We start from the raw sequence: 57,228 nt of genomic DNA on the forward strand, positions 1-57,228 counted from the left end.
GACGCGACGAGCATCGTCGCCGGCGGGTACCTGGCCGGCGGCGAACTCGCCCGGCTCGGCGTGCTCGGGCCGACCCGGATGGACTACGGCACGAACATGGCCGCCGTGCGCGCCGTCGCACGGTACCTGTCCAAACTCCTGGGTGAACATTGACCAGGTGCCCACGCGCCTGAGCGAGCCGGTCCCGACGGGGCGACCCGCGCCTCCAGGCCCACCGACGACCACCAGAACCGCGGCGACCGCCGCACCCGACCGACCGAACCGAACCGACTGAGGGATACGTGGCAGACCACTACGACGTCCTCGGCGTCCAGAAGGACGCCTCCGATGCCGACATCAAGAAGGCGTACCGCCGTCTGGCGCGCGAACTGCACCCGGACGTGAACCCGAGCCCCGACGCGGCCGAGCGCTTCAAGGACGTGACGCACGCGTACGACGTGCTGAGCGATCCCGAGCAGCGCCGCCGGTACGACGCCGGGCCCCAGGCCGACAGCCCCTTCGGTGGCGGAGCCGGCGGGTTCAGCGACATCTTCGACGCGTTCTTCGGTGGCGGTGGCGCCGGCGGTCGTGGCAACGGCCCGCGCAGCCGTGCCGAGCGCGGACAGGACGCCCTGCTCCGCATCGACGTCGACCTCGACGAGGTCGTCTTCGGTACCCACAAGGACGTCGAGGTCGACACCGCGGTGCTGTGCGAGACGTGCGGCGGTTCCTGCTGCGCGCCGGGCACGAGCGCGCAGACGTGCGACATCTGCGGCGGCACCGGCCACATCCAGCGCCAGGTCCGCTCGCTCCTCGGCAACGTCGTGACGAGCGCGCCCTGCGGCACCTGCCGCGGGTACGGCACCGTCATCCCGAACCCGTGCCCGACGTGCCAGGGCCAGGGACGCGTCCGCGCCCGCCGCACGGTGCCGGTCGACGTCCCCGCCGGGGTCGACTCCGGGCTCCGCCTGCAGATGCCCGGCCAGGGCGAGGTCGGTCCGGCCGGCGGCCCCTCCGGTGACCTCTACCTCGAGATCCGGGTGCGCCACCACGACGTGTTCAGCCGCGACGGGGACGACCTGCTCGCCACGCTCGAGGTCGCGATGACCGACGCCGTGCTCGGGACGACCGCGACGATCGACGGGCTCGACGGCCCGGTCGAGCTCGAGGTCCGGCCGGGTGTGCAGAGCGCCGACGTCCTCGTGATCAAGGACCGCGGCATCACGAAGCTCCGGGGCAACGGTCGCGGCGACCTCCGTGTCGGTGTGCAGGTCGTGACGCCGACGAAGCTCTCGCACAAGGAACGGCAGCTCGTCGAGCAGCTCGCGAAGTCGCACAAGGCCGCGAAGCCGCAGCTCGCCCGCTTCCAGCAGGGCATGTTCGGCAAGCTCCGCGACCGGTTCTTCAACTTCTGATGGCGTCGCTCTACCTCGTCGGGTCGCTCGACGGCGTCACGGTCGGCGACACCGTCCCGCTCGACGGGGCGGAGGGACGCCACGCCGTCACGGTCGCCCGGGTCCGGGTGGGGGAGACGCTGCGCCTGTCCGACGGTCGTGGCACCGTCGTGACCGGGGCTGTGACCGCGCTCGGGCGGGACACGCTCTCGTTGGCGGTGTCCACGGTCGCCGTCGACGACGCACCCACACCGACGCTCACGCTCGTGCAGGCGCTCGCGAAGGGCGGCCGCGACGAGATGGCGGTGCAGGCGGCGACCGAGATCGGTGTCGACCGGATCGTGCCGTGGTCGGCGGCCCGCAGCGTCTCCCGCTGGGACGGCGCGAAGGTCGAGAAGGGCCGCGCCCGTTGGACGGCGATCGCGCACGAGGCGTCGAAGCAGGCGATCCGTTCCCGGGTGCCCGTCGTCGACGCGCCGGTGACGACCGGGCAGCTCGCGGCTCCGGCTCCCGGTGCGGCCGAGAGTGCTCGCGCCGTCCTCGTGCTGGACCCGGTCGGCGACGTCCGGCTCTCCGAGTGGGAACCGCCGAGCGACGTCGCCGAGATCGTGCTCGTCGTCGGACCCGAGGGCGGCATCGACGGTTCCGAGTTCGACCGGCTGGTGGCCGCCGGGGCCGTCCGGGTCCGCCTCGGCGACACGGTGCTCCGGACGTCCACCGCCGGCCCGGCCGCGCTCGCGGTTCTCCAGACGCTGCTCGGTCGCTGGTAGCGCCCGGATCGGGAAGGCGTGGCGTCGGTACCGCGTTCTACGATGGAGCCATGAGCACCAGCACGCCCAGCATCTTCTCCCGGATCATCGCGCGCGAGATCCCGGCGACCGTCGTCGCCGAGGACGACCGCGTGATCGCCATCGAGGACATCGCGCCGAAGGCACCCGTCCACGTGCTCGTCATCCCCAAGACCGAGCAGTACCGGAACGTCACCGAGCTCGCAGCCGGTGACCCGGACCTCCTCGCCCACCTGGTCGCCACCGCGCAGCGCATCGCCGACGAGCGCGCCGGCGGCCAGTACCGACTCGTCTTCAACACCGGCGAAGCCGCCGGTCAGACCGTGTTCCACGTGCACGCGCACGTACTCGCAGGTGAACTGCAGGAAGGCACCCTTGCCGGCTAACGAACCAGCACCCACCCCGGCCGACCCGACGGACGTGTCGGCCTCGATCCAGGTCGACGGCATCGCCATGGTGCAGCTGCTCGGCCCCCAGGACCGACTGCTCAAGACCGTCGAACGCCAGTACCCGGGCGTCCGCGTGCTCGTGCGTGGCAACGAGGTCACGCTGACCGGGCCCGAACGCGACGTCGCGCGCGCGCACGCCCTGGTCGACGAGCTCGTCGGCATGGTGAAGCGCGGGCAGGACATCGGGCCGTCCGACATCCCCGTCTCCGCGAAGCTCCTGGACGAGGACCGCAAGCCGTCCGACACCTTCGGCACGCCGATCGTGTCGAGCCGCGGCAAGTCCGTGCGGCCGAAGACCGACGGGCAGCGGGCCTACGTCGACGCCATCGACGAGCACACGATCACGTTCGGCATCGGCCCCGCCGGTACCGGCAAGACGTACCTGGCGATGGCGAAGGCCGTCCAGGCGCTGCAGCGGCGCGAGGTCACCCGGATCATCCTGACGCGCCCCGCGGTCGAGGCCGGCGAGCGGCTCGGCTTCCTGCCGGGCACCCTCACCGACAAGATCGACCCGTACCTGCGTCCGCTCTACGACGCGCTCAACGAGATGATGGACCCCGAGCTGGTGCCGAAGCTCCTGGCCGCCGGCACGGTCGAGGTTGCCCCGCTGGCGTACATGCGCGGACGCACGCTGAACGACTCGTTCGTGGTCCTCGACGAGGCGCAGAACACGACGCCCGAGCAGATGAAGATGTTCCTGACGCGGCTCGGGTTCGGCTCGAAGATGGTCGTCACGGGTGACATCACCCAGGTCGACCTGCCGGGCAACCTGTCCGGGCTCCGGCTCGTCACGCGCATCCTCGGCGAGGTCGACGACATCCACTTCGCCCGCCTCGGCAGCGAGGACGTCGTCCGCCACACGCTCGTCGGACGGATCGTGGACGCCTACACCGTCTACGACGAGGAACGCCTCGCCGAGCAGTCCGGGTACCGCCCGGGCGGCCGGGGCAGCGCCGCCACGCCGAACCCCGCCGGTGCGAACCGCGCCGAGCGACGGGGGCGTCCGCCGCAGGACCGCCAGCGCTCCCCGTACCCCCAGAACGACTCCCGAGGAGGGAACCGGTGAGCATCGAGCTCAACAACGAGTCCGGCGTCGAGGTCGACGAGGCAGCCATCCAGCGCCTCGCCGCCTTCGCGCTCGACGCGCTCCACGTCCACGCCGATGCGGAGCTCGCGATCGTGCTCGTCGACGAGGGCGCGATGGAGCAGCTGCACGTCCGGTGGATGGACGAACCCGGGCCGACCGACGTCCTGAGCTTCCCGATGGACGAACTCCGTCCGGGCACCGAGGACGACCCGACGCCCGCCGGGCTGCTCGGCGACATCGTGCTCTGCCCGCAGGTTGCCGAGGAACAGGCGAAGACCGCCGGGCACTCGAGCACCGACGAGATGCTCCTGCTGACCTGCCACGGCATCCTGCACCTGCTCGGGTTCGACCACGCCGAGCCGGACGAGAAGGCGGAGATGTTCGGGCTGCAGGGCGAGATCCTCACGGCCTTCGCCGCCCAGCGCCGCGGGCGGTGAGCTGATGCTGCTCGTCGTCGGCCTGCTGGCGGTGGCGTTCGTGCTGGTCGTCGTCGGTGGCCTGCTCGCCGCGTCCGACGCTGCGCTCTCCGTCCTTTCCCGCGCCGACCTCGACGAGATCGCGCGGGAGAGCAAGCACCGCCGCGCCATCGAGGCGGTCGGCGACGACGTCGGGGCACACGTCAACGCGCTCAACTTCTTCCGGGTGCTCGCCGAGACCGCCGCCGCCGTGCTCGTCACGATCGCGCTCGTGATGGTCTTCGACACGTGGTGGGTCGCGCTCATCGTGGCCGCCGCGATCATGACCGCGGTGTCGTTCGTCCTCGTCGGGTCCAGCCCGCGCAGCGTCGGTCGCGCGCACGCCGAACGGCTCATCGCGACCACGGGCGGGCTCGTCCGGGCCGTGCGCATCGTGCTCGGTCCGCTCGCCGGCCTGCTCGTGGCGATCGGCGACCGCGTCACGCCCGGGCGCGGGGGCAGCGCGTCGACGGTGTCGAGCGAGGAGCAGCTGCTGTCGCTCGTCGACGAGGCCACCGAGAGCAACGTCCTCGAGCAGGACGACCGCGAGCTCATCCACTCGGTCTTCGAGTTCAGCGACACCCTCGTGCGCGAGGTGATGGTGCCGCGCACCGACATGCTCACCGTCGACGGGTCGGACACCCTCGCGAGCGGCATGGAGCAGTTCCTCGCCGCGGGCGTCTCCCGCATGCCCGTCACCGGCAAGGGCAGCGACGACGTGCTCGGGGTCCTCTACCTGCGCGACGTGGCCCGGGCCCTGTACGAGCGCCCGGGGTCCGGTACCAAGCGGGTCACGACGCTCCTCCGCCCGGCGGAGTTCGTGCCGGAGTCGAAGGCCGCCGACGACACCCTGCGCCACATGCAGGTCGCGAAGAACCACCTCGTGCTCGTCGTCGACGAGTACGGCGGCGTCGCCGGGCTCGTCACGATGGAAGACCTCATCGAGGAGCTCGTCGGCGACATCTCGGACGAGTACGACCGCGCCGTGGTCGACCGGGTCGAGGTCGAGCCGGGCGTCTGGCGGATCTCCGCCCGACTGCCCATCGACGACCTCGGCGACCTGTTCGGCATCGAGCTCGAGGACGACGACGTCGACACCGCCGGCGGGCTGCTCACCAAGGAGCTCGGCCACCTGGCGATCAGCGGCGACAGCGTCACCGTGTCCGGCGTCGTGCTCACGGCCGACCGGGTCGAGGGCAAGCGCCGCCACCTCATCACCGTGCTCGCCGAGCGCACGCCCGGACTCGCGGACGTCGAGGACGCCTTCGACGACGCAGCATCCACCACGACGGGAACCACGCACGCATGACCGACACCACGCCAGCCACCGCCGGACCGACCGAGCCGTACCGCGCCGGGTTCGTCTCGTTCGTGGGGCGCCCGAACGTCGGGAAGTCCACGCTGACGAACGCGCTCGTCGGCCAGAAGGTCGCGATCACCTCGTCGAAGCCGCAGACCACCCGCCGCGCCATCCGCGGGATCGTGCACCGACCGAACGGCCAGGTCATCATCGTCGACACCCCCGGCGTGCACCGACCGCGCACCCTGCTCGGCGAGCGGCTGAACGACCTCGTGCAGTCCACCCTCGGGGACGTCGACGTCATCGGGCTCTGCGTCCCGGCGAACGAGCCGATCGGCCCCGGCGACCGGTTCATCAACGACACGCTGGACCAGTACCCGCGTGCGAAGAAGGTCGCCATCGTCACGAAGATCGACCGGGCCGCCAAGGACAAGGTCGGGGAGCAACTGCTCGCGGTGTCGAAGCTGCGCGAGTGGGACGCCATCGTGCCGACCTCGGGCACGAGGGGACTGCAGCTCGAGGACCTGCTCGGCGTGATCACGTCGCTGCTGCCCGAGTCGCCCCAGCTCTACGACGACGCCGCGGTGACCGAGGAGACCGACGAGGAGCGGATCGGCGAACTCATCCGCGAAGCCGCGCTCGAGGGCGTGCGCGACGAACTGCCGCACTCGCTCGCCGTCGTGATCGAGGACGTCGTCGAGCCCGACGAGGACGACGAACCGGACGGCCCGCTGCGCATCTTCGCGAACCTCTTCGTCGAGCGGGACAGTCAGAAGGCGATCGTCATCGGCCGCAAGGGGGAGCGTCTCAAGGACGTCGGGTCGCGGGCCCGCACCGAGATCGAGGCGCTGCTCGGCGGCCGCCACGTGTACCTCAACATCCGGGTGAAGGTCGCGAAGGAGTGGCAGCGCGACCCGAAGCAGCTCGGGCGACTCGGCTTCTGACCCGATCGTCTGCTGACGTCAACCTGGAGGCGGACGCGCACCGCGCCTCCTGGACGTACCGTGGTGTGGTGTTCCGTCCCATGCTGCGCGCGCAGGTGATCACCGACGTCGTGATCGCGGTCCTGCTCGGCGCGCTCGTGCTCGTCGTGACCGCGCGGGGACTGGACTCGCCGTTCGCGCTCTTGACGGTCCTCGGCATGACGGCCGCGCTGGCGCTCCGGCGCCTGTCGCCGGGGCTCGCGCTCGGTGTGGCGTGGGTGTTCGCCGTCCTCGAGATGGTCACCCTGCAGATGCCCGACCTGTCGAACGCGTTCATCGCCGGGGTGGTGTACTCGACGAGCCGCTACGGCAGCCGGCGCGTCCGGCTGGCGGGCCTGGTGTCGTCGATCGTCGGCCCGGTGACGGCGGCCGTCTACCTCGGTCTCGACGACTACCGGCAGCGGCAGGGCATCGTGACGGCGACGACGCCCGAGCAGGAGTCGCTCAAGGTCGCGATCGCGTACTTCGCGATCGTGCTGCTGCTGCTCCTCCTGCCGTGGCTCGCCGGTCTCGTGCTCCGCACCCGGCGGTCGGCGAGCATGAGCCGAGAGGCCCAGCTCCTCGCCGAGCGCGACGCCGCACGGGCCGATCGTGCCGTCGCCGTGGAGCAGGAACGCGTCCGGATCGCCCGGGACATGCACGACATCGTCGCGCACTCGCTGGCGGTCGTGATCGCCCAGGCGGACGGTGCCCGGTACGCGTTGAAGGCGGATCCCGCCATCGCCGACGAAGCGCTCGGGACGATCTCGAGCACCGCCCGCCGTGCCCTCGGCGACGTGCGCGAACTGCTCGGTGCGCTGCGGCACGAGCAGGGCACCGCACCGACCCCGGAGATCGACGACATCGACCGGCTGATCGGCGAGATGCGTGGCGTCGGCCTCGACGTGCGGGTCGAGCGCGAGGGCGATTCGTCGGGCCTGCCGACCACGACACAGCTCGCCGTCTACCGGATCGTCCAGGAGAGCCTGACGAACGCGTGGAAGCACGGCGAGCCGAACACCCCGGTGCGCGCGAGCCTCACGTACCGGCCGGACACCGTCGAGATCACAGTCGTCAACCGGCGCGCCGATGACGGCACGCGCGGGCCCGGCACCGGACACGGGCTGGTCGGCATGCGCGAACGTGCCACCATGACCGGGGGGACGATGACCGCGGGACCGCGGGGCGACGACTTCGCGGTCGCGGTCCGGATGCCGTCCGTCCCCGCGAGCGGCCAGATGCCGCGCGGGCTCGTCCCGACCACACCCTCGACCCTCCAGGAGCGCACCGGCCGATGAACGACACCCCGATCCGCATCGCGCTCGTCGACGACCAGGCCCTGTTCCGCACCGGCATCCGGATGCTCATCGACTCGCAGGCCGACCTGCAGTTCGTCGGCGAGGCCGGCGACGGTGCCGAGGGCGTGGAGCTCGTGCGGCGCGGGCGTCCCGACGTCGTACTCATGGACGTCCGCATGCCGGTGATGGACGGCATCACCGCCACCGCCCGCATCGTCGAGGACAGCGGGACCGACGGCGCGAAGGTGCTCGTGCTCACCACGTTCGACTTCGACGAGGCAGCGGCGAAGGCGATCCGAGCCGGCGCGAGCGGGTTCGTGCTGAAGGACGCCGACCCGGAGTTCCTGCTCGCGGCGATCCGCACGGTGCACGCCGGGACCGCGGTGTTCGCGGCGTCGGCGACCCGTGAGCTCCTCCGCCGTTACGAGGACACGAGCGAGCAGGCGGCCTCGGTGCCGGCCGCGTTCGCGGACCTGACGCCGCGCGAACGGGAGATCTTCGACCTGGCGGCGCGGGGCTTCAGCAACAGCGAGATCGCGCAGCACGAGTACGTGAGCGAGGCGACGGTGAAGACGCACATCTCGCGCGTCCTCACGAAGCTCGAGCTGCGGGACCGGGTGCGGCTCGTGGTGTTCGCGCACGAGCACGGTTTGGTCGCGAAGGCCGACTGACGGCGGCTGCGCGCTGCGCGCTGACGGTCCGTCATCCGCCAGGATGACTTCTCCCCAGGCAGTGGAGCCGAGCGGACGATCCACAGGAGCCGCTGGGCCGACGCGGGGCGTGCCTCCTGGCCGTCATCGTGGAGTCATGACCACGAGCAGCAGACCGATCATCCGTCTCGACCGCGTTTCGAAGTTCTACGGCGATGCTGTACGGCGGGTGACGGCGTTGGACGATGTGAGTGTCGACATCGGTGCGGGGGAGTTCACGGCGGTGATGGGGCCGTCGGGTTCGGGGAAGTCGACGTTGATGCACGTCGCGGCGGGGCTCGACCAGGTGTCGTCGGGTCGGATCTGGATCGACGGGGTGGACGTCACGGGGTTGGGTGACAGGGAGTTGACGGAGTTGCGGCGTCGTCGGTTGGGGTTCGTGTTCCAGTCGTTCAACCTGGTGCCGACGTTGGACGTGGGGGAGAACATCCGGTTGCCGTTCCTGTTGGGCGGGCACAAGGTGACTCGTGAGGAGTCGGCGTGGATCGATCGTCTCGTCGAGATGCTGGGGTTGGGGGATCGGTTGTCGCATCGTCCGCACCAGTTGTCGGGTGGGCAGCAGCAGCGGGTGGCGATCGCGCGGGCGTTGGCGTCGCGGCCGGCGGTGGTGGTCGCGGACGAGCCGACGGGGGCGTTGGATTCGCGGACGGGTCGTGATGTGTTGCAGATCTTGCGGGGTGCGGTGTCAGAGTGGGGGCAGAGCGTGGTGATGGTGACGCATGATCCGGTGGCTGCGGCGAATGCTGATCGGATCCTGTTCCTGGCGGATGGTCGTGTGGTGGGGGATCGTCCGGCGATGGATGCCGCGGCGATCTCGACCACGATGCTCGGGATGGAGACCGCAGCGTGAACGGCGTCCGCGCGTTCGCCCCGACCGTCCTCGTCGCGGCGCTCGGCACCACCTTCGGGTCGGCACTGGTCATCGCGCCGGGGATCGTCACCGAGGCCCTGGCGGCCTCCGGTCTCTCCGAGCTCGGCCCGGTGAAGGCGATCCTCTCGGTCGTCGGGTGGCTCTTCCTCGGCATCGCCCTCTACGTCGGTGCGATCGTCACGGCGAACACCTGCGCCACGCTCATCGCCGGGCAGACCCGCATCATCGCGCTGCAGCGGCTCGTCGGGGCGACCGGCGCCTCGTTGCGTGCACGGATCAACCGGACCGGCCTCGTCGTCGGGGTACTCGGCGGTCTGATCGGGGCGGTCGTCGGCACGGGGCTCAGTGCGCTCTTCGTCGTCGTGCTGCGGGGCAACGGGTTCCTGCCGGACACCGCGTACACGATCGTGCCGTGGGAGCTCGTGCTCCCGGTCGTGGCGGTTGTCCTCGCGACCTGGGGTGCGTTCGCGGCCGGTTCGCGGCGGGTGCTCACCGTGACCCCGCTCGAGGCGCTCTCGTCGAGCGTCGAACCGAGTCACGACGACGTCCGCTCCGGGACCGCTCGGAAGGTCTGGGCGATCGTGCTCATGGCTGCGGGTGGCCTGCTCCTGCTCGTCGGGCTGCTCGCGAGCGGGCTCTCGCCCATCGCGGTCCTGCCGGCAGCGCTCGGGGGCTTCGTCTCCTTCGCCGGGGTGGCCGTCGGTGCGACGATCGTGATGCCGCCCGTCCTGCAGCTCATCGGACGCATCGGGGCCCGTGACCCCGTCGTCCTGCTCGCCGGCCGCAACGCCATGCGCGCGCCCGGCCGGTCCGCACGGGCGACCATCGGGCTCGTCATCGGCGTCACCCTGCTCGTCACCTTCGCCGTGGCGCTCGGGATCATGCAGCACGTGCTCGGTGCCCAGCTGCAGGCCATGGACCAGGGGCAGATGACGAAGGAGATGCTCGAGGGGCAGCGTGACTTCTTCGTCCAGCTGAACGCCGTCGTGAGCGTCATCGTCGGGTTCTCCGCCGTGATCGCCGCGGTGGGGGTCGTGAACGCGCTCGCCCTCGGGGTGCTGCAGCGCCGCCGGGAGCTCGGGCTGCTGCGGGTGCTCGGGCTGACCGGGGCGCAGGTCCGACGGATGATCGTCACCGAGGCCGTCCAGATGGTCGTCGCAGCCGTCGTCACCGGGCTCGTGCTCGGAACCTTCTACGGGTGGGTCGGTGGGCAGACGCTGCTCGGTTCGCTCGGCTTCGCGACGACGCCGGTGCTGCCGCCGTTGACGGTGGGGATCGTGGTCGTAGGAGCGTTGGTCCTCGCGGTGGTCGCGACGATCGCGCCGGTGCGGCGTGCGATGCGGGTGCCGCCGACGGAGGCGCTGGCGGTCGATTGACGCGCCGCACGCGGTCGTTCGGGTCGCTCGGATCGCACGTTCGGTCGCTCGGGCCGGCCGAGGTCGCCGAGGTCGCCGAGGTCGCCGAGGTCGCACGATCGGTCGCTCGGGCCGGCCGAGGTCGCACGAAGTGTCGCTCGCGGCGCCAGCGGGCGACGGTTCGTGCGACCTCGACGCGCCGGCCACGGCATGTCGTGCGACCTCGGCGCCCCCGCTGCGGGACGCGGGTCGTGCGACCGCGGCGCCCCGCGACCTCGGCGCCCCGCGGCGGCTCGGTCTGTCACACGGACCGCCGCCGGTGCTACCGTTGACGCGATGTACTCGGCGCTCCTCCTCCTTCGCTGCCGCGACGAGGCCTGACACAACGGCCCACCTCGTCGCGGAGTCCGTCGTGGCCTGACCCACACCTGACGACGAAAGCGACGAAACGATGCAGAACACCCAGCGCCCCTCCGGGATGCCGATCCACAAGTACGTCCCGTTCCACGACCAGATCCGTGTCGACCTCCCGGACCGCACCTGGCCGACGAAGCGCATCGACGAGGCACCGCGGTGGTGCGCGGTCGACCTGCGCGACGGCAACCAGGCCCTGATCGACCCGATGGACTCCGAGCGCAAGCGCGCCATGTTCGACCTGCTCGTCCGGATGGGCTACAAGGAGATCGAGGTCGGGTTCCCGAGCGCCTCGCAGACCGACTTCGACTTCGTCCGCTCGCTCATCGACGAGGGCGCGATCCCCGACGACGTCACGATCCAGGTGCTGACCCAGGCACGCGAGCACCTCATCAACCGCACGTACGAGGCGATCGACGGCGCGAAGCAGGCCATCGTGCACCTGTACAACTCGACGTCGATCGTCCAGCGCGAGGTCGTGTTCCGCACCGACGTGCAGGGCGTCGTCGACATCGCGGTGTCCGGTGCGAAGCTGTGCCGTGCGGCCGAGGCGAACCTGCAGCACGACACGAAGGTGTTCTACGAGTACTCGCCCGAGTCGTACACGGGCACCGAGCTCGAGGTCGCGGTCCAGATCTGCAACGCCGTGCTCGAGGTCTTCGAGCCGACGCCCGACCGCAAGGTGATCATCAACCTGCCGGCGACCGTCGAGATGGCGACGCCGAACGTCTACGCCGACTCGATCGAGTGGATGTCGCGCAACCTCGCCCACCGCGACGACGTCATCCTCTCCCTGCACCCCCACAACGACCGCGGCACCGCCGTCGCGGCCGCGGAGCTCGGGTACATGGCCGGCGCCGACCGCATCGAGGGCTGCCTGTTCGGCAACGGTGAGCGCACCGGCAACGTCGACCTGGTCGCACTCGGCATGAACCTGTTCACGCAGGGGATCGACCCCGAGATCGACTTCTCGGACATCGACCAGATCAAGCGCACGGTCGAGTACTGCAACCAGCTGCCGGTGCCGGAGCGCCAGCCGTGGGCGGGCGACCTCGTCTACACGGCGTTCAGCGGCTCGCACCAGGACGCCATCAACAAGGGCTTCGAGGCCATGAAGGCCAAGGCCGCGGCCGCCGGCAAGGACATCGACGAGATCGCGTGGGCGGTGCCGTACCTGCCCGTCGACCCGAAGGACATCGGCCGCTCCTACGAGGCCGTGATCCGCGTCAACTCCCAGTCCGGCAAGGGCGGCGTCGCCTACCTGCTCAAGACGGACCACTCGATCGACCTGCCCCGCAAGCTGCAGATCGAGTTCTCCGGCGTCGTGCAGCAGCGCACCGATGCCGAGGGCGGCGAGTTCTCGTCCGAGCGCATCTGGGACCTCTTCCGCGACGAGTACCTGCCCGCGGCCGACGAGTCCGACAAGTGGGGCCGCTACGAGATCACGAAGACGGCGACGTCGAGCGACTTCGACGGCACGACGAAGCTCTCGGTCGCCCTGCGCGTCGACGACGGCTCGATCGCGTCCGACGCCGTCGGGACGGGCCCGATCGACGCGTTCCTCACGGTCATGCGGGAGCAGGGCGTCGACGTGACGCTCTACGACTACTCGGAGCACACGATGAGCGCCTCGGGTGACGCGCAAGCCGCGTCCTACGTCGAGCTCGACGTCGACGGCGTCCGGCTGTGGGGCGTCGGGATCGACGCCGACATCGCCACCGCGTCGCTCAAGGCGATCGTCTCGGCGGTCAACCGCGCGGTGCGCGCGGGGGCTGCGTCCGGCGCGTCGGAGCTGGTCTCGGCGTAACGCGTTCCGTCCAGGAGGCGCGGTGCGGGTCCGACCCGCACCGCGCCTCCTGTGCGTGGGCGCGCTGGTGCGTGCGTGCGTGTGCGCCGCGAGCGGGAGGTTTCTGTCCCGCTCGTCGGTGGCGAGCGGCGCCTTCCGCCCGCTCGGCGGACGTGAGCGACGTGTCGCGCCCGCTCGACGCCCGCCCGATCGCGCGCCGCGAGCGGCGCGGCGCGGAGCGTCGGTGGCGCGGGGGATACTGGACCAATGCCGCTGTACCGGGACGAGTGCGTCGTGTTGCGCACCCACAAGCTCGGTGAAGCCGACCGCATCGTCACGATGCTGAGCCGGCAGCACGGCAAGATCCGGGCGGTGGCGAAGGGCGTCCGGCGGACCGCGTCGAAGTTCGGGTCCCGGCTCGAGCCGTTCATGGTCGTCGACGCCCAGTTCTACGAGGGCCGCTCGCTCGACATCGTCACGCAGGCCGAGTCGCTCGGTTCGTACGGCGCGCAGATCGTCGCCGACTACGGGGCCTACACCGCCGCCAGCGCGATGGTCGAGACCGCCGACCGCCTGAGCGAGGCGGACGCCGGACTGCAGCAGTACCTGCTCCTCGTCGGGGCGCTCCGGTCGCTGGCGCGCGGCGAGCACGTGACGAGTGCGACGCTCGACTCGTACCTGTTGCGCGCGATGAGCATCGCAGGGTGGGCGCCGTCGTTCCGCGACTGCGCGGTCACCGGCGAGCCCGGGCCGCACTCGGCGTTCGTCGTGCAGCTCGGCGGCGTGGTGGCGGACCACGCGGCGCCTCCGGGGACACCGCGGCTCGACCCGGACACCCTGCAGCTCCTGGGCTCCCTGCTCGCCGGCGACTGGAGCACGGTGGACGCGTCGGACGAGCGCACGCGCTCCCGGGCGTCCGGCGTGGTGGCGGCGTACGCCCAGTGGCACCTGGAACGATCGCTCCGGTCGCTGCCGCACGTCGACCGCACCGAGCACCCGTCCCCGGTCCATCCGACACCGGGTGGTGTGCCCGCCGCGGTCGCCGCGACCCCGGCACCCACGCTGCCGGAGCCGCCGGTCCCGTCCGGCAACGCGACCGACCACGCGACCGACCACGCGCCCGGCAACACGCCCGGCAACGCGCCCGGCAACACGCCCGGCAACGCGACCGGCAACGTGCCGGGCAACGCGCCCGACCAGCCGTCCGACCACGGAGGAACCCCTGCATGAGCCCTCGCCGGTACGCCGAGTCCGAGCCGCTGAAGCCCGTCGACTGGACGGGTGAGCACCCTCCGGCGATCCCGCTGCAGTTCGTCCCCGAGCACGTCGCGATCGTGATGGACGGCAACGGCCGATGGGCGAACCAGCGCGGCCTCACCCGGGTCGAGGGGCACCGCGCGGGCGAGGCATCGCTCCTCGACGTGGTCGCCGGCGCCGTGCAGATCGGCGTCAAGCACGTCTCGGCGTACGCGTTCTCGACCGAGAACTGGAAGCGCTCACCCGACGAGGTCCGCTTCCTGATGGGCTTCAACCGCGAGGTCCTGCACCGCCGCCGCGACCAACTGAACGCGTGGGGCGTCCGGATCCGGTGGGCGGGACGTCGGCCGCGGCTCTGGCGCAGCGTGATCGACGAGCTGCAGACCGCCGAGCGCATGACCGCCGACAACGACGTCTGCACGCTGACGATGTGCGTCAACTACGGCGGTCGGAACGAGATCGTCGACGCGGTCCGGGGCATGGCCGAGGACGTCGCCGCCGGGCGCCTCAAGCCGAGCCAGGTCACCGAGAAGGCCCTCGCGAAGCGGCTGTACGTGCCGGAGCTGCCGGACGTCGACCTCTTCCTGCGGAGCTCGGGGGAGCAGCGGACGTCCAACTTCATGCTGTGGCAGTCGGCGTACGCCGAGATGGTGTTCCTCGACCGGCTGTGGCCGGACTTCCGTCGCACCGACCTGTGGGGAGCGATCGAGCAGTACGCGCGCCGCGATCGACGGTTCGGCGGGGCGGTGGACGCACCGACGGCCTGACAGGAGGCGCGGGTCGGCGCCGACCCGTGCCTCCCGTCCGACGGTCCCCGGCTCAGCCGAGCAGGTGCGCCGCGCCGCGGACCGCGTCGAGCGCGGCGCGGACGCTCGGCACCCGGTCCGCGCCCCGTGCCACCACCACTTCGACGCGCCGCGCGAGCTCGTCGCTCGCCGGCGTGACCGAGACGCCGGGCGGCACCACGGTGGTCGTGAGCGCGAGGCGGGGGAGCAGGGCCACACCGAGGCCCGCCGCGACCAACCCGACGACCGCCGCGGCGTTGTCCGTCTCGAGGACGATGTCCGGGGTGAAGCCGGAGGCGGCGCACGACGCGAGCAGGTGCCCTCGGCACCGCGGGCACCCGCCGATCCAGCGCGCCTCGCGGAAGGCGGCGAGGTCCGCGACCGCGGCGGTACCGCGCGCGGACCCGCTCAGCGCCGGGGCAGGCGTCACGAGGACGAGCGGGTCGCGACCGAGCACCCGGGTCGTGAGCGTCGGGTCGGCGCCGACGTCGTCGCCCTGCAACGCGTGCGAGAACGTCAGCGCCACGTCGACCTCGCCGCGGCGGAGGAGCTCGACGGCCTCCGGCGGTTCGGCCTCGATGTACGAGGTCACCACGCCCGGGCTCGTGGCCGACATCGCGGCGAGCACCGGCGGCACGAGGGTCGACGACGCGCTCGGGAACCCGGCGATCCGCACCCGTCCGCGGGCGAGGCCGCCGACGGCGTCGAGGTCCTCCTGCGCTGCCGCGAGGGCTGCCTGCACCGCGAGGGCGTGGTCGGCGAGGACCCGTCCCGACTCGGTGAGCGTGACGCCGCGCGCTCCGCGGAGCACGAGCTCGTGGCCGGTGCGGCGTTCGGCGCGGGCGAGCAGCTGGCTCACCGCGGGCTGGCTGTACCCGAGGGCGGCGGCCGCGCGGCTGATCGAGCCGGCGTCACGGACGGCGCGCAGCACACGGAGGAGTTGGGGATCGAGGTCGTCCACAACGTCATGTTATGGGGGATCGAAGAAGCCTGCCCTGGTGTGATGGGCGGTCCCGCGCCACCGTGGAGGCATGGACTCCTTCGTCGATGGCTCCGGTTACCTGGCGGCCTGCACCGCCGGACTCCCCACGCGCGGCACGCTCGCCGCCATGCGCGCCGACCTCGACGAGTGGGAGCACGCCGCGTCCACGCCGGTCGCGTACGGTGCGCTCGTCGAGGAGGGCCGCTCGCTCTTCGCGCGCATCGTCGGCGTGGATCGGGCCCGGGTCGCCACCGGGTCGCAGACCTCCGCCATGGTCGCGGTCGTCGCCGCTGCGCTGCCGGACGGCGCCGAGGTCGTCGTCCCCGACGGCGACTTCAGTTCGCTCGTGTTCCCGTTCCTCGCCCAGGCGCACCGCGGGATCCGGGTCCGGAGCGTCCCGCTCGCCTCCCTCGCCGACGCGGTGCGGCCCGGGACGTCGCTCGTCGCCTGGTCCGCGGTGCAGTCGTCGAGCGGCGTCGTCACCGGTCCGGGGCCGGTCCTCGAAGCGGCTCGTACCGTCGGCGCGCTCACGCTGTGCGACCTCACGCAGGCCGCCGGCGTGCTCCCGGCGGACGCTGCCCCGTTCGACGTGACCGTCACGCACGCGTACAAGTGGCTGTGCGCGCCGCGCGGGGTCGCCTTCTCGACGTTCTCGGACGCCGCGCTCGAACGGCTCCGCCCCGTGCAGGCCGGGTGGTACGCGGGCGCCGACTTGTGGGCGTCCTGCTACGGCCCCGCGATGCGGCTCGCCGACGACGCGCGTCGGTTCGACGTCTCGCCGGCGTGGCAGGCGTGGCCGGGCGCGGTGGCTGCGCTCCGGCACGTCGCCGCGCTCGATGCGACGTCGTCCTGGAGGCACGCCACGCGTCTCACGGACCGGCTCGCCGACACGCTCGGGTCACCTCGGAGCGGGCAGGCGATCACGACGTTCGCGGACGCCGACGGCGCGGCCCTCCGGGCCCTCGCGGCAGCCGGGATCACCGCGAGCGGGCGGGCCGGTCGGCTCCGGCTGGCGTTCCACCTCTGGAACGACGAGGACGACGTGACGCGCGTGGCGGACGCGCTGGGCGCCGTGGACGGCTTCAGACCGGAGGGGTGAGGCGCGTTCTCCACAGGGACCGCGCCTCCCGTCCGCCGAGGCCCGTGGGGCCGGTACGCTTGCCCGGTACGTTTCCGAACCGGGCACCCAGCTCGGCGACCTCTGGAGCATCCCGTGGCACAGTCCTCCCGTCTCGACAGCGTCATCGCCCTGGCCAAGGGCCGTGGCTTCGTCTTCCAGTCGGGGGAGATCTACGGCGGATCGCGCTCCGCGTGGGACTACGGGCCCCTCGGCGTCGAGCTGAAGGAGAACATCAAGCGGCAGTGGTGGCAGCGGTTCGTCCGCGGCCGCGGTGACATGGTCGGCCTCGACTCGGCCGTGATCCTGCCGCGCAAGGTGTGGGAAGCGTCCGGGCACGTCGCGACGTTCACCGACCCGCTCGTCGAGTGCCTGCACTGCCACCACCGGTTCCGCGAAGACCACCTCATCGAGGCGTTCGTGGCGAAGAAGGACCGGCAGCCCGAGGGTGGCATGGCCGAGATCGCGTGCCCGAACTGCGGCACCCGCGGCCAGTGGACCGAGCCGCGCGAGTTCTCCGGCATGCTCAAGACCTACCTCGGCCCGGTCGAGTCGGAAGAGGGCCTGAACTTCCTCCGCCCCGAGACCGCGCAGGGCATCTTCGTGGACTTCGCGCAGGTCGTGACGACCAGCCGCATGAAGCCCCCGTTCGGCATCGGCCAGGTCGGCAAGGCCTTCCGCAACGAGATCACGCCCGGCAACTTCATCTTCCGGACGCGTGAGTTCGAGCAGATGGAGATCGAGTACTTCGTGCCGCCGGCCTCCGCGCAGGAGCACTACGAGCAGTGGATCGCCGACTCGGTCGCGTTCTTCACCGACCTCGGCATCGACCCGGAGAACCTGCGGCGCTTCGACGTCCCGGACGGGGAACGCGCGCACTACTCCGACGCCACCGCCGACATCGAGTACCGCTTCGGGTTCGCGGGCACCGAGTGGGGCGAGCTCATGGGCGTCGCGAACCGCACGGACTTCGACCTCAACAACCACATCGAGTCCTCCGGCAAGGACCTCCGGTACTTCGACCAGGCCGCGAACGAGAAGTACGTGCCGTACGTCATCGAGCCGTCGTTCGGTCTCACCCGCGCGCTCATGGCGTTCCTGCTCGACGCCTACCACGAGGACGAGGCGCCGAACGCGAAGGGCGGCGTCGACAAGCGCACGGTCCTGCGGCTCGACCCGCGGCTCGCTCCGGTCAAGGCCGCCGTCCTGCCGCTGTCCCGCAACGAGCAGCTGTCGCCGGTGGCGCGTGGCCTCGCGGACGACCTGCGCAGGTACTGGAACGTGGACTTCGACGACGCGGGGGCGATCGGGCGTCGCTACCGTCGCCACGACGAGATCGGCACGCCGTTCTGCATCACGGTGGACTTCGACACGCTCGAGGACAAGGCCGTGACGGTGCGCGAGCGCGACACGATGTCGCAGGAGCGGGTGGCGCTCGACCAGCTGCAGGGGTACCTCGCGGCGCGGTTGCTCGGCGCGTAGGCGCGGTGCGGCCGCGTCGGCGCCGCTTCGCGCGTCGGCGCGGCCGTTCGCACAACCAAAGGCACCCCGAACCACGCTGATGCGCGGCGCGGGGTGCTTTTGGTTGTGCGCCGCGCCCGCCGCGCCCGGCAGCGCGGGAATGCGGCTGCGGCGGCCCCGGTTGCGACCAGCATGAACGACTCTGTGAAGGTCGATGTCTGGTCGGACATCGCCTGCCCCTGGTGCTACATCGGCAAGCGGAAGTTCGAGGCCGGCGTCGCCGCCTTCGCCTCGACCCCGAACGGCGCCCCGGTCGAGGTCGAGTACCACTCCTTCGAGCTCAGCCCCGACACCCCCGTGGACTTCGAGGGCACCGAGGCCGAGTTCCTCTCCGGCCACAAGGGCATGCCCGTCGAGCAGGCGCAGCAGATGCTCGACCAGGTCTCCGGCATCGCCGCGAGCGTGGGCCTCGACTACGACTTCGAGTCGATGCACCACACCAACACGGTGAAGGCGCACCAGGTCATCCACCTGGCGAAGGAACAGGGCAAGCAGCTCGAGATGGTTGAGCGCCTCTTCGCCGCCTACTTCGAGCGCGGTGAGCACGTCGGGCAGGACGAGTCGCTGGCGTCCCTCGCGGCCGAGGTCGGCCTCGACCCGGACGAGGTACGCGCCACGCTCCGCGACGACTCGCAGCTCGCGGCCGTCCGCGCCGACCAGGCGCAGGCGCAGTCGTACGGCATCAACGGCGTCCCGTTCTTCGTCATCGACGGCAAGTACGGCGTCTCCGGCGCGCAGGACCCGGCTGCGTTCGAGCAGGTGCTGACGCAGGTCGTCGCCCTCCGCGGGACGACCCCGTCGGACGTCGCCGAGGCCGAGCAGCGGTCCGCCGAGGACGCGGCAGCAGACGCGGAGGCGACCCGATGACGGACGTCCGCGTCGACGGCTCGGCCGAGCCGCGCCTCCAGTCCGACGGCCAGGAGGCGCGACCCGCCCTGCTCACGCTCGTCGCGCCCGGCGGTGCGCCGGTGTGCGAGGGCGACTCGTGCTTCGTGCCCGGCGCCGAGGGCGTCTGGACCGAGGTCCCCGACTGAGCGGGTGCTAGCGGACGGGCTCCTCGTCGGTGATGTCGGCGACCGTCGCGCCGTAGGCCGCGACCAGGTCGTCGGCGTCGACGAAGGCGCTCGCGCCGTGCCGACCGGCGCCGAGGGCGACCCGGCGTCCGACGATCCGCTCGTCGGCGTAGACCGGCAGGTCGCCCGTCGCACCGATGGGCGTGATGGTGCCGCGTTCGTAGCCCGAGGCCTCGAGCGCGGTGGCGGCGTCGGGCATCGAGAGCTTGTTGACGCCGACGACGGTGCGGAGCTTCTTCCAGGCGATGGCACGGCCACCGGGCACGAGGGCGAGCAGGAAGCCGCCGTCGTGCCGCTTCACGACGAGGGTCTTCACGATGTCGCCGGGCTCGATGCCGAGCAGTGCGGCTGCCCCGTGCAGGGAGTCCGCGGCGGGTCGTTCGACCACGTCGACCCGGAGCCCCCGGGCCCGTGCGTCGGCGTCGAACCTGGTGATGGCGTCGGTCGTCATGTGGAGAACGCTACCGGCGCGCACCGACGTGGGAGGATGGGAGACGTATGACGATCACTGACGCACCCGGGACGGCGACCCGTCCGGCGAAGCCCCTGCGCATCGGCCCCATCGAGGTCGACGTGCCGGTCGTGCTCGCGCCGATGGCGGGCATCACGAACATGGCCTACCGCCGGCTCTGCCGCGAGTACGGCGCCGGCTTGTACGTGTGCGAGATGATCACCTCGCGCGCGCTCGTCGAACGGACCCCCGTGTCGATGCAGCTCATCCAGCACCACGAGTCCGAGACCCCGCGGTCGATCCAGCTGTACGGCGTCGAGCCGAACACGGTGGCCGAGGCGGCGACGATCCTCGTGGGCGAGGACCGCGCCGACCACATCGACCTCAACTTCGGGTGCCCCGTGCCGAAGGTCACGCGCAAGGGCGGGGGAGCGGCCCTGCCCTGGAAGCTCGACCTCTTCAAGGAACTCGTCACGAAGACCGTCCGTGCCGCCGGGGACGTCCCCGTCACCGTGAAGATGCGCAAGGGCATCGACGGCGACCACCTCACGTACCTCGACGCCGCCCGCATCGCGCGGGACGCCGGCGTCGCGGCCGTCTCCCTGCACGCCCGCACCGCCAACGAGCACTACTCGGGCCACGCGGACTGGTCGGCGATCGCGACGCTGAAGGAGACCATCACCGACATCCCGGTGCTCGGCAACGGCGACATCTGGTCCGCTGCCGACGCGCTGCGCATGGTCGACGAGACCGGGGCGGACGGCGTCGTCGTCGGGCGCGGGTGCCTCGGTCGGCCGTGGCTGTTCGGCGACCTCGCGGCGGCGTTCCGCGGCGAGGGGTTGCGGTACATGCCGTCCCTCGGCGAGGTGGCGGTGGCGTTCAAGCGGCACGCCGAACTGCTCGTCGAGTTCTTCGGCAGCGAGGAGCACGGCTGCCGCGACGTCCGGAAGCACGTCGCCTGGTACTTCAAGGGGTACCCGATCGGCGGCGACGTCCGGTCCGGGCTCGCGATGGCGTCCAGCCTGCAGGAGATCGACGACCTGCTCGGGCAGCTCGACCACGACGCTCCCTACCCCGGTGCCGACGCCGAAGGGCCCCGAGGTCGTGCGGGCCACCCGAAGCGCACCGCGCTGCCCGACCGCTGGCTCGAGTCGCGCGACGTCGACAGCGAGTTCCGCAAGGTCCTCGCCGCCGCCGAGCTGCACCACAGCGGCGGATGAGCGCCACGAGTTCGTACGGGCCGGCCGACGCCGAACGCTGGCTGCCCGAGACCCACGGCAACCGTCGGTCGGACTTCGCCCGTGACCGCGCCCGGCTCCTGCACTCGAGCGCGCTGCGACGGCTCGCCGCGAAGACCCAGGTGCTCAGTCCGACGACCGGGCTCGACTTCGCCCGGAACCGCCTGACGCACTCGCTCGAGGTCGCCCAGGTCGGCCGCGAGCTCGCCGACTCGCTCGGTCTCGACCCCGACGTCGTGGACACCGCCTGCCTCGCGCACGACATCGGGCACCCGCCGTTCGGCCACAACGGCGAGACGGCCGTGAACGCGTGGGCGGCGGGCATCGGCGGGTTCGAGGGGAACGCGCAGACGCTGCGGCTCCTCACCCGGCTCGAGCCGAAGGTGTACGGCGCCGAGCCCGAGCACCACCGTCCGTACGGGCTGAACCTCACGCGGGCATCGCTCGACGCCAGCTGCAAGTACCCGTGGCCGGCGGCCCAGGGCGTGTCCGAGGCGTCGTCCGGCCGCACCAAGTTCGGCTTCTACGACGACGACCACGACGCGTTCGAGTGGCTCCGTGCCGGTGCTCCCCGTCGGCAGCGCTGCATCGAGGCGCAGGTCATGGACCTGTCGGACGACATCGCGTACTCGGTGCACGACTTCGAGGACGCCGTCGTCGCGGGGTTCATCGACGTCGCTGCCCTGGGCGACCGTGTCGGCGAGAACGACATCGTGTCGGCCATGCACGCCTGGGTCGGCTCGGACCTCAGCCGCGACGAGCTGCTCGAGGCGTTCGACCGGCTCCGCTCGTTGCCGCTGTGGATGACCTCCTACGACGGGTCGCGACGAGACCTGGCGCGGCTGAAGAACCTCACCTCGCAGCTGATCGGTCGGTTCGCGCGGACGGCGACCGCGGCGACGCGGGAGTCCTACGCCTCGGGCTCCCTCGTGCGCTTCGCGGCGTCGGTCGTGACCCCGCCCGAGATCATCGGCGAGATCGCCGTGCTGAAGGGCATCGTCGCGGCGTTCGTGATGACGCAGGGCGATCGGCAGCCCGTGTACGAGGACCAGCGGCGCATCCTGACCGAGCTCCTCGACGCCCTGGCGGCGAGCGGCAGCGCCGACCTCGAGCCGGGCTTCGCGGCGGACTGGCGTGCTGCGTCCGACGACGCCGGGCGGTTGCGGGCCGTGGTCGACCAGGTGGCGAGCCTGACCGACCAGGGTGCGCTGGCGTGGCACAAGCGGCTCGTGGTGGGGGACCGCGAGACGGTGCACATCCCGGTCTGACGGTCGCGCGCAGGCCACGTGCGCCGCGCCCTGGATGCGACCCGCGGCGGGGCGGCGCCGGCGGGGCGGGGCCGAGCCGTGCCTCCTGGCCGCTGTCCACAGGTCTCGTGACGGTCGGCCGACGTCGGTCGCACGAACTAGGATAGAGGGGTGGCTGGGAGGATCGCGCGGAACGACATCGACGAGGTCCGCTCGCGTGTCAACATCGCCGACGTCGTCGGCGACTACGTGACCCTGAAGTCCGCCGGGGTGGGCTCGTTGAAGGGCCTCTGCCCCTTCCACGACGAACGCTCCCCGTCGTTCCACGTCCGTCCCCAGGTCGGGCGGTACCACTGCTTCGGCTGCGGCGAGGACGGCGACGTCTTCGACTTCGTCATCAAGCAGGACCACACGACCTTCCAGGAAGCCGTCGAGCGGATGGCCGCGAAGATCGGCTTCACGCTCCACTACGAAGAGGGCGACGGCCCCCGCACCGACTACAACGCCCGTGCGCGGCTCATCGCCGCGAACGAGGCGGCGCAGCAGTTCTACACCGCGCAGCTCACGACGGCGGCGGCCGAGCCGGCCCGGCAGTTCCTCGGTGAGCGCGGGTTCGACCCCGCGGCGGCGCAGCACTTCGGCGTCGGCTTCGCCCCGAAGTCGTACGACGCACTGCGGGACCACCTGCGCGGTCGTGGGTTCTCGCTCGAGGAGATCGTCTCCGCCGGACTCGTCAGCCAGGGCGATCGGTCGCCGTACGACCGGTTCCGCGGGCGCCTCATGTGGCCGATCCGCGACGTCACCGGGGCGACGATCGGCTTCGGTGCGCGGCGGCTGCTCGAGGACGACAAGGGCCCCAAGTACCTCAACACGCCCGAGACCCCGATCTACCACAAGAGCCAGGTGCTCTACGGGCTCGACCTCGCCCGGCGGGACATCTCGAAGCAGAAGCAGGTCGTGATCGTCGAGGGGTACACGGACGTCATGGCGTGCCACCTCGCCGGCATCACCACCGCGGTCGCCACCTGTGGCACGTCGTTCGGCGTCGACCACATAAAGGTGCTCCGGCCGATGCTCGGCGACTCGGCCAGCCGCGACCTCTCGCAGCTCGGCAACATCGTCTTCACGTTCGACCCGGACGAGGCCGGGCAGCGCGCTGCCTCACGGGCGTTCGCGGAAGAGAGCCGCTTCGCCTCGCAGACCTACGTCGCGGTCGCGCCGGGAGGGCTCGACCCGTGCGACCTCCGGCTGGCGCGGGGTGATGCCGCGGTCACGCGCCTCATCGAGACGAAGCGCCCGATGTTCGAGTTCATCATCCGTCGCCGACTCGCCGCGCACGACATCGAGACGGCCGAGGGGCGCGTCGCCGGCCTCCGCGACGCCGCACCGGTCGTCGCGGGCATCCGCGACCGGACGCTCGCGACGGCGTACACGCGCGAGACGGCCAAGTGGCTCGGCCTCGACATCCCCGAAGTGCGTCGCGCGGTCGAGAACGCCCGGCAGCGCGCCGGTGCGTCGACGACCGACCACCGCTCAGGAGGCACGGCTCCAGCCACGCACGCCGGCTCCGGTGGCGAGGCGGTCGCCGTTCCGGACGAGCCCGTGGCCGGGCTCCGACTCCTGCCGAGCGACCCGATCACCCGCATGGAGCGCGACGCCGTGATGGCGATGGTGCAGCAGCCCGGGCACGTCGGGGCGCCGCTCCTCGGGTTGGCGGCGGCCGCGACCTTCTCGGCGCCGATGCTGTCCGTCGTGCGGGACGCCGTCGTGGCGAACGTCGACGCGATCGGCGCGGGGGACTGGCTCGAACGGTTGCTGCAGGACGTGCCGGGGCCGTTCCGCGGCCTCGTGCAGGAGCTCGCGCTCGCACCGATCCCGGCCCGCACCGACGAAGACCTGGCCATCTACGCGCGGAGCATCGTCGTCGCGCTGGTGGAGCGGGACCTGCTCGCGCGGAAGGCATCGCTGCTCGGGCAGTTGCAGCGGGCGGATCCGAACGAGCAGGCCGATCGGCGGGCGGAGATCCAGCGGCAGCTCGTGGACATCGACGCGCAGCGGATGCGGTTGCGCGCGGACGCCGAGGCAGCGGCGAACTCGTAGGCGGGTCGCGGCGCCCACCTGGCTGCCGCGCGGTCGGGCGCCCGTGGTCGCCCGTGGTCGCCCGCGCGGGGTCGCTCGCGCGGGGTTGTTCGCCCGGGGTCGCTCGCCGAGGTCCCACGACACGCCGCGTGCGTGTCGCCGAGGTCGCGCGAACGGCCGGTCGGTAGCGCTCGGAGCGGCACTTCGTGCGACCTCGGGCCAGGGCCAGCCACGCGCGCGAGGTGGGCCCGCGCGCGGTGGACGTGACCGGAGCGTCACCGGGGGATGCGGTGCGGACTGGTGCCGCGCCTCCAGGGTGGCGAGGTCGCACGACACGCCGCCGGGCCGCCGCCGAGGTCCCACGAACGGCCGTCCGGGCGGCCCGGGAGCGGCGCTTGGTGCGACCTCGCTGCTGCCGGCCGGCGCCGTCGCAGGCCGGGATGCCGAGCGGGCGGGACGCGCCGCGTGCGGCTCGGCGAGCGGGCGGAACATGCCGCATGCCGGGCGTGAGGGGTGTGCATTTCGCCCGCTCGCGACCCGGCGAACCCGGCGAACCCGGCGAACCCGCCGAGCCGCCGAACCGCCGCCGGCGACCTCGAGCGGGCAGAATGCGCCGGATGCCGGGCGCGAGCGGTGCGGACATCGCCCGCTCGCGCGCCGGGGCGCCGGCGCCGGCCGGGGCCGGCAGAGCCCCGCGTTGCATCACGCAACAATCCTGCGCGACGCGCCGCTCGGACACGCACGGATGATGCAACACGCGACGCGACCGTGCATTACAGCGGTGTAAACAAATCTCCCTCGGTTCGTGCAGTTCCGTGACAGGGTGATAGCAATGAGCGTTCCTGGCCGGGCACACAGTCGATCCACCTCCGGCCCAGGACCCTTGCATTCATCACCAAGAGAGGCATCGGACATGGCATCCGTGACCAAGTGGGGCAAGCGCGGCATCGCGCTTGGCGCCGGAGTGGCAGCGACGGCGCTGGTGCTCAGCGGCTGCGCGAGCAGCAGCGTGAGCGACACCGCCCTGAACGGCATCAGCATCGGGACGACCGACAAGATCACGTCGCTCGACCCGGCGGGCTCGTACGACAACGGCTCGTTCGCCGTGCAGAACCAGGTCTTCCCGTTCCTGATGAACACGCCGGTGGGCAGCCCCGACGTCAAGCCGGACATCGCGACCAAGGGCGAGTTCACGAACGACACCACGTACACGGTGACGCTCAAGAAGGGCCTGAAGTTCGCGAACGGGAACGACCTCACGTCGAGCGACGTGAAGTTCTCGTTCGAGCGCGAGCTGAAGATCAACAACGAGAACGGGCCGCAGTCCCTGCTCGCCAACCTCAAGAGCATCGACACGCCGGACGACACGACGGTCGTGTTCCACCTCGACCACGCCGACCAGACCTGGCCGCAGGTGCTCTCCAGCCCCGCCGGCCCGATCGTCGACGAGCAGGTCTTCTCGGCCGACAAGCTCACGTCGGCTGCGGACATCGTCAAGGGCAAGGCGTTCGCCGGGCAGTACTCGATCAGCTCCTACAAGGAGAACGACACGATCCAGTACAAGGCGAACAAGAACTACGACGGCCTCCTGGGCAAGCCGAAGACCGACGAGGTCACGGCGAGCTACTACACCAAGGAGACCGACCTCAAGCTCGCCGTGCAGCAGGGCGACGTCGACGTCGCCTACCGCTCGCTGACGCCGACCGACATCGCCGACCTCCGCAAGGACGACAAGGTGAAGGTCACCGACGGCCCCGGCGGTGAGATCCGGTACCTGGTCTTCAACTTCAACACGCAGCCGTTCGGCGCGAAGCAGTCGGACGCCGACGAGACGAAGGCCCTGGCCGTGCGCCAGGCCGTGGCGGACGTCGTCGACCGCGAGAAGCTCGCCAAGGACGTCTACAACGACACCTACTCGCCGCTCTACTCGATGGTGCCGGACGGCCTCACCGGTGCCGCGAAGCCCTTCGAGGAGCTCTACGGCGACGGCGACGGCGGCGCGGACGTCGACAAGGCGAAGGAGACCCTGTCGAAGGCGGGCGTCACCGGCAAGGTGCAGCTCGACATCCAGTACGCACCGGACCACTACGGTTCGACGTCGGACGACGAGTACGCCGAGCTCAAGACCCAGCTCGAGAACTCCGGCCTGTTCACCGTGAACATCCAGTCGACGGTCTACACGACCTACGCACAGGAGCGCACGAAGGACGCCTACCCGGTGTACCAGCTCGGCTGGTTCCCGGACTTCTCGGACGCCGACAACTACCTGTCGCCGTTCTTCACGAAGGACAACTTCGTGCAGAACCACTACGACGACCCGACGATCCAGCAGCTCATCTCCGAGGAGCAGCAGGAGTCCGACAAGGACAAGCGCGCCGACCTCATCGAGCAGGCGCAGGAGCGTGAGGCGACGCAGATCTCGACGCTGCCGCTGCTGCAGGGCAAGTCGGTCGCCGTCGCGGCCAAGGACGTCAAGGGCCTGACCCTCGACTCCTCGTACAAGTTCCGGTACGCGACCCTCTCCAAGTAAGCCCGGTTCCGGTCCACGGGGGCGCTCTCACGAGGAGCGCCCCCGTGACCGCGTCCCCCACGGCACCGAAAGGCACCCGTCCCCGTGACCCTCAGCACCCCAGAGGCGAGCTCGGAACTGGCCACCGACCCCACCAAGCCCGAGGCACAGCGCAGTGCCAAGAGCAGCGGCGGCGGACTCGGCCGGTACGTCCTCGTCCGGTTCCTCCTCATCTTCCCGACCGTCTTCATCCTGGTGACGCTCGTGTTCTTCCTGATGCGCGTCATCGGGAACCCGATCACCGCATCGGTCGGCGGCCGACTCACGCCGTCCCAGCTGCAGGAACGCCTGCACGCCGCGGGCTACGACCGCCCGGTCTTCGTCCAGTACATCGAGTACCTCGGCAACATCGTCCGCGGCGACTTCGGCACGACGGCCACCGACAACCGGCCGATCACCGAGATCATCGTCACGTACGGCGGCGCGACCGCCGAGCTCGTCTTCTACGCGCTCATCGTCGCGCTGCTGCTCGGCATCCCGCTCGGCATGCTCGCCGCGTACATGCGCGACAAGTGGCCGGACGTCCTGTTCCGCGCGCTCGCGATCCTCACCTACGCGACGCCGGTGTTCTTCGGCGGCCTGCTGCTCAAGCTCGTCTTCTCGGTGTGGCTCGGCTGGCTCCCGCTCGGCGACCGCGCGTCCACGCGGGTGTCGCTCGTCCTCGACAACATCCAGGGCGCGACGGGCATCTACCTCATCGACGCCCTGCGCACCGGCAACGCCCAGATCATCGGGGACGTGCTGGCGCACGCCGTCCTGCCGGCACTGACCCTGGGGCTCCTCACCGCCGGCATCTTCCTGCGCCTGGTGCGCGCGAACATGATCGGGACGCTCGGTTCCGAGTACGTCGACGCGGCCCGCTCGCGCGGCGTTCGGGAGGCGCGGCTCGTCCGCACGCACGCGTTCCGTCCCGCCCTCGTGCCGATCATCACGGTGATGGGACTCCAGATCGCCATGCTCCTGGGCGGTTCCGTCCTCACCGAGACCACCTTCGGGTGGCGCGGGCTCGGCTTCGAGCTCAACCAGTACCTGTCGGCCCGCGACTTCGTCGCGGTCCAGGGCATCGTCGCGATGCTCGCGGTGATCGTCGCGGTGACGAACTTCATCGTGGACGTCGTCGCGGCCCTCATCGACCCGAGAGTGAGGTTCTAGAGATGGCTGACACCTCCCTCGTCGACCGCCACGAGCCGCTCTGGAAGCGGCTGCCCGTCGTGCTGCAGCTCCGTCGGAGCACGGGCTGGCAGCGCGCCATGCTCATCACCGGCGTGGTCATCTGCGCGCTGTACCTCCTCGTCGCGATCGCCGCGCCGCTCATCGCTCCGTACGGCTTCGGCCAGCTGCAGGGCGCCGACGGCCAGAGCTTCCCGCGCACCGGTGCACCGAGCGCCACGCACATCTGGGGCACGACCGTCGGCGGCTTCGACGTCTTCAGCCGCGTCGTCTACGGCGCCCGGACCGCGGTGCTCGTGGTCATCGTGGCCGTCGTCGTGTCGATCATCATCGGCGTCCTGCTCGGCATGGTCTCCGGTTACATCGGCGGCTGGCTCGACCGGATCCTCGTCGTCGTGGCGGACGCGATCTACGCGTTCCCCTCGCTGCTCCTCGCCATCGTGGTGTCGATCGTCATCTCGGGCGGCAACTCGAGCTACTCGGGCGGCATCATCGCCGCGGCGATCTCGATCACGGTCGTGTACGTCCCGCAGTACTTCCGGGTCGTCCGCGCCGAGGCCGTGCGGCTCAAGAACGAGGCGTTCGTCGAGTCCGCGCGGGTGATGGGCACGAACCCGTGGCGCATCATGACCCGGCACGTGCTGCGGAACTCGACGCGCTCCCTCCCGCTGATCCTCACGCTGAACGCGAGCGACGCGATCCTGACGCTCGCGGGCCTCGGGTTCCTGGGCTTCGGCATCGGCCCGACCAGCGGCGCGGAGTGGGGCTACGACCTCAGCCGTGCGCTGTCCGACGTCGCGAGCGGCGTCTGGTGGACCGGCGTCTTCCCGGGTGTCGCGATCGTGGTGCTCGTCCTCGGCGTGACGTTCATCGGCGAGAGCCTCAACGACATCTCCGACCCGCGTCTGCGTGCGCGACGCCGGCTCAAGCAGCTGGTGTCCCGCAAGCAGACGGCCAGCACGGAAGGGGCGACCGCATGACGGACGCGACCAACCAGTCCCGCGCCTCCACGCGCCTCCAGGCCGGCGACACCACGACGGAACCGGTCGTCGTCGTCGACGACCTGACCGTCACCTTCGCGACCGACGGCGGTGCCGTCGACGCGGTCAAGGGCGTCAGCATCGACGTCCGCCCCGGCGAGGTCCTCGCCCTCGTCGGCGAGTCCGGCTCGGGCAAGTCCGTCACGGCGCGGAGCATCCTGCGCCTCATGCCGGAGACGGCGACGCTCGGCGGTGCGGTGTTCCTCGACGGCACGGACGTCGTGACGGTCGGTGCGCAGAAGCTCCGGAGCCTGCGTGGCACCGCCGGCGCGATGGTGTTCCAGGAGCCCTCCACGGCGCTGAACCCGGTCTTCACGGTCGGGTGGCAGATCGCCGAGGGGCTCCGGGCCCACGGCGGCGTCTCCGCGAAGGAGGCCCGCGCGAAGGCGATCGACTACCTCCGCCGCGTCGGCATCCCCGATCCCGAGACCCGGGTCGACCACTACCCGCACCAGTTCTCCGGCGGTCAGAAGCAGCGCGTCGTCATCGCGAGCGCGCTCGCCCTCGAACCGTCGGTGATCATCGCCGACGAGCCGACCACCGCCCTCGACGTGACGGTCCAGGCGGAGATCCTCGACCTGCTCCGCCGGTGCCGCGACGAGTTCGGCGCGGCGATCGTCATCATCACGCACAACATGGGCGTCGTCGCCGACCTGGCCGACCGCGTCGCTGTGATGTACCAGGGCGAGGTCGTCGAAGAGGCCCCGGTCGCCGAGCTGTTCGCGGCGCCGCAGGCCGACTACACGAAGCGCCTGCTCGCCGCCGTGCCGCGGCTCGAGGCCTCCACCGGGGTCGCCCGCCGTGCGGCGATCAGTGACGACGTCGAGCCGCTCGTCCGCGCACGCGGGCTCGAGATCGAGTACCCGGGCCGGCTCGGGTCGCACGCGTTCAAGGCGGTCAAGGGTGTCGACCTCGACATCCGTCCCGGCGAGGTCCTCGGCCTCGTGGGGGAGTCCGGCTCCGGCAAGACGACCATCGGCCGCGCGATCGCCGGGTTGACGAAGATCACCGGCGGGTCGCTCCAGGTGCTCGGCACCGAGATGCTCGGGTACCGCGAACGCGACTTCAAGCGGCACCGCAAGGACATCGGGTTCGTCTTCCAGGACCCGGCGACCTCGTTCAACCCGCTGCTCACGATCTCGGAGTGCGTTGCCGAACCGCTCGTCGTGCACGGCGAGGTGTCGAGCCCGCGTGCCGCCCGGAAGCGTGTCGGCGAACTGCTCGAGGCCGTGCAGCTCCCGGCGGCCTACGGCGACCGGTACCCGCACGAGCTGTCCGGCGGCCAGCGGCAGCGTGCGTCGCTCGCGCGGTCGCTCGCGCTCCGGCCGAAGCTCCTCATCGCCGACGAGCCGACGAGTGCGCTCGACGTGTCCGTCCAGGCGCGCGTGCTCGAGCTGTTCCTCGAGCTGCAGCAGGACCTCGGGTTCGCGTCGCTGTTCATCAGCCACGACCTCGCCGTGGTCGGCGCGCTCTCCGACCGGATCGCCGTGCTCTACCGCGGCGACCTGGTCGAGACGGGCACCACGGCCGAGGTCCTCGGCTCGCCGCAGCACCCGTACACGCAGCGTCTCCTGGCGTCACTCCCGGTGCCGGATCCGGCGGAACAGGCGGAGCGACGGCGTACGCTGGTTGAACTGGAGAACGCCGGGTCCTGACCCGACGCGACCATCCCCGGAGGCGCGGCTGACGTCGACGACGCACGCCGCGCCTCCTGGGCGGTCACCTCCACCGCAACACGCACGACGGTCGGTGCAGCCCGGTCCGTCGCGAACCGCCGCCAGGGGGCGGCGTGGAAGGGGACCCATGATCGCGGTCAACGGACCGGCGGTCGTCGCGGACGACGTGTCGATCGAGTACCGGAGCGGACGGGGGACGGATGCGATCCGGGCCGTCGACGGCGTGAGCCTCACGGTCCGTCAGGGGGAGATCCTGGCCGTGCTCGGCGAGTCCGGGTCCGGCAAGTCGACGTTCGCCGCGGCGATCGCCGGCCAGCTCGGCACCACCGGCGAGGGCGACGGCGCCCACCGTCGGCACATCGTCGGGGGCGAACTCACGGTGCTCGGGCAGAAGACGCGCGGGCTCCGACCGACGTCCCGCAAGCTCGAGCGGCTCAGCGGCCGCATCGGCTACCTGCCGCAGGACGGCGCGGACCGGCTCAGCCCGGACCTCACCGTCGGCGAGGCGATCGCGGAACCGATCTACGCCCGTGACCGCCGGTTCGACCGCAAGGAGGCCGGCCTCATCGTCGCCCGCCTGGTCGACGCGGTGCACCTGCCGCTCGGGGTGATGCGGCTCAACACGTGGGAGCTCTCGAGCGGGCAGCGGCAGCGCGTCGCCCTCGCGAAGGCGCTCGTGCTCGAGCCCCAGCTGCTCGTCGCCGACGAACCCGCCCGCGGCGTGGACGTGCTCGTGCGGCAGTCGGTGCTCGAGGCGCTGGCGACCCTGCAGCGGAACCGGCAGTTCTCGGCGGTCGTGGTGTCGAGCGACCTGCGCGAGGCCCGGGCACTGGCCGACCGGGTGGCGATCATGGCCGAGAGCCGGCTCGTCGGCCTCGGCACCTTCGACGAGGTCCTCGACAACCCCGTCGACCCCTACGTCAAGACGCTCGCGTCGACGGCGGCCCGTCCGGTGAAGCGTCGGCAGCCGGCGTCGGCCGCACCCCGTCGGTCCTCGGCGCCGCGTCGGCCGGTCGCCGCCGGCACCGGTCCGCGCGCGGAGCGGCAGGAGAACGCATGAGCGCGGGTGCGTCGTCGGGTACGTCTTCGTCGTCGGGCGCGCGCGGGCACCGGGCCGTGGTGACCGACGCGGGTGCCGAGCTGCCGGTCGCCCCGCCGACCGCCGGCCCGATCGCGATCCTGCCCGCCGGGGACGGCACCGCCCTCCACGAGGACGCCGTCGCCGCAGCCGGTGGGACCGTCGCTCCGCTCGGGGCGGACACCGCCGGACTGGTGTGGCTCGACCCTCGCGATCCCGCGGGACTCGCCGACGCGCTCGACGCCGCACCGTCCATCGGCTGGGTCCAGCTGCCGTTCGCCGGCGTCGACGCCTTCGCCTCGCTGATCGCCGAGCACGGGGACCGTGTGCTGTTCACCTCGGCCAAGGGCGCGTACGCCGAACCCGTCGCCGAGCACGCCCTCGCGCTGACGCTCGGGACGCTACGGGTGCTGCAGAAGCGTGCCCGGGCGCGGTCGTGGGCGACCGAGCCCGAGGGTGTCTCGCTCTACGGCCGGAACGTGGTCGTCATCGGCGCCGGTGGCATCGCGCTGGAGTACATCCGCCTGCTCGCGCCGTTCGAGGTCTCGGTCACCGTGGTGCGCCGGTCGTCCTCGCCGGTTCCCGGGGCGGACCGGACCGTCACGACCGACCAGCTCGACGACGTCCTGCCCGATGCCGACGTGGTCATGATCGCCGCGGCGATGACCTCGGGGACCGCGAAGCTGTTCGGGCCCGCGCAGTTCGCGATCATGAAGCCGTCGGCACGGCTCGTGAACATCGCGCGTGGGGGACTGGTCGACACCTCCGCGCTCGTGGACGCCCTGCGCAGCGGTGCGATCGCGGCGGCCGGACTCGACGTCACCGACCCGGAGCCGTTGCCGGACGGACACCCGCTCTGGGACGAGCCGGGCGCGATCATCACGCCGCACCAGGCCGACACGCCGGAGATGGTGGCGCCGCTGCTGGCCGAGCGCGTGCGGGTGAACACCGTGGCGTTCCTCGGCGCGGCAGGCGAGGGCTTCGTCGGCGTGGTGGACCCGGTCGCGGGGTACTGAGCGCGGCACGCCCGGGATGCGTGGCGGATGCGCGGGGTCTGTCCCGGGTGCTGCTATGCTGTTACCCGTTGTTCGCACGACATTCGCCAGCGGACAGTGATCCTCGATAGCTCAATTGGCAGAGCAGCCGGCTGTTAACCGGCAGGTTGTTGGTTCGAGTCCAACTCGGGGAGCAGCACGGCCCTCACCTTCGGGTGGGGGCCTTTTGCGTGGCGTCGGAGCTCGCAGCGGACGCATGGCCGGAAGCTGTTAGCGTTCACAGGTGATCACCGTGCGCCGAGCCCTCGCCGCGGGCGTCGTCGCGGCCGCGGCGATCGGCCTCGTGGGGTGCACGACCGGCGCGGAGTCCGAGCCGGGCGACTCGCTCGACACCACCGCCACCTCGGGCGTCGCGGTGTCCGGCACGGCACCGATCGTCTTCGCGTTCGTCTGCGACGTGGGGACGTCGGACCGCTCCGAGACGTACACGACCTACTCCGCCGTGTGGGACGACGAGCGCACCGACTGCCGGGCGCAGCGGATCACCGGCACCGAGATGTCGACGCAGCAGCGCTCCGCGGTCGACGCTGCCGAGGGGGACGCCACGCTCGAGGAACTCGCGACCACCTGCGCGGTGCGGGGGACCGGGCCGTGGGCAGCCTCCGTCGACTCGTCGGCCGAGGCGCACGTCGCGGCCGGTCTGCTCGAGTACTGCCCGGGGCATCCGGAGACCGAGCACCTGCGGGACGCGATCGCTGCCTGGCGGGGGTGAGCCGCGCCTCCTGGGCTCTGCAGATCAGCGCCGGGCCGACGCGGTCGGCCGTCGACCGGACCCGGGCAGACGGGACGAGCGCCGTCAGCCCTCGGGGTGGTCGCGCCCCGGCAGCCAAGACTTGCCCGGCCCGCCCCAGCTGTTCTTCCTGATGGCCTTCGCGACCTGCTTGCCGTACGGGTGCACGAGCCGGTCCGCGTAGAGGTACCCGTCGAGGTGGTCGTACTCGTGCTGGAAGATGCGGGCGAGCCATCCGTGGGCCTCGACCTCGAACGGCGTGCCGTGCTCGTCGACGGCACGGAGGAGCGCGCCCTCGGAGCGGCGGAGCGGGAACCGTTCGCCCGGGACCGAGAGGCAGCCCTCGGACTCCTCGTCCTCGTCGAGCTCCTCCACAGCCTCGGGAACGGCGGGGGTCGTCCACAGGACGGGGTTCACCGCGACGCCGCGGTGCAGGACCTCGTCATCATCGGTCCATGAGTACACGAACAGCCGCTTGCCGACGCCGACCTGCGGGCCGGCCAGTCCGACCCCGGGTGCGAGGTCCATCGTCTCGAACATGTCGGCGACCAGCGATCGCAGGTCGTCGTCGAAGTCGGTGACCTCGGCTGCACGCTCGTGCAGGACGGGTTCGCCGGAGATGCGGATCGGGAGAACGGCCATTCACCCAGGTTATCCGGCGGGGAACGGTAGCCTCGACGCGTGACGACGGACCTCCAGCTGCCCGACGCGGTGAACCTCACGCCGTTCCAGGCGCTCATGATCCCCGTCGCGCTCATCGGGGCCGTGTTCCTCTCACTGGGGGCGCAGTTCCAGAGCCGCGGGGTGCAGCGGGTGGAAGCGCGGCTCGGTCGGCAGTCGAAGGGCCTCAGCGTCCGGCACGTCGTCGGGCTGGTCTCGAGCGGCTACTGGGTGCTCGGCACGCTCATGCTCGGCATCGCCGTGGTCCTGCAGCTGGTGAGCATCACGTACGCGCCGCTCATCGTCGTGCAGCCGCTCGGCGCCGTGGCCCTCGTGATCACGACCTGGTTCTCGTCGCGGTCCTCCGGGGTGCCGCTCGGCCGTCGGGCACGGCGAGCGGTCTGGACGTGCATCATCGGCGTCGGCATCTTCGTCGGCATCGCGGCCTTCGTCGGGCACGAGAGCGCGATCACGAGCCGACAGCTCGTCACCGTGCTCGTGATCCTGGCCGTGGTGCTGGTGCTCGTGCTGGTGTCGTTCCGCCTCGTCGCGAAGCACAAGAACGCGCTGTACTACATCGTCGGCGCCGGCGTCCTCTACGGGTTCGTCGCGACGCTGGCCAAGGTCGTGCTGAACCGGTTCGTGAACGGCACGTTCGACTGGCTGACCGTGCTCGCGATCGTCGGGGTGGTCGTCGCCGCCTCGCTGGGCGGGTACTTCGTGCAGAACGCGTACTCGAGCGGGTCGGCCGACCTCGTGATCGCGGGGCTGACGGTCATCGACCCGATCGTCGCCGTCGGCATCGGGGTGATCGTCCTGGGCGAGGCCGCCGGCGCCCCGGTCTTCGCCGTCTTCGGCTTCGTCGTCGCAGCCGCGATCGCGATCACCGGGGTGTTCCTCCTCGCCAAGCACCACCCGCAGACCCGCTCCTGAGCCGTCGTCCCGTGGGGTGACGGCGTCCACCGCGAGGCGGACGCGCTGCCCGAGCGGCGTGCGGTAGCGTCGTCGAACGACCAGCAATCGCCCACGAGAGGACGACGCCAGCCGTGTCAGACGACGCCACCACCGCCACCGCCGGACCGACGGGTGCGACGGGCGGTCGACGACCGCTGCGCGTCCTCATCGCAGCGGACACCTTCGCACCCGACGTCAACGGAGCCGCGACCTTCGCCGAGCAGCTCGCCATCGGCCTCGCCGAACGCGGGCACGAGGTCCAGATCGTCGCCCCGGCGGCGAGCCGCCACTACGGCACCTTCGACGAGGAGCTCCACGGCGTGACCCTCGTCGTGCACCGCCTGAAGTCCTACAAGTGGCCGCTGCACGCGTGGCTGCGCTTCGTGTGGCCGTGGAGCGTGAAGAAGTGGACCGCCCCGATCCTCGACGCGTTCCAGCCCGATGTCCTGCACATCCAGTCGCACGTCGTCGTCGGCCGGGGCATGGTGCCCGAGGCGCACGCGCGCGGCATCCGGGTGATCGCCACGAACCACTTCATGCCCGAGAACCTCCTCGAGTACACGCCGTTCGGCAAGCGCACGGTGCCGATCGCCGTGAAGATCGCGTGGAACGACGCCGCCAAGACCTACCGGCTCGCCGACGCGATCACGACCCCGACGAACCTCGCCGCCGATTACCTGCGCCGGGCCATCGCCGGGCAGCGGGTCTTGGCGATCTCGTGCGGGATCGACGCCACGCGGTACGTCGCACGCGAGGGGCGGCCTGCGGGCAACGACATCGTCTTCGTCGGTCGGGTCGCACCCGAGAAGAACCTCGACGTCCTCGTGAAGGCCCTCGCGCTGCTGCCGTCCGAGCTCGGAGCCACGCTGACGATCGTCGGCGACGGCGAGATGATCCCGAAGCTCCGGCAGCAGGCGAAGGAGCTCGGGCTCGAGGACCGCATCCGGTTCCTCGGCTTCGTCTCGGACGAGGTCAAGCAGCAGGCGCTCACCAACTCGACCGTGTTCGCGATGCCCTCCACCGCCGAGCTGCAGAGCATCGCCTCGCTCGAGGGCATGGCCTCCGGCCTCCCCGTCGTCGCGGCGGACTCGATGGCGCTCCCGCACCTCATCGACGGCAACGGGTACCTGTTCACCCCCGGTGACGAGCACGACCTCGCGGCGAAGCTCACGGCGGTGCTGACCGCGTCGGACGAGGACTACGTCACGATGCGCGACCGCAGCCTGGCGATGATCGAGGCACACGACATCAACCGCACGCTCTCGACGTTCGAGTCGCTGTATCGTGGGGAACCGGTGGCCTGACGGTCCCCGGCACGGGGCGGTAGCCAAGCTGGTCAAGGCAGTCGGCTCATAACCGAACGATTCGCGGGTTCAAGTCCCGCCCGCCCTACATGTCAAAAGCCGACGCGGGTTCGAGCAACAGCAAGCGACCGCACCCGCCCCGCGTGCATCTCCCGAGGAAGCGCGACACTCAGCAGCAACAGGACGACCACAGCCCGACGCCCAACGTGACGTTCGAGGTGACCCGTGGTGGCACCGGCGTGCGCGTGAACGCCTTCCGGATCGGCTTCATGGGTGCGCTCGGCGTGCTCGTCGCCGTCGTCGCGGGGGCGATCGTCAACGAGCTCTCCACCGTGCTCGTCTACGTCGGCGTCGCGCTGTTCCTGGCGCTCGGCATCGACCCGCTGGTGTCCTTCCTCGAACGGTTCGTGCCGCGCTGGGTGGCCATCACCGTCGTGGTCGTCGGGGTCCTCGCCGCGTTCGCCGGGGTGGTGTTCGCGGTCGTGCCGATCCTCGTGCAGCAGGCGACGAACCTCATCCAGAACTTCCCCGACATCGTGCAGGACATCTCGAGGCAGGAGTGGGTGCAGAACCTCTCCGACCAGCTGTCCGGGTCGTTCGACATCGACCACGCGCTGCAGTCCGTGCAGTCCTTCGTCGAGAACCCCGGCAACCTGCTGAGCCTCGGCGGCGGGATCCTCGCGGTCGGCAGCGGGATCCTGACCGGTCTCACGGGCGCCGTCATCGTCATCATCCTGATGCTCTACTTCCTCGCGTCGATGCGCGGCATGAAGTCGATGACCTACCGCTTCGTCCCGGCGTCCCGTCGCGAGAACTTCATCGACGTCAGCGAGCAGATCACCCAGGCGGTCGGTCGCTACGTCGTCGGGCAGATCTCCCAGGCGCTCATCAACGGCATCCTCAGCCTGGTGTTCCTGCTCATCATCGGTGCTCCGCTGCCCGTGCTGCTGGCCTCGTTCGCGTTCCTCGGGTCGCTCATCCCGCTCGTGGGCACGCTCGCGTCGGCCATCGTCATCTCGCTGCTGTGCCTGTTCGCCTCGCCCGCGACGGCCCTCGCCGCCGCGATCTACTACCTCGTGTACATGCAGGTCGAGGCGTACGTGATCTCGCCGCGGATCATGTCGCGTGCCGTGCAGGTCCCCGGCGCCCTCGTCGTCATCGCAGCGGTCGCGGGCGGGACGATCGGCGGGGTGCTCGGCGCGCTCGTGGCCCTGCCGGTCGCCGCGTCGGTGATCATCATCGTCCAGAAGGTCATCTACCCCCGCCAAGAGCAGTCGTGACCGCCTTCGACGAGCACCGAGCCGACCGTGACCGCTGGGCGACCAGCGCTCGGGGTCCGCTCGCGCTCGTGAACGCCCAGCGTGTCGACCACGCCCAGCCCGTGTGGCCGGTCCCGGGGCAGTGGGCGCCGGCACCCGGCGGCCTGACGGTCACCGCCGACGCGGGTGACGGAGTGGTCGTCGACGGCGACCCGGTGGACGGCACCGTGCTCGTCGCCGGCGACGAGGCGGTCGTCCCGTCGGTCGTCGCCTTCCCGGACGGCCTCGCTGGCACCGTCTCCCGCGGCGCGCTGCGCGTGTGGGACCCGGCGTCCGACGCGATCGCCCGCTTCGCACGGATCGCCCGGTTCGACCACTCCGCCGCGTGGGTCACGTCCGGCAGGTACACGCCGGGTGTCCCAGGAGGCGCGGCGAGCGTCGTCGACGCAGCCGGCGATCCGCTCGAGGTCGCCGGACACGTCGAGACCACCCTGGGCGGATCGGCCGTCCGGTTGGTGGCGGTCCGCTCCGCGGCCTTCCGCGGCGCCGCGCGGCTGCAGCTCATCGTGCAGGACGCCACGAGCGCCCTGCCCGAGGGCGATCCCGGCAGCACCTACTCGATGGGCCGGTTCCTGTACCTCGACGACCCCGGTGTCGCTTCCGACGTCGAGCTCGACTGGAACCTCCTCGTCCTGCCGCCGTGCGCGTTCTCGTACCAGTTCGCCTGCCCGATCCCGCCCGCCGAGAACCGGATCCCGGTGCCGGTCACCGCGGGGGAGCGGCACCCGCTCGACGCGTCGGGGCACGTCTTCCACTGACTCTGTCGCGGTGCCTGGTGTTCCCAGCGCGCAGCCTGCATAATGGGCGTGTCCGCAAGGACATCACAATCGGATATCGATGGTTCCGAAACGAGAACCTCCAGTTCAGGTCGATGGGGAAGTCGCACCTGACGAATCGGAGGAATCGTGAACGGAACGACCACCGGGGTGCTCTACGTGCACTCCGCACCACGCGCGCTCTGCCCGCACGTCGAATGGGCGGCAGGTCGCGCCATGAGCCGCGCCGTGAACTTCTCGTGGCTCGACCAGCCCGCTCAGGACGGCGCGCGTCGGACCGAGTTCACCTGGACCGGTTCCGTCGGCACGGGTGCGGCGATCGCCTCGGCCCTGCGCGGCTGGGAGCACCTCCGGTACGAGGTCACCGAGGAACCCACCTCCGAGTCGGACGGCGGCCGCTGGATGCACACGCCCGACCTCGGGGTGTTCTACGCGCAGACCGACGTCACCGGCAACATGGTCGTCCCCGAGGACCGCGTCCGCTACGCGATGGAGGTGGCGGGGAGCAACGCCCTCGAACTCCACCGCGAGCTCCGACTCGCCCTGGGTCAGGCCTGGGACGACGAACTCGAACCGTTCCGCCACGCCGCCGAGGGCAACCCGGTCGTCTGGCTGCACCGCGTCGGCTGAGTCGCGCCTGATCCTCCGTCACGGACGCCGCCCCTCGGGGCGGCGTTCGTGCGTCCGCGGCCGCCCGCCCGCCCCGAGTCTCGCCTCGGCGGACAGTTTCGCGCTTCCGGAGCCGCGAAACCGTCCGCGGGGCCGAGTCTCGGCGCACCGACGCGGCCACACGCCACGGGCCGCGGCCGCGGGGAGCGCGCCGCGCCCAGACCGAGCAGGGACGGACGGAGGCCCGCCCCGACGACGCGGGACGGGCCTCCAGGGCCGACGGACGGGACCGACGGACCCGACGGACCGACGGACCGGACTCAGACGCTCCGGAACGCGACCACGGCGTTGTGCCCACCGAACCCGAACGAGTTGCTCACCGCGAGCAGGTCGCCCTGCGGGAGCTCGCGCGGCGCCGTGGCGACGTCCATCACGATCTCCGGGTCCTGCTGGGTGAGGTTGATCGTCGGCGGCGCGACGCGGTTGTGCAGCGCGAGGGCCGTGAACGCGGCCTCGATCGCACCGGCACCACCGAGGAGGTGCCCCGTCGACGCCTTCGTGGCGGACACCACGACGTTGTCGAGGTGGTCGCCGAACACCCGGCGCATGGCGTGGTACTCGGCGACGTCGCCCACCGGGGTCGAGGTGGCGTGCGCGTTGACGTGCACGACGTCCTCGCGCGCGGCACCGGCGTGCTCGAGCGCCTGCAGGACGGCACGGGCGGCAGCACTGCCCTCGGGGTCCGGCGCGGTGATGTGGAACGCGTCCGAGGTGATGCCGGCGCCGGCGACCTCGGCGTAGATCGTCGCGCCGCGGGCCTCGGCGTGCTCCTTGGTCTCGAGGATGAGCGCCGCGGCGCCGTCCGCGAGCACGAAGCCGTCGCGCGTGACGTCGTACGGACGCGAGGCGGTCTGGGGGGAGTCGTTGCGGCGGGAGAGCGCCTGCATCGACGCGAACGCCGCGAGGGGCAGCGGGTGCAGGGCGGCCTCGGCGCCGCCGGTGATGACGATGTCGGCCTCGCCGGTGGCGACGTGGCGGTAGGCCTCGGCGAGGGACTCGGTCGAGGACGCGCACGCCGAGAGGTAGGTGCGGGCGCCGCCGCGGGCGCCGAACTCCATCTCGATGGCGGCGGCCGGGCCGTTCGCCATGAGCATCGGGACCGTCATCGGCAGGACGCGACGGGGGCCCTTCTCACGCAGGGTGTCCCACGCGTCGAGCAGGGTGTTGACGCCGCCGATGCCGGTGGCCCAGTCGACGATGAGGCGCTCGGGGACGACGGTCTCGGCGTCGATGCCGGCGTCGGCCCAGGCCTCGCGCGCGGCGACGAGCGACAGCTGCGACGAGGGGTCGAGGCGCTTCGACTCGGGGCGGGTGAGCTGGTCGGTGAGGAACCGGCGCGCCTGGCCGGCGAACTCGACGGGGAGCTCGAGCTCGGCGTAGCGCGGGTCCTCGATGCGGGTGATGCCGGACGTGCCGGCGAGCAGCGCGTCCCACGTGTCCGGGGCGGTCGCGGCGAGGGGCGTGATCGCACCGATCCCGGTGACGACGACGGTCTTGTTGGTCATGGAACGACGTGTTCTTTCGTGAGGACGTCCGACCGCTCGTGGCGGTGCCGGACGGAGCCGGGGCGGACCGACGAACGCCGGACCGGGGCGGCCCGACGAACGCCGGACCTGTGTGGACCGACGAGTGTCGGTCCGGTGGACGAGATGAGCGCCGCGGCCCGCGGTCGGTCCGCCGGGGCCGCGGCGCTCAGGAAGCTCGCGTCAGGCCTGGGCCTTGACGATGTAGTCGACGGCGTCGCCGACGGTCTTGAGGTTCTTGACCTCTTCGTCGGGGATCTTGACGTCGAACTTCTCTTCGGCGTTGACGACGATGGTCATCATCGAGATCGAGTCGATGTCGAGGTCGTCGGTGAACGACTTGTCGGCCGCGACGGTGTCGGTCGCGATGCCGGTCTCGTCGTTGATCAGCTCGGCCAGGCCGGCGAGGACTTCTTCGTTGGACAGGGCCATGGGGATTCTCCTTGAGGGGGTGTCGTTTGACCGTGGACCAGCCTAGGGCACGCAGCGGTCGCGTGCCCGGAGGCTCGTCGGAGGGTGGCCGCGCGGGTGCGTGGCCGGGATGGGCTAGGGGAGGACGACGACCTGGGCGCCGAAGACGAGACCGGCGCCGAAGCCGATCTGCAGGGCGAGGCCGCCGGAGAGCTCGGGGTTCTCCTCGAGCAGGCGGTGCGTGGCGAGCGGGATGCTCGCGGCGGAGGTGTTGCCGGTGGTGGTGATGTCGCGCGCGATCACGACGGACTCGGGCAGGCCGAGCTGCTTCGCGAACTCGTCGATGATGCGGATGTTCGCCTGGTGCGGCACGAACGCGGCGAGGTCGGACGGCTGGATGCCGGCGGACTCGAGCGCCTCACGGGCGACCTTGACCATCTCCCAGACGGCCCAGCGGAACACGGTCTGACCGGCCTGCCGTATCGTCGGCCGCGCGGCCCCCGCTTCCCACTCGTTGTAGGTCGAGGTCATGCCGATCGCGTCCCACTTCGACCCGTCGGAGCCCCAGATCGTCGGGGCGATCCCGGGGAAGTCGCTCGGGCCGACGATCGCCGCTCCGGCACCGTCGCCGAGCAGGAACGAGATCGAGCGGTCGGTCGGGTCGACGATGTCGCTGAGCTTCTCGGCACCGACGACCAGCACGTGGTCGGCGATGCCGGACTTCACGAACGAGTCCGCCTGGGCGATGCCGTACGCGTACCCGGCGCACGCGGCGCTGATGTCGTAGGCCGCGGCGGGGGCGGCACCGATGCGCTCGGCGAGCAGCGACGCCATCGACGGCGTGGCGACGGTGTGGGTCACGGTGCTCACGAGCACGACGCCGATCTGGTCCGGCGTCAGGCCGGCCTTGGCGATCGCGTCGAGCGCGGCGGCCTCGGCGAGGTCGACCGCCTCGACGTCCTTGCCGGCGCGCATGCGGGTGATGATCCCGGTGCGCTGGCGGATCCACTCGTCGGAGGAGTCGATCGGCCCGACGAGGTCGTCGTTCGGCACGGCGTTCTCGCCGCGGGCGGCGCCGAAGGCCAGGATGCGGGTGAACTCGTGGCCGCGACGCTGCTGCAGCAACGGACGGGAGGCGCGGGTCGGCTCCGTCCCCTCGGTCGCGGTGGTCGGGATGGGGGCGTCGGTCATGCGGTTGCGTCTGCTTCCTGGCCCGCGCTCTGCAGCAGGTCGATCGCTGCGGGCAGGTCGTCGGGGGTCTTGATCGCGACGGTCGGCGTCCCGCGCAGACCGCGCTTCGCCAGGCCGACGAGGGCACCGGCGGGTGCGAGTTCGATGATGCCCGTGACACCGGCGGCTGCGAAGGACTCCATCACGGCGTCCCAGTGCACGGGGCTCTGGATCTGCTGGACCATGAGGTCGACGAAGCGACGACCGTCGTCGACACGGGAACCGTCGGCGTTCGTCCAGATCGGCAGCGACGGGTCCTGCACGGTCGCGGCGGCGGCGACCGGGGCGACACGCTCGACGGCGGACGCCATGTACCGGGTGTGGAACGCACCGGCCACGGCGAGGGGGATCACGCGGGCCTTCGCGGGCGGGTCGGCGGCGAGGGCGGCGATCGCGTCGGCGGGTCCGGCGACGACGGTCTGACCGCCGCCGTTGTGGTTCGCGGGGACGAGGCCGTTCGCCTCGAGCGCGGCGGCGACGGCATCGGCGTCCCCACCGAGGACGGCGGCCATCGACGTGGGCTCCAGCGCGGCGGCGTCCGCCATCGCCCGGCCGCGTTCGGCGACGAGGGCGACGGCGTCGGTCGGCTCGAGGATCCCGGCGACCCCGGCGGCGGTGAACTCGCCGACCGAGTGGCCGGCGACCCCGCCCACGAGGGCTCGGCGGCCGTCGGCGAGCAGGGCGTCGGCCGTGATGAGACCGGCGGCGACGATGAGCGGCTGCGCGAGCGCCGTGTCCTTGATGGTCTCGGCGTCGGACTCGGTGCCGTGGGCGGCGAGGTCGACGCCGATGGCCTCGGACCACGCCCCCACGCGGTCACGGACGGTGGCGTCCTCGAGCCAGGGGGCGAGGAAACCGGGGGTCTGGGAGCCCTGTCCGGGCGCGACGACGACGATCACCGGACAATCCTGCCCGTCGGCCCGCGCCGCACCCGTGTGGGCTTCCCACAGCGATGACCGCTCGACATTGTGCATTTCCTAGCGACGATGCGGCATAGGACGTCGTTCATCGGCGGTGCGGGATGCGACGCCGCCCGGCGGTCGACTCGGACATGGCGCCGAGGATGAGCGCCGACTGCACGATGAGGGCGTCCCGTGCGTGCGTGGCGTCCCACCCGATGATGTCCGCCACGCGGCGGAGCCGGTAGCGCACCGTGTTCGGGTGCACGAACAGCTCGCGCGCCGTGGCTTCGAGCGACCGGCCGGTGTCGAGGTAGCACCAGAGTGTCTGCAGGAGCTCCGTCGACTGGTCCTTGAGCGGCACGTAGATGCGCTGCACGAGAGCGGACCGGGCGAGCGGGTCGCCGGCGAGGGCCCGCTCCGGGAGCAGGTCGTCGGCCAGGGCCGGACGAGGAGCACCGCGCCATGCCCGCGCGACCGCGAAGCCGGCGAGGGCGCCCTTCGCGCTGGTGGACGCGTCGACCACGCCGGGCACCTCGTTGCCGAGGACGAGGTGTCCCTCGCCGAACGAGGGCTCGAGCGCCTGGGCGATGGCGGTGAAGGACACCGGCTCCTCGCCCTCGGGGACGTCGTCGCGCGGCGTGGCACGGCCGATCACCACGACGAGGCGGGAGCCCTGCACGCCGATGAGCACGTCGGCGTCCATGTGCCGCGCGGTGCGACGGATCTGGTCGACCTCGAGCTGCTTCGGCGCGTTGCCGACCAGGACCGCGACCTCGCCGTGACCGTGCCAGCCGAGGGCCGCGATGCGCGACGGGAGTTCGTCGTCGTACTCGCCCGACAGGATGGAGTCGACCACGAGGGCCTCGAGCCGGGCGTCCCACAGCCCACGGGCCTCGGCCGCGCGGGCGTAGACGTCGGCGGCCGCGAAGGCGATGTCCCGCGAGTACTTGAGGATCGCCTCCTGCAGCATCTCGTCGTCCTTGGCGCGTTCCTCGACCACGGTGACGACCACGCGGATGAGCTGGAGCGTCTGCTGCAGGCTCACCGAGCGCAGGAGTTCCCGCGGCGCGGAGCCGAAGACGTCCGCCGCGGCGATCCACGGGGTCGACGCGGTGCCCTCGAGCCAGCTGATGAACGAGGTGATGCCCGCCTGGGCCACGAGCCCCACGGCGGAGCGTCGGCCCGGAGGCATCTCGCTGTACCAGGGGAGGGTGTCCTCGAGCCGCTTGATGGTGGCGGTGGAGAGTTCCCCGGACACCTGACGGAGCCAGGAGAGCGCCCGCTCGCGCGCGCTCTCCTGGCTCTCGGAGTCCGGTCGGACCGACGTCACTCGCTGATCAGCTCTCGCCGCCCGCGCTGCCCGTGGTGCCGGCGGTCACGTCGTGCAGGCGGTACTTGTCGATCGCCTGCTGGACGAGCGCGCCGTCGACCTTGCCCTGCTTCGCGAGCTGCTGCAGCGTCCGCACGACGACCGAGGGGCCGTCGATGTGGAAGAAGCGGCGCGCTGCCGGACGGGTGTCCGAGAAGCCGAAGCCGTCGGCGCCGAGGGTGGCGTAGTCGGTCGGGACGAACGGGCGGATCTGCTCCTGCACGGCGTGCATGAAGTCGCTCACCGCGACGACCGGGCCCTCGGTGCCGAGCAGCCGCTCGGTCACGTACGGGGTGCGCGGTGCCTCGTTCGGGTTGAGGAAGGCGTGCTGCTCCGCGTCGAGACCGTCGCGGTACAGCTCGCCCCAGCTCGTGACGCTCCAGACGTCGGCCGACACGCCCCAGTCCTCGGCGAGGAGCTGCTGCGCCTCGAGGATCCACGGGACGGCGACACCCGACGCGAGCAGCTGGGCCTTCGGGCCGTCGTGCTCGCTGCGGTTGAGCAGGTACATGCCCTTGACGATGCCGTCGACGTCGATGCCCTCGGGCTCGGCCGGCTGGACGATCGGCTCGTTGTAGACCGTCAGGTAGTACATGACGTTCGGGTCGGCGTGCTTGGCGCTGCCGTCCTCGTTCGTGCCGTACATCCGGTCGAGGCCGGCCTGGACGATGTGCCCGATCTCGTAGCCGTACGCGGGGTCGTAGGACACCACGGCCGGGTTCGTCGTCGCGAGGAGCAGCGAGTGGCCGTCGGCGTGCTGCAGGCCCTCGCCCGTGAGCGTCGTGCGACCGGCGGTGGCGCCGATCATGAAGCCACGGGTCATCTGGTCGCCGGCGGCCCAGATGGCGTCGCCGGTGCGCTGGAACCCGAACATCGAGTAGAAGACGTAGACCGGGATGAGCGGCTCGCCCTGCGTCGAGTACGAGGTGCCGACCGCGGTGAACGCCGCGAGGGCGCCCGCCTCGTTGATGCCGACGTGGATGATCTGTCCCTGCGGGCTCTCCTTGTAGGCGAGGAGGAGCTCACGGTCGACCGACGTGTAGTGCTGGCCGTTCGGGTTGTAGATCTTCGCCGTCGGGAAGTACGCGTCCATGCCGAACGTGCGTGCCTCGTCGGGGATGATCGGCACCACGCGGTCGCCGAAGTCGGGGGAGCGGAGCAGGTCCTTCAGCAGTCGGGCGAACGCCATGGTGGTGGCGATCTCCTGCTTGCCGGAGCCCTTCTTGACGACCTGGTACTTCGAGTCCTCGGGGAGGGTGATCGACGTGTACTTGGTGCGACGCTCCGGCACGTACCCGCCGAGCTCACGCCGGCGCTCGTGCATGTACTGGATCGCCTCGTCGTCGTTCCCGGGGTGGTAGTACGGCGGCGTGTAGGGGTTCTCCTCGAGCTGTGCGTCCGTGATCGGGATGCGCATCTCGTCGCGGAACTGCTTGAGGTTGTCGAGCGTGAGCTTCTTCATCTGGTGCGTCGCGTTGCGCCCCTCGAAGCTCGGGCCGAGGCCGTAGCCCTTGACCGTCTTCGCGAGGATGACGGTCGGCTGACCCTTGTGCTCGGTCGCGGCCTTGAACGCGGCGTAGACCTTGCGGTAGTCGTGCCCACCGCGCTTGAGGTTCCAGATCTGGTCGTCCGTGTAGTCCTTGACCAGCTCGAGCGCCTTCGGGTCGCGCCCGAAGAAGTTCTCGCGGACGTACGCGCCGTTCTCGGCCTTGTACGTCTGGTAGTCGCCGTCCGGTGTCTGGTTCATCAGGTTGAGGAGCGCACCCTCGGTGTCGCGGGCGAGCAGGTCGTCCCACTCGCGGCCCCAGACGACCTTGATGACGTTCCAGCCCGCACCGCGGAAGAACGCCTCGAGCTCCTGGATGATCTTGCCGTTGCCGCGGACCGGACCGTCGAGACGCTGCAGGTTGCAGTTGATCACGAAGTTCAGGTTGTCGAGGCCGTCGTTCGCGGCGACCTGGAGCTGTCCGCGCGACTCGACCTCGTCCATCTCGCCGTCGCCGAGGAACGCCCAGACCTGCTGGTCGGAGGCGTCCTTGATGCCGCGGTTGGAGAGGTACTTCGCCTGCTGCGCCTGGTAGATCGCGTTGATCGGGCCGATGCCCATCGACACGGTCGGGAACTGCCAGAAGTGCGGCATGAGGCGCGGGTGCGGGTAGGACGAGAGTCCGCCGCCGGCGTGGGACTTCTCCTGCCGGAAGCCGTCGAGCTGGTCCTCGCCGAGGCGCCCTTCCATGTAGGCACGGGCGTACATGCCGGGGGACGCGTGCCCCTGGAAGAACACCTGGTCGCCGCCGGACGGGTGGTCCTGCGCGCGGAAGAAGTGGTTGTAGCCGACCTCGTACATGGCGGCGCTCGACGCGTAGGTCGAGATGTGGCCGCCGACCGCGATCCCGGGGCGCTGCGCGCGGTGCACGGTGATCGCGGCGTTCCACCGGATCCACCGGCGGTAGCGGCGCTCGAGCTCCTCGTCGCCCGGGAACTCGGGCTCGTTCTCCGGCGCGATGGTGTTCACGTAGTCCGTGGTCGGGACCATCGGCACACCGAGGTGCAGTTCCTTGGACCGCTTGAGCAGGCTCAGCATGATCTCGCGGCCACGCTGGTGGCCGTGGGTCTGCACCAGCCCGTCGAGGGACTCACGCCATTCGGCGGTCTCCTCCGGGTCCTGGTCGCTGCTGCCGTGGCTGTACGGGTCCTGGTCGTTCACCGTCACCCTTGACCTCGTTCGTTCTCGTGGTGGTGGACATGGCGGGCCACCGGTTGGTCGGGTCACGACCGGATGGGGCCCCGACCACTCTAGGCCCCCGCACCGACCCAGAGGCTGATGGTGACGTGTGGGTGGACAGGTGCTTGCATTCGGGTGACGTCGGCGTACGATTGCCGATCGTGCACACGCGACCCGTGCGTGCGCGAGGACACCGGGCACACCCCACGCCCGAGGAAGAAGCAACGCACTGATGGCACTGGAGATCGGCTCGCTCGCGCCGGACTTCGAACTCCCGAACCAGTTCGGGGAGCACGTTCGCCTCAGCGACTTCCGTGGCGTCCGCCCGGTCGCGCTGGTCTTCTTCCCGCTCGCGTTCTCGTCGACCTGCACGAACGAGCTCTGCGCCCTCCAGGACAACATCGCGATGTTCCAGGACCAGCGCGTCGAACTCGTCGGCATCTCGGTCGACTCGAAGGCGACGCTCCGGTCGTTCGCCGAGTCGAACGGCTACGACTTCGAACTCCTCGCGGACTTCTGGCCGCACGGCGCCGTCTCGAAGGAGTACGGCGTCTTCCTCGAGCACAAGGGCTTCGCCACCCGCGCGACCTTCGTCATCGACGTGCAGGGTCGCATCAAGGCCTCGATCATCTCCGAGCCGGGCGTCGCCCGTGACGTGACGGAGTACAAGGCCGCGCTCGACCGCCTGGCGGCCTGCGCCGCACCAGTCCCCGTCGGCTAGCGTTCCGAACACCTCCTGAGGCGACGCACGACGCGTCGCGGACCGGAGGCACGGTGCACGCCGTCGACGACCGCCCACCCGCGCGGGTGGTCACCGCCGAGCCGTACGCGCCGTTCCCGGTCACCGCCGACGCCGACCGGTGGGGCCTGCAACGCACCGTCGTCCCGACGGACGTCGGCCCGGTCGTCGTGCACCACCGACCCGGTCCCGCCGCGCTGCTCCTGCTGCACGGTGTCGCCGGGTCGTGGACCACGTGGACCCCGCTCCTGTCGGCGGCGGACGGCATCGACGACCGCGGCCTCGTGCTCGTCGACCTGCCGGGCTGGGGCGCGTCACCGGTACCGGTCGAGCCGCTCGGGGTCGACCGGGCGGCGTCGGTGCTGACCACGGTGCTCGACGCCCTCGCGGTCCCGGACGTCGACGTCGTCGGCCACTCGATGGGCGCCTTCGTCGGCATGCACCTGGCCGTCGTGGCACCCGGACGCGTGCGCTCCGTCGCGCTCGTCTCCGGCACGACCGTGGCGACCGCCGGAGCGTCCCGGCACCCCGTGCGCGGGCTCCTGACGCTCCCCGCGTTCACGCTGCTGCGGGCGGGCCTCGCGATCACCGGGGAGACGGCACGGCCGCTCCTGCGCGGACTCCGGGCGATCGGCCTCCTGCCAGTCCTCGCCGCTCCCGTCTTCTCGCACGTGCGCCGGCTCGACCCGAGCGTGCTCGAGGCGTTCGTCGACGAGCTCCGTCCGGCCGGCTTCACCGGAGCCGCTCGTGCCGCGGCCGCCTACGACCTGGACCGCTGGCGCGGCGTGACGTGCCCGGTCACGGCGATCGCCGGGCGGGACGACGTGTTCGCCCGGGTGTCCGACCTCGCGGCGCTCCGGGGCCTGCTGCCCGACGTCCGGACGGTGCTGCTCGACGACTGCGGACACTTCGCCCACGTCGAGCACCCGACCGCGGTGGCGCGCACGCTCGACCTCGTCCGGTCCGCACGTCCGTCGTAGGCTCCGGGGGTGCACCCGCCCATCGACCCCCACGACCACGGCTGGCTCGACCGTCCCGACGGCGCCCGGATCCACTGGGAGGAGTCCGGCAACCCGACCGGCCGCCCGGCGCTGTACCTGCACGGCGGCCCGGGATCCGGTCTCGGCGCCGGGGGCTACCGACAGCGGTTCGACCCCGAGGTGTACCGGATCATCGGGCTCGACCAGCGCGGGTGCGGGCGGAGCACCCCGTGGGCGATCGACGACCTCGGATCGCTCGACCGCAACACGACGGCGGCCCTGATCGAGGACGTCGAGGCGCTGCGGCGACACCTCAGCGTCGAGCGCTGGCTGCTGCACGGTGTCTCGTGGGGCAGCACCCTCGCGCTCGCCTACGCCCTCGAGCACCCCGAGCGCGTCACCGAGGTCGTGCTCGTCGCGGTGACCACCGGTTCCCGTCGCGAGGTCGACTGGATCACCGAGGGGGTCGGGTCGGTGTTCCCGGAGGCCTGGGCGCGGTTCACCGCCGACGTCCCGGCGGGCGTGCGGCCGGTCGAGCACCACGCCCGACTGCTGCGTTCGTCCGACCCCGCCGTCCGGGACGCCGCAACCGACAGCTGGGACACGTGGGAGTCGACCCACGTCTCGCTCGACCCGGCGTGGCGCCCGGGGCAGCTGCACGCCGATCCCCGGGACCGGCGCAACTTCGCCACCCTGGTCACCCACTACTGGGCGAACGACTGCTTCCTCGGTCCGGACGAGGTCCTCCGGCGCGCCGGCGAGCTCGCCGGGATCCCCGGCGTGCTCGTGCACGGGCGGCGTGACGTCAGCGGGCCGGTCATCACGCCATGGCTGCTGCACCGGGCGTGGCCGGGCAGCCGCCTCGAGGTCGTCGAGGACGAGGGACACGGCGGGCCCACCGAGGTCGCGATCGCGCAGCGCGCCATCGACGGGTTCGCTCGCCGGTCAGGCGTGCACGGGGAACGTCGCCGCGACGCGTGACCGCACCTCGGTGAGCACGGCCTGCCGCATCACCGGGGAGAACAGCGAGTGGTCGCCGTCCGGCACCCGCACGAGTTCCACCCTGCCGGTCCGGCCCCGGGTGCCCCACCGCCGGAGGGCACGCGGACCACCGAGGCGCTCGAACAGCTCGACGTCCACGGGCGACGCGATGAGCACGACGTCGGTGCCGTGCTCGACGAGCGGACGGACGTGTCCGACGACCCCGCCGACCCGGTCGCGACGGGCGACCCGGTCGCGCACCCACTCGGGTACGACGGCGTTCCACCAGCGACGGAGCACCAGCCTCAGTGGCGACGGTTCGTCGATCGCGCGGAGGGCATCGGCGTACGCGCCCACCGCGGCCGGCTGGCGGCGGTAGTCGTTCGGGCTGATCTCGAGGACCATGCGCGGTGCGGCGTCCGCAGAGCGCCCCGCGAGCCACGCGCCGGCGCACATGCCCACGAGCACGAGCCGTCGGGAGTCCACGGCGAGGGAATCGACCACCGCCTGCTGGTCGTCGATCCACTCCTGCGCGAACATCGCGGACCGCTCGTCCTCGTGGACCGCGGAGCTCTCACCGGTGCCGCTGCGGTCGACCCGGACCACCCGGGCACCGTCGCGGGCGAGGGTCCGTGCGAGGGCGACCTGGTAGTCGGACGCGCCGACGTGGTGCTCGGCGGCGCCGTTGTGCAGCACGACGACCGGGGCGTCCTCGTGCTGGCCGGAGGCGACGGTCTCGATGGCGAAGAGCCGTTCCGGGCCCATCCGGACCATGCGCTCCGACGTGCGGGCGTCCACGTCGAGGACCTCGTCGAGTGCCGGCGGCAGGACCGGCAGGGCCACCGTCGGCGCCCACGCGTCCGTCCACGCCACGACGGTGTCGACGGCGGAACCCGGGATCCGGGCGACCATGCTCGTGCCGTCGAGGAGCTCGGCGCTCCCGGTGACCTCGGTCGTCGACACGTCGCCGAGCGCTGCGGGGGCGCTGCTGCCCGGGCGCACGAGGGCGATGGTCGGGCCGGTGCGCGCCCGGTAGGTGAGCGCGCCGAGGGCCGCCGCTTCGGTGGGGTCGACGTCCATGCCGACGAGGCTCTCGACGCCGTCGACCACGCGGTCGGCGCCGATCGTGATCGTCGCCAGTGCTCGCTGCTTCCGCAGCCAGGCGCGGCCGGAGGCGGGCGCGTCCCAGAGGACCAGGCCGTCCGTGTCGGAGGCCGCGGCGGCGGCGATCGGCGCGGCGGAGGCCAGGCCGACGTACGCGATCCGCTCGACCCCGGCGTCACGCAGCACCGCTGCGGCGCGACGTGCCGACCGGACCTGCGCGTCGGGATCGCCGTCGGGTGCGGAGTCCCCACGTCCGGACGGGTCGTACCGCACCGAGGCCACGCCACGCGCCTCCAGTCGGTCCGCCAGCAGGCGGAGGGTCCGGTACGCGATGACGCCCTCCTGCCCGAGCGGCGGACAGATCACGACGCCAGCGCGCGCCGCGACGGGGAGCTGCACGGCGACGCGGAGGGCCGGGCGACCCGTCCAGCCGTGGTGGGTGCTCACAGGGCCAGGGCCGCGCGGACCGGAGCCGGCCACGCGTCGGGGTCGGTGCCGTGGGCGGCGAAGAGGGCGATCGTGATGCGCTCCAGGCCGAACGCGACGCAGGCGCTGTGCGCGACCTCGCCGTCGGCGGTGCGGATGCCGAACGACGTGCCGAAGTGGTCCTCGTGCAGGTTCGCCGAGCCGATCGCGGTCGCCGGGTGCTCCGGGCCGTAGACGGGCGTGACGAACTCGAACTTGAGCGCCTGCTCGACCTGGTTCCGGGCGAGCATCTGCCCGACCCGTCCGAAGAACGGGTCGTTCGCGGGGACGACGTCGATCTCGAGGCCGAACGACTCGAGCAGCGCGCGCATGACCGGGATGCGGTCGTCACGGTGGTGCTGGGCCGAGCCGGGCGTGCCGATGTGCACGAACTCGTGCATGTGGAACGCCTGCAGCCGCATCGGGTCGAGCGAGGGCTCGCGCCGGAACGAGTCGCCGACGATGTCGAAGGTGCGGCCGTCCTGCGGGACGCGGTCCCCGACGAGCCCGTAGACCGGGTGGCAGACCGCCGGGGTCAGCATCAGGTCGGCCGGCTCGAGGAAGCCCTCCCACCGCTCCCCGCGCTCGCGGGCGGCGAGCAGGGCACGGTGCGTGCGGTCGTCACCGGTGAAGCCGGAGATCGACGCGGCGAGGTCCGGGAAGGACGCGATGTAGTCGGTGCGCTCGAACGCCGCGAGCGGCTCCACGGGCGGGAAGCGCAGGACCTCGGCGTCGAGGTCCCGCTGGCTGGCCACGGCCGCGGTGTCGACCGCCGTGTACACGCGCTCGAACACGCCCGTGCGGCCGTAGAGCCCCGGCGACCCGAGGTCGATGAGCACGCCGTCGGCGAGCAGCCCTGCACGCAGCGCGGCGCGGGCGGCGTCGAGGTCGGACGCGGGTGCGGACGGCGTCGTGGTCGTCGGTTCGGTGATGGTCACAGGATGGCTCCGGTCATGAGTGCCAGTGCGGCGTCGTTCTGCAGGAGACGGTCGTTGCTCACCATCACGGCGGCACCGTGCGCGTCTCGGAGGTGCCGGGCGATGCTGAGCTCCCCGGTGGCGGCGAACCCGGCGATGCCGACGATCCGCAGCGCCTGGGTGACGAGGTCGGTGACCCGCTCGGAGGAGCCGATCTTCAGCGCGTTCGCGGCCAGCGCGTACGCCGTCGACTCGAGCACCTCGGGGTCGTCGGCCACCTGGTCGAACCGGGCCGCGGCGTGCCGGACGGCGTCGGCCATGGTCTGCAGGTCGACCAGGAGCTCGGCGAGCCGGAGGGCTCCAGGAGGGGTCTGGCCGACGGCGGCACGCGCCTGCTTGCGGACGGCTCGACGGGCACGGTCCGCAGCGTCCGCCGCGATGCCGAGCCACACCGACGCCCAGAGCACGTGCGACACGGGGAGGACGGTGCGGGCGGAGATCGTCGCGTAGTCGTCGCGGAGGACGCGGTCCTCGTGGGTCTCGGTGTCGAGCAGCCAGCCGTTGCTGCACGTGCCGCGGAGCCCGAGCGTATCCCAGGTCGAGGTCTGCGTGAGCGTGGTCTCCGCCGGCAGCGCGATGACGAGCCGCTGGTCGGACGCCGGCGCGTCGAGGTCGCGCCGGGCGGTGACGAGGATCGCGTCGGCCTCGGTCGCGTACGAGATGACCGGGGCGTCCTTGCGGAGCCGGATGCGTCCGGCCTGGTCGGGCTCGATCGCGCAGGTGCTCCGACGGGCGTCGCCGCCGATGCCGCGCTCGGTGGTGGACGACGCGACGAGGGCGCCTCCCCGCACGGCCTCGATCATCGCGGTGACGCCGAGGGCCACGCCGCCGTGCCGCCAGAGCGCCATGGCCTGGCCGTGGTGCATCGCGAACACCATCGCCGTCGCGGCGCACGCACGTCCGAGTTCGGTCGCGATGACGGAGAGCTCGGCGAGGGTCGCCCCTTCACCGCCGTGCTCGACCGGGACCGCCGCGGCGAGGAGACCGTGCTCCTTCATCGCGGCGATCGCTTCGCGCGGGGGACGGGCGTCACGGTCGACCTCGTCGGCGTACCGGGCGGCGATGTCGACCACGAGGGCGGTGCGCTCGGCGAACCGGTCGACGGCGGAGACGGTCGTCCCGGCGCTCGCCGGACGCTCCTCGGTGATCACGCCGCCGTCTCCGCTGCCGTGGCGATGGACTCGATGGTGGCGAAGGTCGACCGGTGCAGCGCGGCGTCGGGGAACTCCACGTCGAGTTCGTTCTCGACCGCGAGCATCACGTTCACGGTCGCGTGCGAGGTCAGCCCGAGGGCGTAGAGGTCGGCGATCGACGCCACGTCCATGGCGTCGACGACGAGCCGTCCGTGGTCGACGAGGGCTCGCCGGACGGCCAGTTCGGTCGTCGGGGCGACGAGTGCGACGGCGGTCGCTGCGGAGGTCGGGTCCTGGTGCATGCTGGCAACGATAAGGAGGACGGCGGCCCGGAAAGCCGCCGTGCGGGTGCGTGAAACCGCACGCGCCGCGCCGGACCTGAGTGCCCTGACAGGGAGCGACCCAGGGGGCTGCGTCAGCGCTCGGAGAGGGCGACGGCGGTGGCGATCGCCAGTCCCCGTTCGTGGGACAACGAGACCGCGATCGACGTGCAGCCGATCGCCTCGGCGAGCTCCGCCGCACGACCGGTCAGCTCGACGACGGGGGCGCCGACGGTGTCGAGCACGACGGCGACGTCGGTCAGCGGGACGGCGTCCGAACGCTCCGGCCGGAGCAGTTTCAGCACGGCCTCCTTGCCGGCGAAGCGGGCTGCGAGGCGCTCCGGGTCGTCCCCGGCGTCGGCGCGCTCCTGCCGGGTGAAGACCCGGGCGAGGTAGCGCTCGCCGTGCGCGGTGATCCCGGCGATCACGTCCTCGACCGCGGCGAGGTCGGTGCCGGTCCGGATCGTGGCCATGGGCCGAGCGTACGCGGGCTCGGGGAGCACTGCATTCCCCGGACGGCATGGGCGTCACCGGGCGTTCGTATGATCGACGGCAGAGACCACCGAGGGGGAACCGATGGCATCACCGTGGACGGGCATCATCGAGGACGCGCGGCACTACCCGTCGCCGCACAACTCGCAACCGATCGTCGTGCGCGTCGAGGACGACCGCACCGCGACCGTGTTCTACGACCTGCGCAGGGGGCTGCCGGCCGAGTCGTTCGGCATCCCGTTCGGCCACGTCTGCGCCGGGGTGTTCCTGGCCGGGCTCGACGTGGTCGCCCGGGCGCACGGGTTCACCGTGCAGGAACGGCTGGACCACGCCGAGATGGACTTCGGGCGGCTGGACGCCGGCGTCGGTTCCGGCGCGGCCGACGACCACCTGCACCGACTGGGCACGGTCGCGTTGCGTCCGCGCGCCGCCACGGCGGACGACCGGGAGGCACTGGCCCGCTTCCTCGCACGGCGCACCTCGCGCAGGCCCTACGACGCGACCCTGGTGGACGAGTCCGCGATCCGGGCTTCGGCCGCCATCGCGTCGGCGGCCGGCCAGCGCTTCCGCACCACCGCCGACCTGGCCACCGTCGACGAGATCGTCCGGGTCAACCAGGAGACCCTGTTCGACGACCTGCAGCACGACGCCGTGCACGACGAGATCCTGCACTGGCTGCGGTTCTCGAAGCGGCAGGCGGCGGAGTCCGGTGACGGGCTGTCGGCGGAGACGATGCTCATGCCCGGACCGGTGCTGCGGTTCGCGATGGAGCACCGCGGGCTCTGGGAGGCACCCGGCGTCGGCGGGGTCTTCAAGCGCGTGTACCTGTCGACGATGCGCGGCGTCCGGCAGCTCGGGTGGCTCGAGGGACCGTTCTCGTCGCCGGCGGACTACGTCGAGGCCGGACGCACCTTCATGCGGATCTGGCTCGACCTCACGGCACGGGGTGTCGCCCTGCACCCGTTCGGCACCGTGATCACGAACCCCCGGTCGCACGCCGCGTTCGTCGAGCGCGCCGGCGTCGACGAGTCCGACGGTCGGATGGCGTGGATGCTCTTCCGCTTCGGCCACAGCGCCCCGCCACCGCTGGCGCACCGCCGACCCGCGGCGGCGATGACGATCGGGGGTGCCCGGTGAAGCGCGCGGCGGTGTTCTCGGTGGTCTGGGTCGTCGAGACGGTCGTGGCGCTGTTCATGCCGCGCGTCGGCACCCACAAGCTCCTGCTCACGCCGGGCATCGAGCCGCTCCGCTGGACCCTCGGACGCTGGCGTGCGTGGCGGACGGCCGAGCGGGCTGCGAAGCGGGTGCCCGCCTACGGGGCGTTCCTGGCGGAGGCGGGGCGTGCCTCCCGTCTGGACACACGCGGCGGGATCGCCGCAGCGATCTCGGGGCTGCCCGAGATGGACAAGGAGTCGTACGTCAAGCGGTGGAGCATCCCGGAGCGCTGCGTCGACGGTCGGCTGCCCCGGCGCGGTGTCGTCGTCGACGAGTCGAGCGGGTCGAGCGGCACGCCGACGAGCTGGGTGCGCGGCCCCGACGAACGGCAGGCGACCCGGCAGCTGCTGCAGCTCGGGTTCTCGCGGACCGCGAAGGACCTGCCGAAGCAGCCGTTCGTGCTCAACGCGTTCTCGCTCGGCGCCTGGGCCACGGGCATGAACGTGACGGCGTCGCTCACCGAGTCGTCGATGATCAAGTCGATCGGGCCGGACCGCGACAAGATCGTGCAGACGATGCGCGAGTTCGGCACCGACTTCACGTACATCATCTGCAGCTACCCGCCGTTCCTGAAGGCACTGTTCGAGGACGACCGGCTCGACTGGAGCGAGTACACGATCGTCGCGGCGTTCGGCGGCGAGGGCATCAGCGAGAACATGCGCGCGCACATCGAGCAGTACGCGCAGGCCGTGCTCGGGTCGTACGGGGCGAGCGACCTCGAGATCAACCTCGGCATCGAGACGCCGTTCAGCGTGCAGCTGCGTCGGGCGATCGCGGCGTCGCCGGAGCTCTCCGCCGCGCTGACGAAGCAGGCCGAGTACGGCGTGCTGCCGATGGTGTTCCAGTTCAACCCGTTCGGGTACCTCATCGAGACGAACGAGCTCGGGGAGCTCGTCGTGACGATCACCCGGTCCGAGAACATCAGCCCCCGCATCCGGTACAACATCCACGACCGCGGGCACGTTGTGCGGATGCGCTCGCTGCGTCGGACCCTGCGCGAGCACGGGTTCGACGAACTCGCCGACGCCGCCGAGCTCGACCTGCCGCTGCTGTTCCACTACGGG

At 71.6% G+C, this 57,228-nt stretch carries 52 protein-coding genes, 2 tRNA genes and 2 pseudogenes (2 of these 56 only partly in view); 42 read left to right on the forward strand and 14 right to left on the reverse strand.

The annotated features are described in order from the left end of the window. The 15 genes and pseudogenes from hrcA to BJK06_RS15885 form a co-directional block, all read left to right on the forward strand. On the forward strand, positions 1–153 hold the 3' end of the coding sequence (gene hrcA / locus BJK06_RS15815; protein ID WP_070418688.1) for a heat-inducible transcriptional repressor HrcA. It extends 864 nt beyond the left edge of the window; 153 of the gene's 1,017 nt are visible here — the last part of the coding sequence; its start codon lies off the left edge, out of view; the stop codon is at positions 151–153. A 128-nt stretch (positions 154–281) separates the two neighbouring features. Next, positions 282–1,394, forward strand: a complete 1,113-nt coding sequence (gene dnaJ, locus BJK06_RS15820) for a molecular chaperone DnaJ (protein WP_070418689.1) — start codon at positions 282–284, stop codon at positions 1,392–1,394. Beyond that, positions 1,394–2,143 (forward strand): 16S rRNA (uracil(1498)-N(3))-methyltransferase, encoded by a 750-nt coding sequence (locus BJK06_RS15825; protein WP_070418690.1) that lies wholly within the window; start codon positions 1,394–1,396, stop codon positions 2,141–2,143. The genes dnaJ and BJK06_RS15825 overlap by 1 nt, the downstream gene beginning before the upstream one ends. Before the next feature lie 50 nt (positions 2,144–2,193). Next, complete coding sequence (locus tag BJK06_RS15830; protein ID WP_070418691.1) at positions 2,194–2,547, forward strand: histidine triad nucleotide-binding protein; 354 nt, start codon at positions 2,194–2,196, stop codon at positions 2,545–2,547. Continuing rightward, on the forward strand, positions 2,537–3,676 hold the full coding sequence (locus BJK06_RS15835) for a PhoH family protein (RefSeq protein WP_070418692.1): 1,140 nt from the start codon (positions 2,537–2,539) through the stop codon (positions 3,674–3,676). The genes BJK06_RS15830 and BJK06_RS15835 overlap by 11 nt, the downstream gene beginning before the upstream one ends. Continuing rightward, the gene (gene ybeY, locus BJK06_RS15840; RefSeq protein WP_070418693.1) at positions 3,673–4,134 is read left to right on the forward strand and encodes an rRNA maturation RNase YbeY; all 462 of its coding nucleotides are present in this window, start codon (positions 3,673–3,675) and stop codon (positions 4,132–4,134) included. Before BJK06_RS15835 ends, ybeY begins: the two co-directional genes overlap by 4 nt. Positions 4,135–4,138: 4 nt before the next feature. After that, positions 4,139–5,461 carry a hemolysin family protein gene (locus BJK06_RS15845; RefSeq protein ID WP_070418694.1) on the forward strand — a complete coding sequence of 441 codons (1,323 nt, stop codon included), beginning with the start codon at positions 4,139–4,141 and terminating at the stop codon, positions 5,459–5,461. Further along, positions 5,458–6,396 (forward strand): GTPase Era, encoded by a 939-nt coding sequence (era, locus tag BJK06_RS15850; RefSeq protein WP_070418695.1) that lies wholly within the window; start codon positions 5,458–5,460, stop codon positions 6,394–6,396. The genes BJK06_RS15845 and era overlap by 4 nt, the downstream gene beginning before the upstream one ends. 68 nt (positions 6,397–6,464) lie before the next feature. Further along, the gene (locus BJK06_RS15855) at positions 6,465–7,712 is read left to right on the forward strand and encodes a sensor histidine kinase (RefSeq protein ID WP_139201858.1); all 1,248 of its coding nucleotides are present in this window, start codon (positions 6,465–6,467) and stop codon (positions 7,710–7,712) included. Beyond that, positions 7,709–8,383, forward strand: a complete 675-nt coding sequence (locus BJK06_RS15860) for a response regulator transcription factor (protein ID WP_070418697.1) — start codon at positions 7,709–7,711, stop codon at positions 8,381–8,383. The genes BJK06_RS15855 and BJK06_RS15860 overlap by 4 nt, the downstream gene beginning before the upstream one ends. A gap of 136 nt (positions 8,384–8,519) precedes the next feature. Further along, the gene (locus tag BJK06_RS15865) at positions 8,520–9,272 is read left to right on the forward strand and encodes an ABC transporter ATP-binding protein (RefSeq protein ID WP_070418698.1); all 753 of its coding nucleotides are present in this window, start codon (positions 8,520–8,522) and stop codon (positions 9,270–9,272) included. After that, the gene (locus BJK06_RS15870; protein ID WP_070418699.1) at positions 9,269–10,669 is read left to right on the forward strand and encodes an ABC transporter permease; all 1,401 of its coding nucleotides are present in this window, start codon (positions 9,269–9,271) and stop codon (positions 10,667–10,669) included. Before BJK06_RS15865 ends, BJK06_RS15870 begins: the two co-directional genes overlap by 4 nt. A 430-nt stretch (positions 10,670–11,099) precedes the next feature. Beyond that, positions 11,100–12,869, forward strand: coding sequence for a 2-isopropylmalate synthase (gene leuA / locus BJK06_RS15875; RefSeq protein ID WP_070418700.1), 1,770 nt, complete (start codon positions 11,100–11,102; stop codon positions 12,867–12,869). Positions 12,870–13,115: 246 nt separating this feature from the next. Further along, positions 13,116–13,838 (forward strand): annotated as a pseudogene (gene recO / locus BJK06_RS15880) (DNA repair protein RecO); the annotation flags it as partial. A 236-nt stretch (positions 13,839–14,074) separates the two neighbouring features. Next, positions 14,075–14,872 (forward strand): isoprenyl transferase, encoded by a 798-nt coding sequence (locus tag BJK06_RS15885; protein ID WP_070418701.1) that lies wholly within the window; start codon positions 14,075–14,077, stop codon positions 14,870–14,872. 52 nt (positions 14,873–14,924) lie between these two features. Here the strand turns inward: BJK06_RS15885 and BJK06_RS15890 are convergent, their stop codons facing one another. Beyond that, the gene (locus BJK06_RS15890; RefSeq protein WP_070418702.1) at positions 14,925–15,851 is read right to left on the reverse strand and encodes a LysR family transcriptional regulator; all 927 of its coding nucleotides are present in this window, start codon (positions 15,849–15,851) and stop codon (positions 14,925–14,927) included. Between the two features lie 70 nt (positions 15,852–15,921). Here BJK06_RS15890 and BJK06_RS15895 point away from each other — a divergent pair, with 70 nt between their 5' ends. From BJK06_RS15895 to BJK06_RS18725, 4 genes are all read left to right on the forward strand, one after another. Continuing rightward, positions 15,922–16,971: an aminotransferase class V-fold PLP-dependent enzyme gene (locus BJK06_RS15895; protein WP_070418703.1), complete on the forward strand. Its 1,050-nt coding sequence runs from the start codon at positions 15,922–15,924 to the stop codon at positions 16,969–16,971. Positions 16,972–17,085: 114 nt separating this feature from the next. After that, positions 17,086–18,471: a glycine--tRNA ligase gene (locus BJK06_RS15900; RefSeq protein WP_070418704.1), complete on the forward strand. Its 1,386-nt coding sequence runs from the start codon at positions 17,086–17,088 to the stop codon at positions 18,469–18,471. A gap of 171 nt (positions 18,472–18,642) precedes the next feature. Beyond that, positions 18,643–19,377 (forward strand): DsbA family protein, encoded by a 735-nt coding sequence (locus BJK06_RS15905; RefSeq protein ID WP_070418705.1) that lies wholly within the window; start codon positions 18,643–18,645, stop codon positions 19,375–19,377. Next, positions 19,374–19,544, forward strand: a complete 171-nt coding sequence (locus BJK06_RS18725; protein WP_156794891.1) for a hypothetical protein — start codon at positions 19,374–19,376, stop codon at positions 19,542–19,544. The genes BJK06_RS15905 and BJK06_RS18725 overlap by 4 nt, the downstream gene beginning before the upstream one ends. Positions 19,545–19,551: 7 nt before the next feature. Here the strand turns inward: BJK06_RS18725 and BJK06_RS15910 are convergent, their stop codons facing one another. Further along, on the reverse strand, positions 19,552–20,034 hold the full coding sequence (locus BJK06_RS15910; RefSeq protein ID WP_070418706.1) for an aminoacyl-tRNA deacylase: 483 nt from the start codon (positions 20,032–20,034) through the stop codon (positions 19,552–19,554). A gap of 47 nt (positions 20,035–20,081) precedes the next feature. On the opposite strand from BJK06_RS15910, the gene dusB reads away from it, so the two are divergent. The 12 genes and pseudogenes from dusB (at position 20,082) to BJK06_RS15965 (ending at position 33,898) form a co-directional block, all read left to right on the forward strand. Next, a complete protein-coding gene (gene dusB / locus BJK06_RS15915) occupies positions 20,082–21,254 on the forward strand; it encodes a tRNA dihydrouridine synthase DusB (RefSeq protein WP_070418707.1) in 1,173 nt (390 codons plus the stop codon). Continuing rightward, on the forward strand, positions 21,251–22,540 hold the full coding sequence (locus tag BJK06_RS15920; protein WP_070418708.1) for a deoxyguanosinetriphosphate triphosphohydrolase: 1,290 nt from the start codon (positions 21,251–21,253) through the stop codon (positions 22,538–22,540). Before dusB ends, BJK06_RS15920 begins: the two co-directional genes overlap by 4 nt. A 150-nt stretch (positions 22,541–22,690) precedes the next feature. Next, complete coding sequence (gene dnaG / locus BJK06_RS15925; protein WP_070418709.1) at positions 22,691–24,619, forward strand: DNA primase; 1,929 nt, start codon at positions 22,691–22,693, stop codon at positions 24,617–24,619. Positions 24,620–25,511: 892 nt separating this feature from the next. Next, a complete protein-coding gene (locus tag BJK06_RS15930) occupies positions 25,512–27,128 on the forward strand; it encodes an ABC transporter substrate-binding protein (protein ID WP_070418710.1) in 1,617 nt (538 codons plus the stop codon). Between the two features lie 243 nt (positions 27,129–27,371). Next, positions 27,372–27,470: pseudogene (locus tag BJK06_RS19180) on the forward strand (hypothetical protein); the annotation flags it as partial. 183 nt (positions 27,471–27,653) lie between these two features. Beyond that, entirely contained in the window at positions 27,654–28,319 is a 666-nt protein-coding gene (locus BJK06_RS19185; protein ID WP_374115159.1) for an ABC transporter permease, read from the forward strand. Positions 28,320–28,321: 2 nt separating this feature from the next. Continuing rightward, on the forward strand, positions 28,322–29,317 hold the full coding sequence (locus tag BJK06_RS15940) for an ABC transporter permease (protein ID WP_070418711.1): 996 nt from the start codon (positions 28,322–28,324) through the stop codon (positions 29,315–29,317). Continuing rightward, positions 29,314–31,032 (forward strand): ABC transporter ATP-binding protein, encoded by a 1,719-nt coding sequence (locus tag BJK06_RS15945; RefSeq protein WP_258027652.1) that lies wholly within the window; start codon positions 29,314–29,316, stop codon positions 31,030–31,032. Before BJK06_RS15940 ends, BJK06_RS15945 begins: the two co-directional genes overlap by 4 nt. A 148-nt stretch (positions 31,033–31,180) precedes the next feature. Beyond that, positions 31,181–32,113 carry an ATP-binding cassette domain-containing protein gene (locus BJK06_RS15950; protein ID WP_070418712.1) on the forward strand — a complete coding sequence of 311 codons (933 nt, stop codon included), beginning with the start codon at positions 31,181–31,183 and terminating at the stop codon, positions 32,111–32,113. After that, complete coding sequence (locus tag BJK06_RS15955; protein ID WP_083295324.1) at positions 32,110–33,147, forward strand: D-isomer specific 2-hydroxyacid dehydrogenase family protein; 1,038 nt, start codon at positions 32,110–32,112, stop codon at positions 33,145–33,147. The genes BJK06_RS15950 and BJK06_RS15955 overlap by 4 nt, the downstream gene beginning before the upstream one ends. 100 nt (positions 33,148–33,247) lie before the next feature. Next, positions 33,248–33,320: transfer RNA gene (locus BJK06_RS15960), tRNA-Asn, on the forward strand. Positions 33,321–33,409: 89 nt separating this feature from the next. Further along, the gene (locus tag BJK06_RS15965; RefSeq protein ID WP_070418713.1) at positions 33,410–33,898 is read left to right on the forward strand and encodes a hypothetical protein; all 489 of its coding nucleotides are present in this window, start codon (positions 33,410–33,412) and stop codon (positions 33,896–33,898) included. An 84-nt stretch (positions 33,899–33,982) separates the two neighbouring features. Here BJK06_RS15965 and def read toward each other — a convergent pair whose 3' ends face one another. After that, complete coding sequence (gene def / locus BJK06_RS15970; RefSeq protein WP_070418714.1) at positions 33,983–34,558, reverse strand: peptide deformylase; 576 nt, start codon at positions 34,556–34,558, stop codon at positions 33,983–33,985. 39 nt (positions 34,559–34,597) lie between these two features. Between def and BJK06_RS15975 the strand changes: the two genes are divergently transcribed. The 6 genes from BJK06_RS15975 to BJK06_RS16000 all read left to right on the forward strand — a co-directional run bounded on the left by BJK06_RS15975 (position 34,598) and on the right by BJK06_RS16000 (position 39,559). Further along, positions 34,598–35,509 carry a DMT family transporter gene (locus tag BJK06_RS15975; protein WP_181015106.1) on the forward strand — a complete coding sequence of 304 codons (912 nt, stop codon included), beginning with the start codon at positions 34,598–34,600 and terminating at the stop codon, positions 35,507–35,509. Positions 35,510–35,622: 113 nt separating this feature from the next. Then, entirely contained in the window at positions 35,623–36,834 is a 1,212-nt protein-coding gene (locus BJK06_RS15980; RefSeq protein WP_070418715.1) for a glycosyltransferase, read from the forward strand. A gap of 13 nt (positions 36,835–36,847) precedes the next feature. Beyond that, positions 36,848–36,922, forward strand: a tRNA-Ile gene (locus tag BJK06_RS15985). A gap of 55 nt (positions 36,923–36,977) precedes the next feature. Beyond that, positions 36,978–38,114 carry an AI-2E family transporter gene (locus BJK06_RS15990; RefSeq protein WP_229085312.1) on the forward strand — a complete coding sequence of 379 codons (1,137 nt, stop codon included), beginning with the start codon at positions 36,978–36,980 and terminating at the stop codon, positions 38,112–38,114. Continuing rightward, complete coding sequence (locus BJK06_RS15995; protein ID WP_070418716.1) at positions 38,111–38,911, forward strand: DUF1684 domain-containing protein; 801 nt, start codon at positions 38,111–38,113, stop codon at positions 38,909–38,911. The genes BJK06_RS15990 and BJK06_RS15995 overlap by 4 nt, the downstream gene beginning before the upstream one ends. Before the next feature lie 168 nt (positions 38,912–39,079). Continuing rightward, the gene (locus BJK06_RS16000; RefSeq protein WP_083295326.1) at positions 39,080–39,559 is read left to right on the forward strand and encodes a DUF3145 domain-containing protein; all 480 of its coding nucleotides are present in this window, start codon (positions 39,080–39,082) and stop codon (positions 39,557–39,559) included. A 299-nt stretch (positions 39,560–39,858) separates the two neighbouring features. Here the strand turns inward: BJK06_RS16000 and BJK06_RS16005 are convergent, their stop codons facing one another. From BJK06_RS16005 to aceE, 6 genes are all read right to left on the reverse strand, one after another. Next, positions 39,859–41,103: a beta-ketoacyl synthase gene (locus BJK06_RS16005; protein ID WP_070418717.1), complete on the reverse strand. Its 1,245-nt coding sequence runs from the start codon at positions 41,101–41,103 to the stop codon at positions 39,859–39,861. A gap of 201 nt (positions 41,104–41,304) precedes the next feature. After that, positions 41,305–41,553 carry an acyl carrier protein gene (locus BJK06_RS16010; RefSeq protein WP_022903951.1) on the reverse strand — a complete coding sequence of 83 codons (249 nt, stop codon included), beginning with the start codon at positions 41,551–41,553 and terminating at the stop codon, positions 41,305–41,307. Positions 41,554–41,667: 114 nt separating this feature from the next. Beyond that, the gene (locus BJK06_RS16015; RefSeq protein ID WP_070418718.1) at positions 41,668–42,723 is read right to left on the reverse strand and encodes a beta-ketoacyl-ACP synthase III; all 1,056 of its coding nucleotides are present in this window, start codon (positions 42,721–42,723) and stop codon (positions 41,668–41,670) included. Next, positions 42,720–43,661: an ACP S-malonyltransferase gene (locus BJK06_RS16020; protein WP_070418719.1), complete on the reverse strand. Its 942-nt coding sequence runs from the start codon at positions 43,659–43,661 to the stop codon at positions 42,720–42,722. The genes BJK06_RS16015 and BJK06_RS16020 overlap by 4 nt, the downstream gene beginning before the upstream one ends. Before the next feature lie 106 nt (positions 43,662–43,767). Further along, complete coding sequence (locus BJK06_RS16025) at positions 43,768–44,994, reverse strand: CdaR family transcriptional regulator (RefSeq protein WP_070418720.1); 1,227 nt, start codon at positions 44,992–44,994, stop codon at positions 43,768–43,770. Positions 44,995–45,001: 7 nt separating this feature from the next. Beyond that, on the reverse strand, positions 45,002–47,746 hold the full coding sequence (gene aceE, locus BJK06_RS16030) for a pyruvate dehydrogenase (acetyl-transferring), homodimeric type (RefSeq protein ID WP_070418721.1): 2,745 nt from the start codon (positions 47,744–47,746) through the stop codon (positions 45,002–45,004). A 244-nt stretch (positions 47,747–47,990) separates the two neighbouring features. Here aceE and BJK06_RS16035 point away from each other — a divergent pair, with 244 nt between their 5' ends. From BJK06_RS16035 to pip, 3 genes are read left to right on the forward strand one after another with little or no spacing between them, the layout of a single operon-like run. Further along, positions 47,991–48,479, forward strand: a complete 489-nt coding sequence (locus BJK06_RS16035; protein ID WP_070418722.1) for a peroxiredoxin — start codon at positions 47,991–47,993, stop codon at positions 48,477–48,479. Between the two features lie 53 nt (positions 48,480–48,532). Continuing rightward, on the forward strand, positions 48,533–49,477 hold the full coding sequence (locus BJK06_RS16040) for an alpha/beta fold hydrolase (RefSeq protein ID WP_181015107.1): 945 nt from the start codon (positions 48,533–48,535) through the stop codon (positions 49,475–49,477). Positions 49,478–49,486: 9 nt separating this feature from the next. Further along, positions 49,487–50,458, forward strand: coding sequence for a prolyl aminopeptidase (pip, locus tag BJK06_RS16045; protein WP_070418723.1), 972 nt, complete (start codon positions 49,487–49,489; stop codon positions 50,456–50,458). On the opposite strand, the gene BJK06_RS16050 is transcribed toward pip, so the two are convergent. The 5 genes from BJK06_RS16050 to BJK06_RS16070 all read right to left on the reverse strand — a co-directional run bounded on the left by BJK06_RS16050 (position 50,423) and on the right by BJK06_RS16070 (position 54,930). After that, complete coding sequence (locus BJK06_RS16050; protein WP_156794892.1) at positions 50,423–52,009, reverse strand: alpha/beta fold hydrolase; 1,587 nt, start codon at positions 52,007–52,009, stop codon at positions 50,423–50,425. The two genes, pip and BJK06_RS16050, sit on opposite strands and share 36 nt — an antisense overlap. Next, positions 52,006–52,965, reverse strand: coding sequence for an amino acid--[acyl-carrier-protein] ligase (locus BJK06_RS16055; RefSeq protein WP_219810644.1), 960 nt, complete (start codon positions 52,963–52,965; stop codon positions 52,006–52,008). Before BJK06_RS16055 ends, BJK06_RS16050 begins: the two co-directional genes overlap by 4 nt. Continuing rightward, positions 52,962–54,155, reverse strand: a complete 1,194-nt coding sequence (locus BJK06_RS16060; RefSeq protein ID WP_156794893.1) for an acyl-CoA dehydrogenase family protein — start codon at positions 54,153–54,155, stop codon at positions 52,962–52,964. The genes BJK06_RS16055 and BJK06_RS16060 overlap by 4 nt, the downstream gene beginning before the upstream one ends. Continuing rightward, positions 54,152–54,439, reverse strand: a complete 288-nt coding sequence (locus tag BJK06_RS16065) for an acyl carrier protein (RefSeq protein WP_070418725.1) — start codon at positions 54,437–54,439, stop codon at positions 54,152–54,154. The genes BJK06_RS16060 and BJK06_RS16065 overlap by 4 nt, the downstream gene beginning before the upstream one ends. Positions 54,440–54,552: 113 nt before the next feature. Next, positions 54,553–54,930 (reverse strand): holo-ACP synthase, encoded by a 378-nt coding sequence (locus tag BJK06_RS16070; RefSeq protein WP_070418726.1) that lies wholly within the window; start codon positions 54,928–54,930, stop codon positions 54,553–54,555. 103 nt (positions 54,931–55,033) lie between these two features. On the opposite strand from BJK06_RS16070, the gene BJK06_RS16075 reads away from it, so the two are divergent. Together BJK06_RS16075 and BJK06_RS16080 are read left to right on the forward strand one after the other, a co-directional pair. Then, on the forward strand, positions 55,034–56,086 hold the full coding sequence (locus BJK06_RS16075; RefSeq protein WP_070418727.1) for a hypothetical protein: 1,053 nt from the start codon (positions 55,034–55,036) through the stop codon (positions 56,084–56,086). Beyond that, on the forward strand, positions 56,083–57,228 hold the 5' portion of the coding sequence (locus BJK06_RS16080; protein WP_258027653.1) for a phenylacetate--CoA ligase family protein. The gene runs 429 nt beyond the window's last position; 1,146 of the gene's 1,575 nt are visible here — the first part of the coding sequence; its start codon is at positions 56,083–56,085; its stop codon lies off the right edge, out of view. The genes BJK06_RS16075 and BJK06_RS16080 overlap by 4 nt, the downstream gene beginning before the upstream one ends.

This window comes from Curtobacterium sp. BH-2-1-1, from assembly GCF_001806325.1.
GTDB lineage: Bacteria > Actinomycetota > Actinomycetes > Actinomycetales > Microbacteriaceae > Curtobacterium.

What these genes read in the sequence shown, in the direction of transcription:
- BJK06_RS15825 (WP_070418690.1), top strand. Translation starts at nt 1,394, where the DNA reads ATGGCGTCGCTCTACCTCGTCGGGTCGCTCGACGGCGTCACGGTCGGC.
- BJK06_RS15830 (WP_070418691.1), top strand. Translation starts at nt 2,194, where the DNA reads ATGAGCACCAGCACGCCCAGCATCTTCTCCCGGATCATCGCGCGCGAG.
- BJK06_RS15845 (WP_070418694.1), top strand. Translation starts at nt 4,139, where the DNA reads ATGCTGCTCGTCGTCGGCCTGCTGGCGGTGGCGTTCGTGCTGGTCGTC.
- era (WP_070418695.1), top strand. Translation starts at nt 5,458, where the DNA reads ATGACCGACACCACGCCAGCCACCGCCGGACCGACCGAGCCGTACCGC.
- BJK06_RS15860 (WP_070418697.1), top strand. Translation starts at nt 7,709, where the DNA reads ATGAACGACACCCCGATCCGCATCGCGCTCGTCGACGACCAGGCCCTG.
- BJK06_RS15865 (WP_070418698.1), top strand. Translation starts at nt 8,520, where the DNA reads ATGACCACGAGCAGCAGACCGATCATCCGTCTCGACCGCGTTTCGAAG.
- leuA (WP_070418700.1), top strand. Translation starts at nt 11,100, where the DNA reads ATGCAGAACACCCAGCGCCCCTCCGGGATGCCGATCCACAAGTACGTC.
- BJK06_RS15885 (WP_070418701.1), top strand. Translation starts at nt 14,075, where the DNA reads ATGAGCCCTCGCCGGTACGCCGAGTCCGAGCCGCTGAAGCCCGTCGAC.
- BJK06_RS15895 (WP_070418703.1), top strand. Translation starts at nt 15,922, where the DNA reads ATGGACTCCTTCGTCGATGGCTCCGGTTACCTGGCGGCCTGCACCGCC.
- BJK06_RS15905 (WP_070418705.1), top strand. Translation starts at nt 18,643, where the DNA reads ATGAACGACTCTGTGAAGGTCGATGTCTGGTCGGACATCGCCTGCCCC.
- BJK06_RS18725 (WP_156794891.1), top strand. Translation starts at nt 19,374, where the DNA reads ATGACGGACGTCCGCGTCGACGGCTCGGCCGAGCCGCGCCTCCAGTCC.
- BJK06_RS15910 (WP_070418706.1), bottom strand. Translation starts at nt 20,034, where the DNA reads ATGACGACCGACGCCATCACCAGGTTCGACGCCGACGCACGGGCCCGG.
- dusB (WP_070418707.1), top strand. Translation starts at nt 20,082, where the DNA reads ATGACGATCACTGACGCACCCGGGACGGCGACCCGTCCGGCGAAGCCC.
- BJK06_RS15920 (WP_070418708.1), top strand. Translation starts at nt 21,251, where the DNA reads ATGAGCGCCACGAGTTCGTACGGGCCGGCCGACGCCGAACGCTGGCTG.
- BJK06_RS15930 (WP_070418710.1), top strand. Translation starts at nt 25,512, where the DNA reads ATGGCATCCGTGACCAAGTGGGGCAAGCGCGGCATCGCGCTTGGCGCC.
- BJK06_RS19185 (WP_374115159.1), top strand. Translation starts at nt 27,654, where the DNA reads ATGCTCGCCGCGTACATGCGCGACAAGTGGCCGGACGTCCTGTTCCGC.
- BJK06_RS15940 (WP_070418711.1), top strand. Translation starts at nt 28,322, where the DNA reads ATGGCTGACACCTCCCTCGTCGACCGCCACGAGCCGCTCTGGAAGCGG.
- BJK06_RS15945 (WP_258027652.1), top strand. Translation starts at nt 29,314, where the DNA reads ATGACGGACGCGACCAACCAGTCCCGCGCCTCCACGCGCCTCCAGGCC.
- BJK06_RS15950 (WP_070418712.1), top strand. Translation starts at nt 31,181, where the DNA reads ATGATCGCGGTCAACGGACCGGCGGTCGTCGCGGACGACGTGTCGATC.
- BJK06_RS15955 (WP_083295324.1), top strand. Translation starts at nt 32,110, where the DNA reads ATGAGCGCGGGTGCGTCGTCGGGTACGTCTTCGTCGTCGGGCGCGCGC.
- def (WP_070418714.1), bottom strand. Translation starts at nt 34,558, where the DNA reads ATGGCCGTTCTCCCGATCCGCATCTCCGGCGAACCCGTCCTGCACGAG.
- BJK06_RS16005 (WP_070418717.1), bottom strand. Translation starts at nt 41,103, where the DNA reads ATGACCAACAAGACCGTCGTCGTCACCGGGATCGGTGCGATCACGCCC.
- BJK06_RS16010 (WP_022903951.1), bottom strand. Translation starts at nt 41,553, where the DNA reads ATGGCCCTGTCCAACGAAGAAGTCCTCGCCGGCCTGGCCGAGCTGATC.
- BJK06_RS16015 (WP_070418718.1), bottom strand. Translation starts at nt 42,723, where the DNA reads ATGACCGACGCCCCCATCCCGACCACCGCGACCGAGGGGACGGAGCCG.
- BJK06_RS16035 (WP_070418722.1), top strand. Translation starts at nt 47,991, where the DNA reads ATGGCACTGGAGATCGGCTCGCTCGCGCCGGACTTCGAACTCCCGAAC.
- BJK06_RS16065 (WP_070418725.1), bottom strand. Translation starts at nt 54,439, where the DNA reads ATGCACCAGGACCCGACCTCCGCAGCGACCGCCGTCGCACTCGTCGCC.
- BJK06_RS16070 (WP_070418726.1), bottom strand. Translation starts at nt 54,930, where the DNA reads ATGGCCACGATCCGGACCGGCACCGACCTCGCCGCGGTCGAGGACGTG.
- BJK06_RS16075 (WP_070418727.1), top strand. Translation starts at nt 55,034, where the DNA reads ATGGCATCACCGTGGACGGGCATCATCGAGGACGCGCGGCACTACCCG.